Here is a 56,647-nt window from a genome sequence, read left to right as displayed (position 1 = left end):
TTCATCCCTTGTGTCATGGACCCGATAACGAAACCGGGGCGCGCGGTGATCAGCGCTAGGTCGCTGCCCTGCAGGCGATCCGCCAGACCTTGGCAGAAGGCATCGAGGCCAGCCTTGGTTGAGCCATAGACATAGTTGGCCCGCCGTGCACGCCAGCCCGCAATGGAGGAAAAGGCCACGATGTGGCCTCTTTTCATGACGTCGGCCAGCACGGTGAGCATAGATACCTGCGCGGCATAATCAACCAGAGCGATGTCGAAGGCATGGGCTTCGTCGTGCTCAGCTTGCTCCTGGTCACCCAAGATTCCGAAGGCGACAACCGCCGTCGTGATGTCCTCACCCGCCAGCGTTGCAGCTTGCTCGATAACTGCGCGGTGGGAGGAAACATCCGCGGCATCGAAGGAAAGCGTGTGAACGGACGTTGCTCCGTTGCGCAGAAGCTCTGAGGTGAGCTCATCCATGCCGTGCTCACCCCGCGCGGCAAGTACTACCGGGCGGCCTGCGCACAACCGGCGTGCAAGCTCGCCGCCAATATCGCTGCGCCCACCAAGAATCAATAGCGCGCCCATTAACGCAACCCCCTCGGAGCTTGGTTCAAAGACTCGTAGCCGGACTCGGTGGTCACCACGATGTCCTCGAGGCGCATGCCCCACGTTCCGGGTACATAGATACCAGGTTCGATCGAGAAGGCCATGGACTCTGCAAGCTCCAGCTCGTTTCCTTCCATGATGAAGGGCTCCTCGTGCGTCGACAAGCCGATGCCATGTCCGGTGCGGTGCGTGAAGTACTCACCCCAGCCGGCGCTTTCGATCACACTGCGTGTCGCACGGTCGATCTCCTGGGCAGTCGCCCCGGGCCGTGCGGCAGCTCGCCCGGCAGCTTGGGCCTCTTCCAACACCGCATAGGCTTCCTGGAAATCAGCAGGCGCCGCAGAAGGATCCGCGCCTACCACGTAGGTGCGTGTGCAATCAGAGTGATAGCCGGAGGGCAACGTGCCCCCGATATCCACCACCACGGGATCACCAGCGCTGAGTTCGCGCTCCCCATAGTCATAGTGCGGGTTCGCACCATTCGGGCCGGAACCAACGATGATGAAGTCCACCTCTTTGTGCTCGCGCAAGATAAGCTCGCGCAAATCTGCCGCTACGTCGGCCTCAGTGCGGCCAGGCTGCAGGAGACGTGGCACCTCTGCATGGACGGCATCGATAGCCACTGCCGCAGCGCGCAGCTCCGCCACTTCATCTGGGTCCTTGCGGCTAAAGAGCCCAGCCAGCGCCTCGGTAGCAAGCACATACTCCACATGTGGAGCATCCGTTGAAGATAGCGAAGACGGCTCTACGTAGCGTCGAATCGTGGACTGGAAACGCAATACGTGGTCCGCAGTTAGCGAAGAGCCCACAGCCACGGTGGTGGGATGCGTACCGTCTAAGGCCAGTGCATAAGGGTCCTGCCCATCGCTCCATCCCACCAGCTGGGCAGCAACGCCTTGAAGCGATTCGATGTCGGTGCTGGGTGCGACGATGATCGGTTCGGCATCGGGACGGATGACCAGACAGGTCAAACGCTCATGGGAAGAGACCCAGGAGCCCGTAAGATAGGCGAACTCTGCGCCGGTACCCACGAGCAACACATCGATATTCTTGGCAGCGGCAATCGCGCGGGCGCGGCTCAAGCGGGAAGCATAATCAGTCATGGCAGTTAGCCTACCGCTCGCCTTCGTCCAGTTAAGCTGGGCGCCGTGAATTCCTATCCCGCAGCCGTCAAGATACGCACCCGCGGTAGCTATTGCTCGGGTGTGCTCATCGATGCATCCTTAAACCCCCGCACCCAGCAGTCAACCCGGTTGGTTCTGACTTGCGCGCACTTCTTTCGCGATGGCGTGGGCGGTGGTGATCACTACAGAGTTAGTGGCGGGTTCAACCGGCGGATCACCGCCGTGCGCACGATTGACGGGACCGATATAGCTGTGTGCCTGCTTGATAAACCAGCACCGCCCCGGGACCTTCCGGGGCTCGCTAAAAGCACACCGCATTTTCGCGCGCCAGTCAGCACCTGGGGATATGGCGGAAAGTCCCGCCGCGCACAGAAGCGAACGGGGTTGTTTCTACTGCCCTTCTTTCGCACGTGGTCCATCGACTTCCGCACCACTGTCTCCCCCGCCGGATTTGTCTTCAACACGATTCCGGCAGTCAAGGGTGACTCGGGTGGGCCAGCGCTTGTCGACGCCGCCATCATCGGCACACAAGCCCTCATCCTCAACCCATTGGGGAGAAACCTGAAGCTAGCCACGGTGGCGCTGGTCGCGCCCCACCGCAAGGCCATCGCGGCGGCAGCCACCGCGATGCTGGACTTGGTCGAAGGAAATTAAGCACCGATGGCGACAACGCCTCGTTGAATCGCGTCAATGGCGCGCCGGGCATTGCGGCGAATCTCTTCTTCGTAGCCTGTCTTGGCTACCTGCTGGAGCAGGTCGATGACCTGGCGGCACCAACGGACGAAGTCGCCTGGAGTCAGCTCTGCGCCGGACTCGTTGGCAGCGGCCATGCAATAGGCCAAGGGTGCGCCCGCCGTCCACTGGTGGATCGCCAGCGCGAAGGCGGGCTCCGGTTCACGGGTCTGTGGCAGATTATGGCGCTTCTCATCGCTGACAAGCTCCGTGTAGATGCGCCACGTTGCGTTCATGGCGTCCGCCATGTCGTCGCTAGCCGCACCTGGTTCGCCGCGGGTGGCCTTGCGGTTTTCGAAGACGCACAGGGAGGCAACGCCGGCCAGCTCTGCCGGGTCAAGGTCATTCCAGATACCCCGCTTGAGGCATTGTGCCACCAGTAGGTCGGATTCGGAATGGATCTTGGCCAAGCGCTCGCCTTCGTCCGTGATGACCGGCTCGCGGTCCTCGCCATAGCCTTCAAACTCCACGTAATCCATCTCCGCCAGCAGGTCCACGATGCGCTCGAAAGTGCGGCCGAGGGTATCTGTGGCGCGCTCCACCTTGGCTTCCAACTTGTGGAGCTCGCGCTCGCGTCGGGCGAGCTTTTGGGCCACACCAGCTAGCTGCTCGCGGTCGGTCGCCGGCCAATTGTGCACCGGGTGCTCGCGGAGGGCATCGCGCAGCTGCGCGATCTTCTTGTTGGGACGATTGCGCGGCTCAGTGCGCATCTTCTTAGGCCGCTTGTAGTAGTCGCGTTTGAAGGCATCCTGAACGTACTTGGTATGCCGACGCGGATTCTTCTGCGCCGCACGCGGCAGCTTCATGTGGCCGACCACAATTGGCGGATTATCTATACCGGCTGCATCGATGCGGCCTGACCATCCGGTCTCCGTGGTGACCCAGGGGCGTGGATCGGCGGTCTGGTTTGCCGGGGTGATGACAACTGCCAGGGTTGGACGCTTCTTCGTTGCGATAGCGATGACCTCACCCACCTGCAAGCGGGCAAGGACCGCCGCGACCTCCTTGCTCCTCTCTTCCCTCTTGGAGGCACGCGCTGACTTTTCTTCCTCAGTCAGTGCGCGGCGCAGCCTCATATAGTCCATGAGGATCTCCGCCGGGTCTTCACCATCAATTGTCGGCGGTGCCAAGTTATCTACGGCCTGATCCAACTGTGCCCGTAGCTCGCGGACGCGATGCTCAGCGCGCTCAATCTCGCGCGTTTCTTCCACGACGGAACCATCCGCCTGGAACTGCGCAAAGGACTTCTCCAGCAGGCGCAGAGAGTCATCGAAGCCGAGCATGCCCAGCAGGTTGATGGCCATATTGTAGCCGGGTTCGAAGGTAGAGATGAGCGGATAAGTGCGGGTCGATGCGAGCCCCGCCACCGCGGTGGGATCCATGGCGGGTGCCCACTGCACGACGGCATTGCCCAATGTATCGATGCCACGCCTGCCCGCGCGGCCGGTGAGCTGCGTGTATTGGCCCGGTGTCAGGTCCACGTGTGCCTCGCCGTTGAACTTCACGAGCTTCTCAAGGACCACCGTGCGCGCCGGCATGTTGATTCCTAGGGCTAACGTTTCGGTGGCAAAGACCGCACGAACCAGGCCTTTGACGAAGAGCTCCTCCACGATGTGCCTAAAAGCTGGCAGCATACCCGCATGGTGGGCGGCGAAGCCACGCGAAAGCGCCTCGCGCCATCGCTTGAAATCAAGAACCTTGAGGTCTTCTTCCGGAATGCCTTCCACGCCCTTATCGACGATGGCCTTAATCTCAGCTGCCTCCTCTTGGGAGGTCAACACCATGCGGGAGCGCAGGCACTGATACAAAGCGCCATCGCAGCCTGCTCGGGAGAAGATGAAGGTAATCGCCGGCAGCATCTCCATTGCCTGTAGTTCTTTGAGTACCTCTGGACGGCCCAGCGGCCGGTAGCGGTCCTGCGCGCGGGGTGCGCCGCTGCGCCGATCCTTGTTTCGGTCGTTGCGTCCGCCGCCTTTGTGCCGGGCACGTGCACGGAAGCTCGCGCGGTTTTGTGCATAGTCTGCGCGGCCGTCATCGCTGTCTCCTGCTTCTAGGCGCTGGATACGCCGCGCCAACTCAGCATTGACCTGGCCGCCTGAATCGGGCTCGAAAAGTGGGTAGATCTTGCGCCCCACCATCATCCACTGGTCCAGCGGTACGGGGCGCTTGTCGGTGACGATGACCTTGGTATCTCCGCGCACGGTGGTTAGCCACCGGCCGAACTCCTCGGAGTTGGACACCGTTGCCGACAGACCGATGATGGAGACGTGCTCCTCCAGGTTGAGGATGACCTCTTCCCATACCGCGCCGCGCGAGGCATCCGCCAAGAAGTGGATCTCATCCATCACCACGTGGGTCAAGCGGTCCAATGCGCCTGAGCCCGCATAAATCATGTTGCGCAAAACCTCAGTGGTCATCACGAGGATGTCCGCGGAAGAGTTGATGGAGACATCACCGGTCAGCAGTCCGACCGCATCCTCGCCGTGTGCCTCAACCAGGTCGTGGTACTTCTGGTTACTCAGCGCCTTGATGGGCGTGGTGTAGAAACAGCGGGTGCCTTGGCGCAGCGCCAGGGACACGGCGAACTCACCAACGACCGTTTTGCCCGCGCCGGTGGGAGCACAGACCAGAACACCGTGGCCGGCTTCGACGGCTTGGCATCCTTCAATCTGGAAGTCATCCAGTGAGTACAGCAGGGCTTGAGTGAACTCGTCCAGATGCGTCAGTGTCATAAGTCCCCAGGGTACCTGTCAGGCACCGCGAACTAGCGCGCTGGCCCCGGCCCCTAAACAAAGAGCTAGGGCAGGAGCCTCAACAGGCTATAGAACGTCGTCGAAGAAACCGCTTTGCGGGGGCTGGGTATTGGCCTGATGGGCCTTTGGTGCCTGAACGTCACCGGCCGCAGCTGGAGGGACGGGGTGGGAAGATACCGGCCGCGAAGACACAGAAACGCTCGTTGATGCAGACACCGGAGTTGGTGCACCTATGGCACCCGGACCTTCGTCCAAGGACGAGGCAGTTTCATCATCCAGATCCATCCAGTCTGGGCGCTGGCGCTTCTGGCGTTTGTCGTTGATGCGGCAGAACTGGAAGGCCAATTCCACGAGGAGTACGAGGGCACCGGCCAAGACCAACATCGAAAAAGGTTCTTGGCCGGGTGTCACCACCGCAGCGAAGATCATGATGGCGACAATGATGATGCGGCGCTTGTCCTTGACGTCATCGTATTCCAGGACACCTATCACATTGAGGCATACCACGAGTAGTGGGATCTCAAAGCTCACGCCGAAGATGAGGAGCAACGTCAGCAGGAAGTAGAAATAGCGCTCACCGGTTAGTGCCGCGGTCTGGTACTCCGAGCCCATGCCCATGAGGAACTCCAAACCCACGGAAAGGATGAAGTAGGCAAGAAGCGCGCCAAGCACGAAGAGAACTACCGCCGTGGAGACAAAAAAGAAGGTGAAACGGCGCTCGTTCTTATGCAGACCGGGCACAATGAATGCCCATATTTGATAGAGCCACACAGGTGAGGACATTACTGCGCCAGCCAACGCGCCCACTTTGAGGCGCAGCAGCAGCATTTCGAAGGGGCTGGTGGCAAGCAAGCGGCATTCGCCATCCGCGGTGAAAGAGATGCGCTTTTCCTCAGGCAGCGAGCAATAGGGCCCACGCAAGATCTCGCCCAGCGGCGCCATATTGAACGGAGCGTTTTGATACCAAATGAATCCGATGATGGTGCCTACCACGAGAGCAAGCAAGGAAATCACGATGCGCCGACGCAGTTCTTGGAGATGTTGGACTAGGGTCATCTCCCCCGTAGGATTCTTGGGCTTGCGGCGCAGCTTTGAGATCCACTTTTGCTTGCGTGCGCTAGACGCGGGATTCGGCGGTGTACTCGCGGTACTCAATGCAATGCCTCCCTAGAAAGCCCACAGCGGCACACACGCCCTTGGAGTTCCAAGTCCCTTGAGCGTGGTGTGCCTACCGAGAAAGATGATTAGTTCTGATTTCCATCAACCGGCTTGGATGCGCGCGGCTGCATTTCCGGGCTGTTCCAGAAGTCCTCATCGTTCTTCTTCGATGCAGCAATTTGGGCCTGCTGCTCGGGAGTGTTGTTCTCCTCCTTCATCTCCTTGACTTCGGACTTAAAAATGCGCATGGAGCGGCCCATCGAACGAGCTAGCTCCGGCAGCTTCTTGGCGCCGAACAACAGCACGATGACGAGAACGACAAGGCCGATTTCCAAAGGTCCCACGGTCATTGAGGGTGCCCCTTCTTTCTAGGTTGATGAAGCGTACGGTTCCATGCAGCAGCGCTGTACGGGACGCACGCAGGAGAGCTCTTAGTCTGGCAGTTGAGTATAACGCTCCAGCGCCCGATTTCTATGCTCCGAAATGGCGTCAACAAGCTTTTGCGGCCCCACGACCCGCATTCGGTCGGCTTGGCCGAGGGCGAAACGGCTAAACCATGCTTCAGAGCCGACGGGCATTGTTGCAGCTATCAGCCCATTTTCCAGTGTGTCGCCGAGCGTGATGTCGTAGTGCTCTGCGAGCCAGGTGAAATCTTGGTGAATCTCCAGCTGCGCAACGAAAGTGTGATCTAGACCAAAGGGGGAATCGGGGTTGAAATCCAGCTTGCGCACGTGCGGGGTCGCGCTGGCGTCGAGTACCTCAACATCGCTCATGCGGTCCAAGCGGAACGTGCGGTGCTCCCCCACCGAATCATCCCAGGCCACCAAATAGGGTTCGCCATCCACGATGAAGATTCGTGCCGGGTGCACGGTGCGCTCGCTGGTGCGGTTGGAGGACATGCTCCAATAGGTGAAACGGACCTGCTGGCGCTTGTCGACGGCCCCCGCCAACGCCGCCTGTACCTGAGATTCCTCCGGATCCGTTGTGGCCAGGGAATCGTAGATGGCGGCGGTCTTTTCATCCATGATCTCACGCAGCTTCGCGGCGGCAGAGTGAACCGCGGAAACGTCGACAAGCCCCGGCATTGCCTCGAGGGACTCGAGCGTCAGCAACAACGCGCCGGCCTCAGTTGGGGTCAGACGCAGGGCCTGGGTCAGACCCTGGTCGTTGTAAATCTCGATGCCGTCGCGGTAACTGAAGCTTAAGTCGATGAGGTCTTCAGTATTGCGGCCCACCCCAGAGCAGAAAAGCCTATCGACGGCATCTTTAAGCTCAGTGGGAGTCATTCCCAAGTCTTCGGCCGCTTCCATCGGGGTCAACCCTGGGTGGTTGCGCAGGTATGGGATGAGGTTGAGGGAGCGAACAAGAGACTGCAGCTTGCGAGGTTGATCAGCCATGGTGCGATTCCTCCCCGCTCAAGAGCGCGATGATGTCGGAGCGAACTTCTTCTGGCTCAACCACGACGATATCTGGTGCATATCCCGCGGCGGTGCGCACCAGCCAATCGCGGCGCACGCCCGTCAGCTCAAGGAGGCCATCTGAGCGCCTGCGTCCGGCGTCGACAAGCTCCGCGGCCTGGCCATCTGGTACCTCAAGGAGGGCATCGACGGTGTCTCCCCGATCCAGCGCTTCCACGACGAGATCTTGCAGCGGCGCGGTGGGCTCGAGGTGGGTGGCCGCAGCGCGCGAGCGCCTGACGTTGTCCACGCGGGTGGCGCGGAAGGTCCGGGGTGCCTCCCGGTCCACATCCCACCCGACGAGGTAGACGCGATCACGGTGATTGACCAGCCCCCACGGGTCCATGTGGCGGCGAACCGGCTCGGCTGAGGGCGTGGCAAAGTAATCAAAGGAGATGCGCAGCCCCGCACGCACGGCGGTAATCACCCCGGTGACGAGCTCTGGGCTCAGCCTGGTCATGTCGTTGACCGCGGTATATACCGGCGCGCCGCGCAGGTCGCGGGAGGCTCCCGAGGCCGCTAGCTTTGTCCACGCGGACAAGCTGAAATCACTCAAACCGCCCGGGGTGCCAATCCCGCCGGCAACGCCCAACACCATGGCTTCCTCGGGTGTGAAGTCCACGGGAGGCAGCTGGTAGCTCTCAGGATCAAGGCGATACAGCGAGCCTTCCACACCACTGCTGTGCACCACCGGCACTCCGGCGCGTTGCAGCGTCACAATGTCGCGGGAAAGCTGCTTCTGAAAGGCCTCGTCGCTGCGGGATTGATAACCCTCGACGTTGGTGCGAATCCAGGCAGCGCTGCGGTCGGGAACGCCGCCTTGGTGCGCTGCGCCGTGGAGGGCAAAGGTGAGGTTGGTGAGCCTTTCGATGGCTCGATCTCGGACTGGTGTCCGAGCCGCAGTGCGATCTGCTGACGGCATGATGGCAGGTTCCTTGTTGAGGTTCGGGGCCTTAAGCACCTTGGTGCGAACGCATGTAGTCTAACAACCCGTCTAAGCGCGGGTCCTCGGATACGAAGGGGTCGGAGAACTCTTCGGTCATGGGTTCTGGGCGGTTGACTTTCATCCGCGTCCAATCCACCGTCACAGCGGCATTGAGCTCGCGGGCAACGGCGAGGAACTCGCCGCGCAGCTTGGCACGGGTGGTCTGCGGTGCGGTATCGACGGCGGCATTGATTGCTGCATCATCGATCCACTGTTCCACCATGCCGCGCTGCTCCAGCACGCTGTAGAGACCGCGCCCAGGGCGAATGTCGTGGTAGGTCAGGTCAATCTGGGCCAGCTTGGGGTGCGCCCAATCTCCGCCCAGGCGCTCGCGGTAGCGGTTCAGCAGGCCGCGCTTAATCACCCAATCGATCTCGCGGTCGACCGCGGAAAAGTCTTGTGTGTCAATGGCCTGGAGGGTGCGCTTCCAGAGATCGACGACGCGTGCGAGCTCAGCCGTTGGTGTCCCGGTGTCCTCGCGGTGCTCCAGCCAACGCTCTGCGGCGGCACACAGTTCTTGCTGGATTGCGAGCGCGGTGGTGTTGCCGCCTCCCTCGAGCGGAAGCTCGGTGCGGCCGGTGGAATCGAGCGCGATGGTGCGGATGTGCTGAATTGGATCAAGCACCGAAAGCTCCGGTACCTCAAAGCCAGCCTCTAGCATCTCCAGCATGAGCAGCGTGGAGCCTACTTTGAGCGCCATCGTGGGCTCCGCCATGTTGGAGTCGCCGACGATAACGTGCATGCGGCGGAAACGCTTCGAATCACCATGCGGTTCATCGCGGGTGTTGATGATGGGGCGTGAGCGAGTCGTCGCAGAAGACACGCCCTCCCACACTTGGTCGGCGCGCTGTGAAAGCACGAAACGCGCAGGCTCGTCGCCCTTGGCAGGTTTAATCATCCCGGCGCCGCAAATGAGCTGGCGGGTGATCATGAACGGCAGGAGGGCCTTGCCGAGGTCCTTGAGCACGACGTGGCGGCCAATGAGGTAGTTCTCGTGGCAGCCGTAGGAATTGCCCGCAGAATCGACGTTATTCTTGAACAAGTAGACGGCGCGCTTCTCCCCCTCCGCAGCCAAGGCTTCCTCCGCCTGTACGGCCATGCGGTTGACCATGGCATCGCCAGCGCGCTCGTACGCGATGAGCTGGCTCAGGCTATCGCATTCAGCGGTGGCGACCTCCGGGTGGGAGCCGACATCGAGGTAGAGGCGCGAGGCGTTGGGGCTAAAGATGTTCGAGGAGGAGTACTTCGACACGATGGGCCGGAAAAGTACGCGAGCTATCTCATCCGGGGACATGACTCGCTGGCCATGGGAAGCACTCGCCGTGATTCCGTACTCGGTTTCGATGCCCATGATCCGCCGTGCGTAGACAGGGGCGCTACCGGAGCGCTGTTCCACCTTTATTCGCCGCCCTTTTGGACGTAGGAGCGCACGAACTCCTCGGCATTGGATTCCAGGAGCCCATCGATCTCATCGAGGAGATCATCGGTTCCGGCGCTGTTTATGCTGACTTGTCCAGCGTCGAACTCTTGAGAGTCTCCTCCCTCACCGTTGCCGCCGCCGGCATTGATCTGAGACTGCTGTCCGCTCATTGTCAGAGCTCCTTTCGCGAGTGGAGGTTTGCTGCGCTAATACAGTGTAGGGTACTCGATTCGCACCCCGAGCTGGCGCAAACCGTCGACGAAATCGGCGGCGCTGTCTGCAGATTCCAGCAAGGTTCCCACTTCATCCTGCCCGAGCCGCGTGGTGTCATCGAGCGCCACGCAGGCGGCTCCCGAGTTGGCGCCCTCGGCTTCACCAATTCGGAAGGTTAGTGACTGCCACGACGCGGCCAGGACGTCTTCGCCGAACTTGCGGGTGGCGTGGCCGCGCAGATAAGCGCGGGTATCCGTGGGCGGGGTGTCGGCGGCCGCAGCAATCTCCTCCTCACTGACCAAGGTGCGCATCTGGCCCTTGCGCACGAGCGCGTGGTAGAGGGACTTGGCCGGGTCAATATCGGTGTACTGCAGATCGATGAGCGCCAGCTTCGGGTCATCTGCAGCCACGCGACGGTCGAGGTATCCCTTAATCAAGCGGTACTTGGCTACCCAATCCAGCAGATGGGCCGCCTTCAACGGGTTGTCCGCCAAGAGCGACACGACCTCGTCCCAGGCGGCAAGAACCTTCTCATCTGACTCCGAATTCGAAGTGACCCGCTCCCGGTAGACGGCGAGGATCTCGAGGGCGGTGAGGCGGCGGCCGTCGTGAAGCTCCAGCTGATGAGTCAGGGTGAGGTCGCGGCTGACTCGCTGGACCTCTGCCACGGGGTCCTTCAGGCGCAGGTCACTGAAGTCAACGCCTTCCTCTATGGCGTCCAACACCAGTGACGTCATGCCCAGCTTGAGCAGCGTCGAGGTATGGGACATCGTGGCATCACCGATGATGACGTGCAGGCGGCCAAAGTCCTCTGCCACCGCATGCGGTTCATCACGGGTGTTAATGATGCCGCGGTTGAGCGTGGTTTCCAGGGAAATCTCCTGCTCGATATAGTCGGCGCGCTGCGAAATCTGGAAACCCGGTTCCTCACCATCAGCGCCCAGGCCCATGCGGCCAGCACCGGTGACCACTTGGCGGGTGACGAAGAACGGGATCAGACCTTGGGCGATGTCGTCGAAATCAGTCTCCCGGGAGTACTGGTAGTTTTCGTGGCTGCCGTAGGAAGCTCCCTTGCCGTCCACGTTGTTCTTGTAAAACTTCAGCGGCGGGCAGGGATCGTGCGTGGCCAGTACTGATGTGCCCTGGGCAGTCAGAGATGCCACGGCATCTGCTGCGCGTCGCAGGATGAGGTCGCCGGCGGCGTCGTAGACCATGGCGTCCCAGGCATTCGTGCACTCCGGCGAAGAGTACTCGGGGTGGGCGTGATCCACGTAGAAGCGGGCTCCGTTGGCCGTGACCACGTTGGCCACACCCAGCGCGTTTGGGTCCACCACGGGCACGGTGTGGTAGCGCTTGAGATCGAAGCCGCGGCTATCGCGCAGCGGGTGCTCCTCCCGAAAGTCCCAGCGGGAGCGCGCACCGGTATGCAGGGCGGCATAGGCCACTACCGCGTGCGTGGACGTCACGATTGGTGACAACGCCGGGTTCGACGGCGTGGAGATTCCGTACTCGGTTTCGGTTCCTAGGACACGGCTCAAGGTTTTACTCCCATCAATTCGACCCCTGTGACATGCGCGCCGGCGGAGGTCCCGGCGACGATCTTGGCCCACTCCTCCGGGTTGGCGGATGTCGGTACATACTCAGATTCTGCTTGTTCCGCAGCAATGGCCTGGTGCAGGTGCGCGGCGGTGATGCCTGCGGGTTGTTTACCCTCCGCAGCGTTGGTTTCGTCCAAAGCCTCCTTGATAGCCAACTTCTTTGCGCGGGAGACGATGTTGGCGATCATCGCGCCGGAGACGAAATCCCGGTAGTGCAGCACGCGGGGATCAGCGTTGGAGAAGTGCAGCGTGACGAAGGGGCGCTCCGCGTAGAGATCCTCCACTGCGGTATCGATGAGCTGGGAAAGCTCGCCCTCGTGCGGGACAGATTCCGGGAAATGGCGGGCAAAGATCTCGCGCGCGCCCTGCTTGGTGGGCCGGTTGACGCGGATCTTGATGTCGAGGCGCCCCGGGCGCATGATGGCGGGGTCGATGAGCTCCTCGCGGTTGGTGGCACCGATGACGATGACATTGCTGAGCTTTTCGACGCCGTCCAATTCCGTCAACAGCTGCGGGACAACGGTGGTTTCCATATCGGAGGACACACCGGAGCCGCGCGTGCGGAAGATGGATTCCATCTCATCGAAGAAGATGATGACTGGCCGCTGGCTGCCATCCGCAGTGGGCTCGGAGGCAAGCTCGCGGGCGCGTTCAAAGATGAGGCGAATGCGACGCTCAGTCTCACCCACGAACTTGTTGAGCAGTTCTGGGCCCTTCACGTTGAGGAAGTAGCTGGGGGCAGTAGCGCCCAGGGACGCCGACAGAGAATGCGCGACCGCCTTGGCGATGAGCGTCTTGCCACAGCCAGGTGGGCCATAGAGCAGCACGCCCTTCGGCGGCTGGAGATCGTATTGGCGGTAGAGCTCTGGGTGGAGGAAAGGCAGCTCGACCGAATCGCGGATGAGTGAAATCTGTTCGTCCAAACCACCGATGTCCTCGTAGGATACGTCCGGGACTTCTTCCAGCGTGAGCTGCGCTACCTCAGTCTTATGCACGCGCTCGGTGGCCACGCCTGATTTCGGCTCGACCAGAAGGGTATCGCCGGCACGGACGGTATCGCGCAGCACCGTGCCGAGCAGCACCACCTGCTCTTCGCCCGCGGAATTGATAACCACCGCGCGGTCGGTGCCTAGACGCTCCTGGAGCGTCGCCAGCGCGCCGGTACTCACCGGGGCACAGCCCTCCACCACCACGAATCCTTCGCCCAAGCGGACCTGCTGCCCGACTTCTAAGGAGCCTGGCTCCAGGTTCGGAGAAATCTTCACCCGCATGGCGCGGCCGTTGGTGTATACCTCAGCGTCGCGGCGCGAATCGTGTGCGCGCCCGGAATAGCCAAGAAAGACGCCGTACGTGGAGGCAGGCTCTGCAAGAGCGTCCACCTCCGCGAGCATCTGCTGAAGCTTCGTGCGCGCATCCTTCAACAGGGCAGCAAGCTTGGCATTGCGCTCAGCCAGTTGCTCTATCTGGCGGCGCTGCTGGCCAAGTTCCTGGGAATGAGTGGCATCGTTCATAAAGTCCACCCTAGCGCGCGGTGCGCCACGTTTAACGTGAGGGCTTATTTTCGGGCGCGGCGCTGCGGGCGGGGCGGGGTGACGCCGTCGGCAAGCCGGCGCGTCCAGATCAGGAACGCGGTGTGCGCGTTCATGCGGTGCTCCGGGCGGGTGGCCAAGCCCTCCACCTTCCATTCACGCACGAGGGACTCCCAGGCGCGCGGCTCCGTAAAGCACTTCAGCTCGCGGATTCCCTCCATCACCTTCATCAGCTGCGGCACGGTGGCCACATAAGTCATGAAGACACCGCCGGGGATGAGGATATCGCGCACCTTCTCGAGGTGCTCCCAGGGTTCGAGCATGTCCAGGATGACGCGGTCCACGGGGCCGCCGAGCTCCTCGACGGTCACATCGGCCAAATCGCCAAGCCGCGGGCTCCACCACTCGGGCTGCTCACCGAAGTATTCGGCGACGTTGTTCACGGCGTATTCCAAGTGATCATCGCGCACCTCATAGGAGAAAACGTGGCCTTCTGGCCCTACGGCGCGCAAGAGGGTCATTGAGAGTGCTCCGGAACCGGCGCCGGCTTCCAGCACGCGCGCACCCATGAAGATATCGCCCTCGACCAGGATCTGCGCGGAGTCCTTGGGGTAAATCACCGCGGCGCCGCGCGGCATCGACAAGACGTGATCCACCATGAGGTGGCGGAACAAGAGGAAGGAGCTGCCCAGCGTCGAATCGATGACGGAGCCTTCATCCATGCCGACGATGTCATCGTGGTTGATGATGCCCTTGTGCGAATGGAACTGGCCACCCTCCTCGAGGACGATGGTGTAATGACGCCGCTTGGCATCCGTGAGCTGCACGCGGTCGCCGTAGCGGAAGGGGCCAGAATAAGCCATAGCGTGAAAAACCTTTCACAAAGTTAGGGGCAAGGATTAACCAACCAAGTATGCCTCAAGGGCGTCACCAAGCCATAGTTGGTCACGCTCGCCTACCAGCTCACGGATCGAGTGCATCGAGAGCATCGGCACTCCCACATCAACGGTGGGGATGCCCAGACGGGTGGCAGAAATCGGCCCGATGGTGGAGCCACACGGGACATCGTTATTTCCCACGAAGCGCTGGACCGGAACACCCGCACGGCGGCAGGCAGATTCCCACAGGGCCACGGTATTAGCGTCGGAAGCATAGCGCTGGTTGCCGTTAATCTTGGTCACCGGGCCTTGGCCGATGATCGGGTGATGCGTGGGATCGTGCTTTTCGGCGTAGTTGGGGTGCACGGAGTGCGCGGCGTCGGCCGAGACACAACTGGAGCGCGCAAACATTTGGAAACGCTGCTCCTCGTTTGCGCCGAGGGCACGGGCGGTGCGGGTCAGGATATCCCCCAGGATCGGGCCACCTGCGCCGTAGCGCGAAGAGGAGCCCACCTCTTCGTGATCAAAGGCCGCCATGACGAGGACGTCCTTGTGCTCGATGGAATCGGCGTTCTTTGCAGCAGCGAGCAGGGCACGCAGCGAAGCATGAACGGAAGAAAGGTTGTCCATGCGCCCGGCAGCGATGAGCTTTTCGCCGGCGCCAAAGACCTCACCGCGCTGGGCATCCGCGGTAATCAGGTTGAAGGAAGCGATATCCTCTGGGTCTACGCCAAGCTGCTTGCCGACGACCCCCATCACCGACGTCTCCGGAGTACCCACGGAGAGCACCGGCTGCATGTGGCGCTGGCGATCCGGCTTGAACTCATCTTTGCGGTAGAGGTGGATCGCCAAGGAAGGCAAGCGCAGCAAGGGGCCGGTATTGACCAAGTGGCGGCTGCCATCCTTCGTGATGACCTGGCCGCCGACGGTGAGCTCGCGGTCGAACCAGCTGTGGAGAAGCACCCCGCCATAGACCTCGACGGCTACCTGCTGCCACCCTGCGGAATCGAAGTCCGGGGTGGGCTTGAGAGCCAGGCCGGGTGAATCGGTGTGGGAGCCGATAATGCGGAAACCGGAATCCGGGCCGGCACCTTCGGGGACATACCATGCCATGACCGCACCACCCCGGACCATGACATGACCGCCTGGTGCTGCTGACCATTCGGCAGACTCATCTTGGCGGCTAAAGCCGGCGGCGACGAGCGTGCGCGCCACCTCTTCAGCCGCGTGATAGGACGAGGGGCTGGCTGCGATGAAATCAAGAAACTCTTGCGTAGTGCTCATGCCATCTAGCTTGCCACGGACGGTCGGGAGATGCGGGAAGGTTCGCGGTGGGCTATGCGCTAGGCTGAGAAACACTATGCCGAAACGACTAGCCCTCTCCCCTTCCCGTGCCTCCGACTACAAACAATGCCCGCTGCTCTATCGCTTCCGGGCTATTGACAAGTTGCCCGAGCCCAAGACGAAGGCCCAGGTGAAGGGAACGCTGGTCCACGCTGTTCTGGAGAAGATGCATCAGCTGCCCCGCGAGCAACGCGAGTACCCAGCCGCGGTGAAGATGATTAAGCCCGAATGGGCGGTGATGCTGGGCAAAGACCCCGAGCTGCGTGAATTGGTGCCGGAGCCCGAAGAACTGGACTTCTTCGTCGAGGCGCGTGAACTGGTCAAGGGCTACTTCCAGATGGAAAACCCCCAAGGCTTCGATGCGCACAAGTGCGAGATGTACGTCGATACAGTGCTGCCCAACGGCGTGCCCGTCCGTGGGTTCATCGACCGCGTCGACGTTGCTCCCACCGGCGAGGTACGCGTGGTGGACTATAAGACCGGTAAGAAGCCGCTCCCCCGCTATTCCCAGGACGCGCAGTTCCAGATGAACTTCTACGCGCTGGTGTACTGGCGGCTGCTCGGCACCATCCCCACGCAGTTGCGGCTGATGTACCTCAAGGTCCTGGATTCGATGTTCCTCACGCCGGGGCCGGAGGAGCTCGAGTACTTCGAGCGCGACCTGGGTGAGCTCTGGGCCAAGATCGAAGGCGATGGCAAGACCGGTGACTTCAGCCCCAAGACCTCGAAGCTCTGCGGCTGGTGTTCTTTCCAACACCTATGCCCCGCCTTCGGCGGCACGCCACCCGAGTACCCCGGGTGGCCGGACCGGGCCTCGTAGACGGCGCCCCGAAGAGCGCGCCGCGGCTTAGAACAGGCCAGAGATGGAACCGTCTGCGTCAACATCGATGTTGTTGGCCGCGGGCTTCTTCGGCAGACCCGGCATGGTCATGACGTCGCCGGTCAGCGCCACGATGAAGCCAGCGCCTGTGCGGGGCTGCAGCTCGCGGACATGAAGGACGTGGCCTTCCGGGGCGCCGAGCTGGCTCGGATCATCCGAGAAGGAATACTGGGTCTTGGAAATGACAACTGGGAACTCCTCCCAACCGTTGTCCTTGATGTACTTCAAATCCTTCAGCGCCTTAGACGAGTACTCCACCCGCTCTGCTCGGTAGATTTCCCTCGCAATGGTGTCGATGGAGGCCTCGATGCCCTCAGCGGGATCGTAGAGCTGGTGGGAGTTACCCTCGGAAAGATTCTCCAGAAGGCGCTCAGCCAACGCTGTTGCTCCCGCTCCGCCCTTGGCCCACACTTCTGCTTCTTCGAGCGCGACGTCGAAATCGGCGGCCCACTGGCTCATGAACTCGCGCTCGGCCTCGGTATCGCTCCAGAAGAGGTTGAGTGCGACCACTGGCTTGAGGCCAAATTTGCGCACGTTCTCAACGTGGCGCTCGAGGTTCACCACGCCCTTCTTTAGCGCCTCCAGGTTCTCGGTGGTGAGTTCCTCGCGGGGCTGACCGCCGTTGTACTTCTGGGAGCGGATAGTCGCGACAACGACGGCGCCGGCGACGTCAAGATCACCGAAGCGGGACTTGATGTCCATGAATTTTTCGCCGCCGAGATCCGCACCAAAACCTGCCTCCGTGAGGACAATGTCACCGAAGCGCATCGCAGTCTGGGTTGCCAGCAGAGTATTGCAGCCGTGAGCGATATTGGCGAAGGGGCCGCCATGGACGAAGGCAGGTGTACCGCCCAGGGTCTGGACCAGGTTAGGGTTCAGGGCATCACGCATGAGCGCCGTTAGTGCGCCTTCTGCGCCCAATTCGCGGGCGGTTACTGGCTTTTGGTCGTAGGTGTAGCCCACAGTGATGTCACCGAGACGCTTCTTCAGGTCTGCCAAGTCGGTTGCGAGGCCGAGGATGGCCATGATTTCCGACGCCGCCGTAATGGTGAAGCCAGTCTCCCCCGGCACGCCATGGGCGGGGCCACCGAGCCCGGTAACGACGTGGCGCAGGGCACGGTCATTGACGTCAACGCAGCGCTGCCAGGTAATGCGGCGCGGATCGATGTTGAGCGCATTGCCCTGGTGGATGTGGTTATCGATGATGGCGGCCAAGGTGTTGGTGGCCGCGGCGATAGCGTGGAAGTCACCGGTGAAGTGGAGATTGATGTCCTCCATTGGGACAACCTGAGAGTAGCCGCCACCCGCGGCGCCGCCCTTGATGCCCATGACAGGGCCCTGGGAAGGCTCGCGAAGGGCGACGATAGCCTTCTTGCCCAGCTGCGTGAGGGCGTCGGTCAAGCCGATAAGAACAGTGGATTTACCCTCGCCGGCTGGCGTCGGTGAGACGCCGGTGACGAGGACCAACTTGCCATCTGTGGGAGTATCCCCAACTTGAGTGATATCCACTTTGGCTTTGCTTTGCCCATAAGGAATAAGGGCCGTCTCCGGAATGCCTGCACGTGCAGCAATATCCGAAATCGGTTCGAGCTGGTGAGCTTGAGCAATATCAACATCAGAAGGTTGCGTAGTCATGCTCACCAGCTTAGCGCGCTAAAGAAGCGCGCTAAGCAACATCAAAATATTTCTAAATGATGCTAGGTGATGCTAGATAAGGACTGCGCCAAAGGCGTAGCACAGGAGGACCGACAAGACGATGCTCACAGTGCCTGGGATGATGAACGGGTGGTTGAAGACAGCCTTGCCAATGCGAGTCGAGCCAGTGTCATCCATTTCGACAGCCGCCAACAAGGTCGGGTACGTCGGCAGGATGAACAGCGCGGACACTGCTGGGAAGGCAGCCACTGCGGTAAGCGGGTTGACGCCGAGGGCCAGGGCTGCCGGCATGAGAGCCTTGGTGGTTGCGGCCTGCGAGTACAGGAGCGCCGCAGCGAAGAAGAGCACGATGGCCAGCAGCCACGGGGCGGACTCAATGATGGACCCGGAGATGGCCTGGATGTCCTCCATGTAGTGGTTGATCAGCGTGGTACCCAACCATGCGACACCGAGCACGCAGATACAGGCGGACATACCCGACTTAAAGACAGGCGTGTTGAGAACGTCGCCGGCGGGGACCTTGGTGACCATGACAATGAGTGTTGCAGCGGTGAGCATCACTGTCATGATGGCCTCGTTTCGCGGCAGCGTCGGTTCCTCGATGAGACCCACCTGGGATGAGGTCAGGGTGGCCCACAGCATCACGATGACGATGGCGACGAGGAAGATAATGACCGAGGTCTTAGCACCTTGTGCCGGAGTGTAGTTCTGGGAACCCTGCGGTAGCTTCACCAAGCCCTGTGCCTTGCGCTCTTGGTAAACGGGGTCATCGTCGAGTTCTGCGCCCGAGCGGTTTGCTACCCAAGCGGCAGGGAAAATGGAGAGGAACGTAGCCGGAATGAGGACCGCGAGGATCTGCAAATAGCCCACGCCCATCGGTTCCAGAAGCGAAGCCAACAGAACGACAGCTGCGGAAATAGGTGAGGCGCAGATTGCCATCTGCGAGGCTACGACGGAAATCGAAAGCGGACGGGAAGGACGGACCTTGCCTTCCTTCGCTACCTCAACGATAACCGGGAGCGTGGAGAACGCCGTGTGGCCGGTGCCTGCCAGAACGGTCATCAACCACGTAACGATAGGTGCGTAGAACGTGATCCTCTTTGGGTTCTTACGAAGGAATTTCTCGGCGAGGTAGACCAGATAGTCCATACCGCCAGCGCGCTGCATGGCAGCGATGGCGGCAATCACCGTCATGATGATGCCAATGACGTCAAAGGGGATGTCTTCACGCGTTACGGGGACACCGGTGAGGCCGAGTAGTAGAACGCCCAAGCCGCCGGCCATACCAATACCGATCGAACCAATTCGGGCACCGAGATAAATCGCCGCGAGGACGATAATGATGTGCACAACAACCATTATGTAACTCCAATATGTGCAGGTGAACTGCAGTATGGGTGGTAACTCGCGCTGTGGTCAGTACACGACCTGGGCGCGACAACTGACAGTTCTAATTCTGCCCTATTTATGTGGCTTTGGCGAGAATCCAGGCCCGATTGTGTCCGTTTACACACCGATGCCAACCGCTGCACCCCCATCGGGGTATCCACGGTGTCGGCAGCATCAGTCGGATTGAAAACAGCCAAACGCCCGTACCACCTTCAGCGAGGCAGTACGGGCGTGGACGAAACAGCAGAGCGTATTTACAACACTGGTGCTGACGACGGTTTATTCATCGATGTAGAGCTGACCGCGGAACTCCGGGTGCATGAGGTTCTCAACGGACAGAACCTTGTTGAGGGTCTCCTCATCGAGCAGGCCCTTCTCCAGAACGAGCTCCTTGACGCCCTTGCCGGTCTTGAGGGACTCCTTAGCAATCATGTCACCGTTGTGGTGACCAATGAACGGGTTCAGGTAGGTGACGATACCGATGGAGTTTTCAACGTACGCGCGGCAAACATCAGCGTTAGCCGTGATGTCCACGACGCACTTCTCACGCAGGGTGTCGACGGCGTTGCCCATGATGCGGATGGACTGGAACAGTGCCTCACCGATGACCGGTTCCATGACGTTGAGCTGCAGCTGACCAGCCTCGGCAGCCATGGTGACTACGTGGTCATTACCGAAGATCTTGAAGCAGACCTGGTTGACAACCTCCGGGATAACCGGGTTGACCTTACCCGGCATGATGGAGGAACCGGCCTGACGCGGTGGCAGGTTGATCTCTGCCAGGCCGGCGCGCGGGCCAGAGGCCAGCAGGCGCAGGTCGTTACAGATCTTGGCCAGCTTCATCGCTGCGCGCTTAATGGTGGAGTGCAGAAGCACGTAGGCGCCACAGTCGGAGGTTGCTTCAATGAGGTCGCGGGCGGTCTTGATCTCAAGGCCCGTCACCTCAGACAGTGCTGCGGTGACCTGGTGGCGGTAGCCAGCCGGGGTGTTCACGCCGGTACCGATGGCGGTTGCGCCGAGGTTGATCTCCAGCAGGCGCTTCTGGGCGTCACGCAGGATGGCCTGCTCTTCGGCCAAGTTGTGAGCGAAGGCCTTGAATTCATCACCCAGGGTCATCGGCACTGCGTCCTGCAGCTGGGTGCGGCCCATCTTCAGGATGTCAACGAACTCATTGCCCTTGGCGTGGAATGCAGCCTGCAGCGCGTCGATACGCTCAATGAGGTCCTCCATCGCGTAGTAGATGCCGAGACGGAAGCCGGTCGGGTACGCGTCGTTGGTGGACTGGGACATGTTGACATCATCGTTCGGGTTGATGATGTCGTAGGCACCCTTTTCCTCACCGAGGTGCTCGAGCGCCAGGTTGGCCACAACCTCGTTGGTGTTCATGTTGAGCGAGGTGCCAGCGCCACCCTGGAAGACATCCAGCGGGAACTGGTCCATGCAGCGGCCTTCTTCCAGAATCTGGTCACAAGCCCAGATAATTGCTTCTGCCTTCTTCTTCGGAAGAACGTGCAGGCGGCGGTTGGCCATAGCGGTGGCCTTCTTGACCTGGACCATGCCGCGGATGAAGTCCGGGATGGTGTTGATGGTCACGTAGGAAATCTGGAAGTTTTCGATAGCGCGGAGCGTGTGAACGCCGTAGTACGCATCGTTCGGAACTTCCAGGGAGCCGAGAAGGTCAGTCTCAGTACGCGTCTTCTTGCTAGAGGCGGACTTCGAAGACTTGTTGGTGGCCTTTTCTTCGACCTGGGACTTTACATCCTTGGTCTCTTTGGCCTCTGCTTGTGCATCCTTCTTAGTTGTCTTTGCCATCGGGGCTGACTCCTTGCATAAAAATCGAAGAACGATGATGGTCAGTCCCCATCGTAGCTAGGAGCCCGAATAAAATGTTTGGAATCTCCCCCTAAAAGCGGGCAATCCGAAGATCCGAGGCAAGAATTGCCTCTGCCCCGAGCTCTTCGAGGCTGTCCATAACTTGGTTGGCCAGTTTGCGGGGAACCATGACGCGCACGGCAACCCACCCTTCACGGGCCAAGGGAGAGATGGTCGGTCCTGTAAGCCCAGGGGTCACTGCCTCGACGTCTGGCAGCTTTTCTTCTGCCACGTTGTAGTCGAGCATGACGTAGTGGCGCGCATTGAGGATTCCTCGAATGCGGCTAAGCACAACGTTTTCATCAGCGGTGACGTCTTCTCCCTCACGCTTTATCACCACGGCCTCCGAGGAGACGATGGGGTCGCCGAAGGGTTCAAGCCCCTGCTGGCGGAGGGTGGCTCCTGTGGAGACAACGTCGGCAATGACGTCCGCGACTCCAAGGTGAATCGAAATCTCTACTGCACCGTCAAGGCGGATAACCTCTGCATCGATTCCATTGGCAGCGAGGTGATCGCGCACCACGTTGGGATAGGACGTGGCGATGCGCTTGCCTTGCAGCTTGGCGACGTCCCACTGCTCCCCTGCTGGTGCGGCGTAACGGAAGGTCGAGCCGCCAAAATTGAGTGCTAGAACTTCATTGAATTTCGCGCGGGAATCGAGCGCTAAGTCTCGACCAGTAATTCCCAGATCCAAGACGCCTTGTGCCACGTAGATAGCGATATCCTTTGGGCGCAGAAAGAAGAACTCGACTCCGTTCTCCTCGTCCACGACGTTGAGCGATTTACTGTGTCCGCGGCCCTTGTAGCCGGCTTCCTTGAGGATTTCAAGGGCTGCCTCGGACAGCGATCCCTTGTTGGGGACGGCGATTTTGATCATCAGTGTGTGGTGCTTTCTACGCTGAATACGGTGAATGGTGGGACGGCTTTATGGCCGATTAAAGGTAGGTGTAAATGTCTTCGAGCTTCAGGCCACGCTTATGGGCCATAACCTGGAGCCAATACAGCAGCTGTGACATCTCCTCAGCGAGCTCTTCATCAGACTGGTATTCCGCGGCGATCCACACTTCGCCAGCCTCTTCGATGATCTTCTTGCCCAGATGGTGGATGCCTTTGTCAAAAGACTCCACGGTGCCGGAGCCCTCAGGGCGTTCGGCGATCTTCTGGGACAGTTCCTCAAATAGGCTCTCAAAATTCTTCACGGTGGTTTATTCTTCCACACCGCTGCATAAAATTCTGCTAGTCGGCCGAAATTCTCAGTTACGCAAAGCCGGCTGACATGATGCGCAACTGAAATCGGTACGTCTAGTCGGCGCGCAACCGGCTAAACCACTCGTGAACATTGGCCGCCGTCGCCCCCTTCAGATGACGGTGAGCAGAGCCCCGGAGGTCAGTAATTTCGGTGGCTTGCTCGGGCACCGCGACGTGGTCTCCCTCCGGCAGTCCGATGACGGTGCACCCGGCGTCGACAGCCGCGCGCATACCTGCCGCAGAGTCTTCAAATACAAGGCAGTCCCGTGGATCGGCACCCACTCGACGCGCCGCCTCGATATACATATCGGGGGCAGGTTTGCCTTGGGGTACTTCGTCACCGCAAATCGTGTCGACGAAGTACTCGCGGCCTAAGGCCGCAATCGCGGAATCAGCCACATATCGTTCCGTGTTTGTGGTCACGATCATCGGCATTCCCAGGCCCTTGAGTTCGTCGAGCAGCTCGGGAATCCCCGGGAAAATCTCCAGGTGTTGGGCAAAAAGGGACCTGACGTAATCGAACATGAGCGCACGATAGCGTTCGTTATCTCCTGGCTGAAGCGTAACGCCTGCTTTGTGCGCACAGATGCTGAGTGTGTCTTCGAAGGTAGCGCCAACCGTGGCCAAGCGCTCCGTGGGTGTTAAGCGGCGCCCCAGTGTTTCAGAGAGATAAAAAGTGGCCTCTTCCCACAGGGGCTCGGAGTTGGTCAGTGTGCCGTCCATATCCCAAAAGATTGCTGCTGGACGGGTAGTGAAAGCGGAAGTTGCGTGGTCAGTCACTTAGAAGTCCAGCTCCGGAAGCTGCGCGAGTGCCTCATCGTCCGCACCGGTTGCCGCAGAGGCGGAGTGAATAAGCTCCGTGAGCTCTTCCTTCTCCTCCGGTTCCAGCACTGCATCTGCGTTTTCTTGGTTGAAGGCCGCGAGCTTGTCCACGGTGGGGCGTACCGCGGCGCTCAGGAGTGACCCTTCAGGGTCATCCGGCAGCTTATCCATATCGTCGAGGAAGGACTCCAAGATAGTGCGAAGGCGTGGGAGTACCGCGGCATCAAACGGGGCTTCCCAGAATTCCTTTTCTTCTTCCTTGAGGTAATCCCCGGTAGCGAAGGACTGTAGGTTGGACATGAACTCATCAACGGTGGGCTGGAATTCTGCACGAATCGTCATGAGCTAAATCATGCCTGAAGTTACCTAGAGGCGCACGCCCAGCAAGGAATTAACTGCGGTGCGCAGCAAATCGGATGCCTCTTCTGTTGCTTCCCCGGATTCTGGAGCCTTCTTCGCCCATTCATCGAGAACCGCAATGGCGCGCGGAGTATCGAGATCATCAGCCAACGCCAACCGCAGGTGCTGAATCACCTCCTTGACTTCCTCCACCGTGCCCGGATGGCTTAAAGCTTCGCGCCATCGCTGGAGTCGCTCCTGCGCAGTGCGCAAAACGTCATCTGACCAGTCACGGTCGGCACGGTAGTGGCCAGCGAAGACGCCCAAGCGAATCGCCGAGGGATCGACGCCCGCCTCCACGAGCTTGTGGACGAACACGAGGTTGCCCAAAGACTTGGACATCTTGGTTCCGTCCAAGCCGATCATGCCGGTGTGTACGTAGGACTGCGCCATGCGCTCCACGCCGAGCGCTGCTTCTGCGTGCGCTGCGGAGAATTCGTGGTGCGGGAACTTCAGGTCCGAACCGCCGCCTTGAATATCGAAGCTGGAGCCAAGCCGGTTGGTTGCGATGGCGGAGCACTCAATATGCCATCCAGGGCGGCCCGGACCAAAAGGCGAATCCCAGGCCGGTTCGCCTTCACGGTGCGCGCGCCAAATCAGAGCGTCAAGAGGATCGCGCTTGCCGGGGCGATCAGGGTCGCCACCGCGCTCGGCAAAGAAGGTCTCCATTTGCTCGCGGGAGTAATTCGACTCGTAGCCGAAGTTCTTCGAGGCCTCAATGGAGGCATAAATATCCGGGTACTCCGGATCGTCGACGACGTAGGCCGCATTGGCGTCGAGAAGCGCCTGCACCATCTCCGTAATCTCGTCGATGGCCTCCATCGCCCCCACAAAGTGATCCGGGGGGAACACGGAGAGCAGCTCCATGTCTGAGCGGAAAAGGTTGATTTGGGAGGTGCCCAACTCGCGCCAATCCACGCCATCGCGCTCCGCGCGCTCGAAGAGCGGATCATCCACATCGGTGATGTTTTGGGCGTAATTCACCTTGTAGCCGTTATCCAGCAGCTGGCGGTAAATCAGATCAAAGGTCAGATAGGTCGCGGCGTGGCCCAGGTGGGTCGAATCATATGGGGTGATGCCACAGACGTACATGGTGGCAGTCTCCCCACTGATGTCGAGCTTCTTTACCGCTTCATCAGCGGAGTCATAGAGGTGAAGCGGCGACGGAGCGCCAGGGACGGAATCGATGTGCGGGACAGGCCAAGATTGCATGCCCACAATCCTAACGTGTGCTGCCTCCGACGCGGGCGCATGGCCGGGCACAGGGCTGTGTATCGCAGGATGCTGCGGGGCTGGGCCTCTTCACCTCCTACGCGGCCAGCACGCCAAGGCCCAGCAAGAGCATGACGATCAGGCCGACGGGGATGCGGTAAGCGGCGAACCACTCGAAGGAGTGGCTGCCCACGAACTTCAGCAGCCAGGCGATAGATGCATAGCCCACAACGAAGGCGATGAGCGTGCCAACGAGTAATTGGGCGCCGGTGGCGGATTGTCCCACGGTGGGACCGAAAGCGTCGCCGAGCGAAAACAGCCCCGAGGCCATCACCGCCGGAATAGCCAAAAGAAAGCTAAAGCGCGTGGCCACCTCACGGTCGAGGCCGAGGAAGAGGCCACCGGAGATGGTGCCGCCGGAGCGTGAGACGCCAGGGATGAGTGCTAGGCATTGGCATAGTCCCATAACGATGGCATCGCGCATCGTGAGCTCGTCGAAGCTGCGGGTTTTCTTACCCACGCGCTCTGCCAGGATGAACACAAAGGAAAACAGGACGAGCATGGAAGCAGTAATCCATAGGTTGCGCAGATTATCCCTAATCAGGTCTTTCCCCAGCACTCCCAGGATGCCAATCGGAATTGAGCCAACGATGACCATCCAACCCATTCGATAATCCTGACCACGCTGGTCCTTATGTACGAGGCCCACGCACCAGCCTTTCAGGATCTGCCAAATCATCCCTGCGAAGTAGACGATCACCGCCAGCTCGGTGCCCAGCTGGATGACAGCGGTGAAGGAAGCACCGGCATCCTGTCCCCAGAAAAGAGTGGAGACGATGCGCAAGTGCCCAGACGAGCTCACGGGAAGGAATTCAGTGAGGCCTTGGACAAGAGACAGGACGATGACCTGCAGCCATGTCATGGCTTCAGTTGTAGCTGTTGTAGTCACCCGCGATAGCCTACTCGGGAGTCCCATCACTTCCTGTTTCCACCACGCTGGCTGCTAGGATGAGGGATCGTGAAAACGCGTCGAGTCCTGCTTTCTTTTGCCCTCCTTTCCAGCGCATGCGCGCTTGCTGCCTGTAATCCTACGGTCGGGGTTGGCGGGGACCCCGACTCGGCGGTCTATGGCAAGGCCGAGCCCGCGTCCTCCCCGGCATCAGAGAAGCCGGTGGGTACCGTCGTGCCTTTCGATGCAGCGACAGACCTCGCAGCCGTCGGCGACATCCTCGCCGTGCGCACCGAGGACTCGCTCGCGGTAGGTTCAGCTGGGGACTTTGAAGGCAAAAAGTCCACGCAGGTTACCGTGGGCGAGAAATGTGGTGACCTCACCGCTTCTGAGAAGCACTTCCTTCTAGCGTGCGGGGATAGAGTTATGCTCATTGATCCGCTCAAGCCGGATTCCCCGCAGGAATTGGCTGTGGAAGAGGAGCAACCGGTGACGGTGGCTGCGGAAGCCTCCAGTGGCGAAGTCTTCGTTGGCTCGAAGGACTCCACCACCATCGGCGTGTACCTAGACGGCGAACGCACTACCGGCATCACTGTGGAAGCAGGCTCGGATCAGCTCATCTCCGTGCCTAATCCGGATGGCGCCGACGGCATCGTCCGTGTCTTGAGGGAAGACTCCACGATTCAATCGTTGGACTGGGAGAAGGAGCGTGCAGGAGGACGCCTTCGCGTGGGCCAGGGTGTAGGTCAGATCGCAGGCGGCGAGGGCGCCGTGGTTGTGGCTTCGGATACCGTCGGAAAGCGCATCGCCATTTACACCGCCAGCGACGTCATCCGCTTGCACCAGTACGGCAATACCGATGGCACCCCGTGGGGTGTGGCTTGGGACGCCGGGCGCAAGCTAGCGTGGGCGACAACTACAGACAACAACCTCCTCCACGCCTACACCATCGCTGCGGGTGTCCCGGAGAACGTCGGCACCATGGATACGGTGGCGGATGCGCGCAATATTGCCGTGCTTGGCGACGGCACCCTCGTCACCGCCTCCGCTTCTGGCGACGGGCTCCAATTCATTTCTGATCCACAGCTCGAGAAATCCCCGCGTTAGTATTTCAGTCCCCCCTTTAGCCTCAACTTTCCAAAGGACAATGCATGCAGTACTCCGCTCTTGACCGCGCCCGCCACGTGGCTTACCAAGCCGCCTTGAAGGGGATGTTTAAGCTCAGCCCTGAAAGAATTCACGGGATCATCAACGGCGGGTTGGCTGTGTTCCAATCGGCCGGCCCCTTCAACCGAGCTCTGGGCAAAGCTTTGCCGGTTACCGATCCCGTCCTTGAACAAGACGTGTTTGGGGTGCACTTTCCGCGCCCGCTGGGTCTAGCAGCAGGCTTTGACAAGAACGCGGCGGCAGCCGACGTCTGGTCCCCCATCGGCTTTGGGTACGCGGAGCTGGGCACCATCACCCCGAAGGCGCAGCCGGGAAACCCGGCTCCCCGGTTGTTCCGGCTCAAAGCAGACAAGGCCATCCTCAACCGCATGGGCTTCAATAACGAAGGGGCGCTGGCGGCCGCACGAAACCTGCGGAAGCGCCGCTACAACGATGTCATCGGCATCAATATCGGAAAAAACAAGGTCACCGAGGCTGAGCACGCGGTCGATGACTACCGTCAGTGCGCATCAGTTCTCGGGGATTTGGCCGACTACGTTGTGGTCAACGTGTCCTCCCCTAATACCCCGGGGCTGCGTGACTTGCAGGCAGTGGAATCGCTGCGCCCCATCATGGAGGCCGTGGTGGAATCGACGTCCTCGCCGGTCTTGGTCAAGATTGCCCCAGACCTCAGCGATGAGGACATTGATGCCGTGGCGGATATGGCCGTTGACGTGGGGCTGGCGGGAATCGTGGCTACCAACACCACCATTTCTCGCGAGGGTTTGAAGACCCCCTCCGCTGAGGTTGCCGCCATGGGCGCAGGCGGCGTGTCGGGTCCCCCGGTGGCTGCGCGTTCCTTAGAGGTGCTCAAGCGCCTCTATGCCCGCGTAGGAGACGACCTGGTGCTCATTTCCGCGGGCGGAATCTCCACCCCGGAGCAAGCATGGGAGCGCATCACGGCAGGCGCTTCGCTGTTGCAGGGCTACACCGGCTTGATTTACGGCGGCCCGGATTGGATCCGTGACATCCACCGCGGCATTGCCCAGCAGATCCACGCTCACCGCCTCAGCAATATCTCGGAGGCCATTGGCTCTGGTCTTGAATGGATTGACTAGCCCGGCGAAGAGCTTTCAGGCCAGCCGCACGGAGCGCTTCAGCGTTTAGCGCAGCGTGCGGCGGATGATAACCGCGCACAGCCCTGCCGCCACTGCGTAGAGGAAGACGACGTATTGGCCCATCGTTGTGAGGACCGTACTAGGCAGCGCGCGGCTGGCGATGATAAGCACTAGCGCGAGAATCAGCGCAATGATTTGTTCGCGGCTACCACGCTGATCGCGGCGTTGGGTACTGAATGCGCCGACGAGGAGGGCCGCACCAACGATGGCGAGGCGGCGCCACGTCCATTCGAAGGTGGCGCCCCATCCGTCGGTGAAAATGGACACGAGCCCGAATAGTGCTAACACGGCAGCCACCAACATGAAAGCGCCGCCCACTCGCAGGGCGGCGGGGATTTCTACTCCGTCGGATGTGGGAGGGATGTCCGGGTTCTTACTCATTGTGATGAGTGTAATTGGGCCGCTTAGTGGGCCTCGTACCAGCCCCAGGTAATCGCGCGCCCGAGGGTGTGGAAATAAAGGTTGAAGCCGAGGACCGTAGGTGTTGCCTCCGGGTCGATCTCGAGGCGTTCGACGTCGACGGCGTGAACGGCGAAGAGGTAGCGGTGCGGGGCGTGACCTGCCGGCGGCTGGGGGCCATAATAGACGCGCTGGCCGGAGTCACCGCGCAGGCTGATAACGCCTTCGAGTCCGAGATCCTCAGCGGACCCTGCACCTGTGGGGAGCTCGCGTACGTCGGCCGGGATGTTGAAGGCCGCCCAGTGCCAGAAGCCGGACCCCGTCGGCGCGTCAGGGTCAAAGCACGTGACGGCAAAGGACTTGGTCCCTTCGGGCACATCCGACCACGACAGCTGGGGCGAGACATTTTCAGGTGCGCGGAAACGCTCTGCGATCTCCGCTCCCTCCTCGATATCGGACGAGGCCACGGTAAAAGCTGGGACATCCCCCAACGGTGCATAGGGGTCTGGACCGGGGAAACGGGAGTCGGTGGCGTAGTTCGCAGTGGAATGTGAAGTGTTACTAGTCATAAATCCATTTCTACCGGAAAGCTATCTGCCGCGTTGTCGCTTACTACCCGGCTGTCTCAGGAGGTGGCAGTGGATACGCAACTTTCATCGTTGTGTTTTCCTCGTTTAAGAACCCAGTGAAAACCCATTCTGAAGTGGCGATTTGTGAAGTTATGCCGGTTCGGGATACAGTATGCGAGTGCCCAGCCGAGAGGCTGAACAAACACCCTAGCCCGGGTGGCGGAATGGCAGACGCGCTAGCTTGAGGTGCTAGTGTCCTATTAACGGACGTGGGGGTTCAAGTCCCCCCTCGGGCACAGACCGAAGCCCCGTGCTTCACACCGTCAGAGATGATAATGTGAGGCGCGGGGCCTTCTTCATGCGTCGAAGGTCTATGCGTGCGATTCCGCAGTAGGTGCCGTCTCCTCTACTACCGTAGCCTTCTTCTTCGACGTGATGTAGCTATGTAGGCCCTTGATGACGATAGGCGCCACCGACAACGCGATGATAAGCAGCATAATCTTCTCAATCGAGTCAGCAATACCCGGAATGTTTCCGAGAAAGACACCAACGAGATTCATGGAGAGCACCCAAGCGACTGCGCCGCTGACATTCCATCCAATGAACTTCTTGTACCGCATTCCCGCCGTGCCGGCGGCTACCGGAATGAAGGTGCGCACGATTGGGACGAATCTTCCGAGCACTAGTGCAAGCGGGCCGTGCTTGCGGAAGAAGTCCTCGGCGGTGTTGAGATACTCCAGTTTGAGAAGCCGAGCGTCCTTCTTAAACAGGCCACGGCCAAAACGGTGCCCAATCCAGTACCCCACCTGGTCACCAGCTATCGCGGCGATCATGCCTACAGCAATGAGTACCCACAGGGAGACCTGGAGCTCATGGCGCAGAATCGCGGCAGTTACGAGTAGTGAATCACCTGGAAGAAATGGGAAGAGCACACCGGACTCGATGAAGACGACAAGGGCTATACCACCGATGACCCAGGGCCCAAAGGCTTCGAGCAAGGTGGCTGCGTCCATATAAGACGTGAGGTTGTGGATAAAGTCCATAATGCTCTCCAAAGAAAAATGCAGGCGCCAGGGCGGGCGCCAAAAGTAGGTAGTGAATCAAGAATTCGCTCCGCAGCTAGGGCGTAGAGACAATAAAGGTGAAACTAGCTAAGACGGTCACAATAGAAGTGGCCCTAGAGATGCTTGCGGATGCGCAGTGCTGTTCAGTATCCCGCGTGCAAGGCAATACTCATGCATCGAATCGCGGCTTAACAGTAAGTTGAGGTGCAGCTCTCAGCTGCTCCCCAGCCAGCCAAGCCGTCTCCTGCCTCCGTCTTTAGCCGTTCTCCCATGCTTTGGGCTCAATGCGGGGTTTGGCGTCTTCGGCACTAGACTTCTATCTCTATGAATACAGGTTGGGTGCACAGCGTCGGGGACTTTTGTGCGTCTCTGGGCCGCTCTGCGTGGCAAAGCTGCAAGCGTTGGACGTGGAAACGTTGGGCGGCAGTAATCGGTGCTGGTGCGGCATTGATGCTACTTGCCGTGCTTGTCGACGTCCCCTCACTCGCCGCTCTCCGCACGTGGTCAGACCAACTCGGGCCGTGGTTTGTTGTTGCTTTTACGAGCGCCTACATCTTCTTCACCCAGTTCCCTATTCCCCGGACCGTGTGGACTTTGGCGGCAGGCCTTCTTTTCGGCCCGTGGCTTGGACTTTCTGTTTCCCTTGTCGCGCTGACTATCTCCGCCACCATTTCTCTCCTTATCGTCCGCGGCTTACTTGGTGAGTGGATTCGCCCGCATCTCACGCACAAAGCGGTATATGCAATCAATGCCCGGCTTGAGCGCCGGGGTTGGCTAGCGGTGGCGTCATTGAGAATGGTCGCCGGAGTTCCGTTTTCCTTACTAAACTATGTTGCAGCGCTCACTCCGATTTCGGTGACTCACTTCGCCATCGCTACACTCATCGGTTCGATTCCCACCACCGCCATCGGGGTCTTCTTCGGGGATGCGCTCACCGGAGCGATGAGCCCCTACACGATCGCCGGCTTCCTTATCGCTGCGGCAGTGGGAATCGCTGGTCTCATCCTAGACACGCGGTTGCCGCTCGGCCCCGGAATGCGTGGCCCAGTCAAGCGCAAAGAGTAGACTGAGCGTTGTTTCTTGCTGGAAGGAGTCTCTCACTGTGCTAGCTGTCCATGCCCGCTACCGCGGACGCTCGGTACGCCGCGCCGATTTGGTTCAACGATCCGCCGCTGCGCTTTCCACCCTGGAGGGAATCGGCGAGTTTGAGGTCCTCGGTGTCGAGGATATTTGCGCTGTGGCCTATTCTTCTCCGGCGGTCTGTGATGTCGTTATGGCGCTTCTTGCGGACGGTGACTGGGCCATTGGCATTGGAATTATCCCTGGCGACGGTGCGAGTGATGCTGAAACACGCGCAGTGGCAACCGCCGCGGTAAAGGGCTCGGCGCGGGCCGGACACGTCTACGCCAAGATTGATCGGCGCGGGCGCGCTGCGGAGGCGCAGGATATTGCAGCGGCATTCGCCCTACTCGGCTTTGTGCTGCACAAGCGCACAATGGAAGGCCGTGAGGCGACATCTCTTGTGCGCGGCGGGTTGAATCAGAACGAAGCTGCGGAAGAGCTGGGCATCTCCAAACAAGCGATGTCCCAGCGCCTCCAAGCGGCGGGGTGGGCGGCAGAGACGGCCGGTTGCCAGCTCGCCATCAACCTCATTGACCGAGCGAATTCGAATTAGAGCAAATCTTCTTTGCTCAATTCCGGTGTTGTGACAAAGTCGACGAGCCGCTCGACGGCGCCGATGAGCGTGGAATCCAGATCCCGGAAAGAATTCACGGCGTTGTACACGCGGCTCCACCCTTCCTTGGGATCAGACCACCCCGCGCGCTTGCAGATGCCCGTCTTCCAGTCTTCCCCATAGGGAACCTCGGGCCAGGCGCGCAGCCCTAGGCGCTCAGGCTTTACGGCCGCCCAGATATCAATGAAGGGGTGACCGGTGACAAGCACGTGCTCGCCCACCGTTTGCGTCAACCGCGTTTCCTTTGATCCTTCGACTAGGTGATCCGCGAGGACGCCCACACGGCGCCCCGGACCGGGCTGAAACTCAGCCAGGCGTTCCTCAAGGTTATCGAGTCCTTCGAGGTATTCGACGACCACACCTTCCACCCGCAAATCGTGACCCCAGACCTTTTCAACGATGGCCGCGTCGTGAATGCCTTCAACCCAAATGCGCGAAGGTGCGGCAACTTTCGCCTCAAGATTCTCCACACGGCGCGACCCGGAGTTTGACTTTCGCGGCGCCTGCTTTTCGACGTATCGCGTTAACGTCACTGGCTGCCCCTCCAACAAGAACCCCCCCTTCACGAGTTTGAATACTCGCTCATTTCCATGTCGGTCCTCGAGGCGCACGACTGGGCCCCATACGGTTTTGTCGACGCCCAACACTGCCCCTACGAAGTCATCACCTCGAACCTCGACGACCATGCCTGGTTCAGCGGGTACCTCGGGGTACTCCGGCTTCTTGTTCCGCGCATGTCCTGCAAAAATATCGCCGCCATAGGGATCTCGGGAATTCAAGCTCATAGGGGTCTACCCTATCGTCTACACTGTCCAGCCATGGATATGCGCGCCGAAGTCTGGTCCCCTGTACAAAACGTTTCTGTTTGGCTTGGTGCATGGCTATGGGGTCACGAATCCACCGATGGCTTTCTTGATGCCCTCAGCGAGCTGGGCGGTGAGCAACAAGGGGTCGACGGAGAGCCGTTTGTTGATGTTATGTCACTTCTCCGGCGTGAAACGGCCTCCGTCATCGAGCGTGGAGAGCGCGAACCGCTGCTTCGGCTAGTTCTCTCCGGCCCTGGCGACGCACCAGCACTTCCAGCCGGCACGGAATCGGCGCGAGCGGCGGCAGAAAACCCGGCAGGCGCAATCGTGGTGCGTACCAATAATCGGGATCGAAACCTGGTGTTGGTGCCCACCTATGCCGTGGGCGCGACGCGGTGGACGGTGATTGAAGAGACGGTCCCGTTACCCTCGCCCGCTTGGCTTAGCCCGGGCGAGGCCGATGAGCTCTTGAGTACTGCGACGAATGAGTCAGCAAACCTCATCGAGGCATTGGGCTATCGCAGCGATGCCCTCCCCAATCCCCGGCTAACAGTAGGCACACTAAGCGATTTCTACGACACCCCCGGATTACCCGCTGCAGTGCCGGGGCGAGCAGCGAAGCTCTTCGCCCGCGCTGACCGCGTGGCGGCCATCATCGAGACGGTGACTGACCGCATTCAAGATCACAGTCTCGATCCGCAGCTTCTGCGCCTGTGGCGCCATATCCGCCAAGCACGCATGGCCGGCGTGGCTTATGCGCTCACCGATTTCGCGCGTTAATGCGGCTTGCGCAGAGACCAGATGTCACAGCAACCTTCAGCGCAGGGTGCGCCATTGACCGTACAGCCCTGAACGGTGACCTCACCAAGTGAAGCAGGTTCAGCGTCATGCTCTAGCTCCTCGATGAGGTCCACGATGAGCGAGGCAAAACGTGCAGATGGGCCGGCGGTGCGGGTGCGATAGACACTGACGCCCATTTCCTCAGCGGCTTGCTTCAGTTCAGTATCGAGATCCCAGATGACCTCCATGTGATCGGAGATAAATCCAATTGGGCACACGACAACACTGTCGACACCATCTTCCTCGTGGATTCGCGTGGTGTGGTCGACAATGTCCGGTTCCAACCACGGGGTGGCTGGGTTACCTGAACGGGATTGCCACACTAGGTCATAATTCTGGACCCCGGCAGCCTTGGCTACGAGCCGTGCAGCCTCCGCTACCTGGCGGGAATAGATATGCTTATCGCCTTCTGCTCCCCCAACAGCATCGTGTGCCGATGGCACTGAATGCGCAGTAAAAAGCATGCGGGTGCTAGCCAGCTTGTCTTCCGGCACCTCCGCATAAGCCTCGCGGACGGCTGCGGCCATCTCCTCAATGAACTTGGGGTGATCGAAGAATTGGCGCAGTTTGGTGAAGTTCATGTTGGGCAGTTGCTCGTCCTCGAGGTGCTTGCGCAATGCAACGATGTCCTCGTTGTACTGGCGGCAAGCACTGTAGCCACCCCAGGCGGAGGTGGCGAATACGGCGACGTTGCGCACGCCATCGGCGGCCATCTGCTCGACGGCTTCTGCCCCAAACGGGTACCAGTTACGGTTACCGAAATAAACCGGTAGATTATGTCCGCGTTCCTTCAGCTCTGCGGAAACATTAGAAATAATCTCTCGATTTAGCGCATTAAGCGGACTAATGCCGCCTAGGCGGAAATAGTGTTCCCCGACGACTTCGAGCCGCTCGCGCGGGATGCCTCGCCCACGGGTAACGTTCTCCAAAAACGGGACGACCTCCTCGTTTCCTTCCGGGCCACCGAAGGAAAGAACGAGGAGGGCGTCAAATGAGGAGGGCACCGAATCGGTGCCGCGGGTGTTGCCCTGGGCAGTACGCAGTGTGTCAGTCATGCAGCCCAGTTTAGCAACGGGATGTACTAGATCAGTCGCACGGCATAGGGTGCCATGCCCGCTTGACGTACTGGGGAGATGCTGACGTTTTGACCGGATTGCGGAGCTTCGACCATGGTGCCGTCACCAAGATAGATTGCCACGTGCTGATTTCCGCTCGGGCCGTAGAAGACAAGGTCGCCTCGCTGCATCTCGCTCGGGGAAATCTTGGTTCCCTTCTGATACTGGTAGCCGGTGTAATGCGGCAGGGAAATGCCGACGCCAGCAAAGGCATAGAGCACCAGCCCAGAACAGTCGAAGCCGACCTTGTTGTAGTCGCCATAAGAGTCAGCGACGCCGCCGTCGCGAATGCCCTGCGTAGGACCGTTGGCATCGCCACCACCCCAGGCATAAGGAACTCCCACTTGAGACGTCGCACGCTCGATCACGGTCTCGATCTTCGCTTCGCGGGAGGCATCGCCCAGTGAGGCGGATGCCTTCTTCGTCACGCTATCGGTGGTGTCGAGTTCCTCTAGGACACCGGAGACATCGGATTCAAGGGAATCCTCGTCATCAGTTGCGTTCGCTGCATCGCTATCGGACGTCTCCGTGGAATCCGTCGCTTCCGCAGCGCTGTCTTGCCCACCCTGGAGGGCAAAGAGCTTGGAAGAGCCTTCCGCCAGAGCATCGATTTCCTCTTGGCTCAAGCTGTTATTGTGGTCCGGCTGAGATGCGGCCACCATCGAGGCCACCGTTCCCACCGCTTCAATGCCAAGCGCAACGGTTTCAGCATCGATTCCGTTCGGATCGAAAGAGCTGGAGCTCCCGCCCTGGGAGTTCTCGGCGTTCTCTTCAGAGGAGCTGGCCGTGCTTGTCGACGACAACTCTTGCACGTTCGGATCGGAAGCCACAGTGCTTGCGGCGCTAGAGAGCTCTTCCAATTCGTCTGCAGAGGCAGAAGCCGTCGACGGCTGCGATTGAAGCGTAGGGTTCTGTGCCTCAGAGTCGGAGGGGCCGGCCACGGTGGACGCTGTGGACTCGGCGGTCGGCTCCGTGCTGGCCGGTGTCGAATGCCCCGCAGTGGACGGAGAGGATACCGTCGATGGGTCGTGGGCAGGAGTCGTGGCACTAGACTCAGAACGACCCTGTGCAGAATTAGTCCCGGCCCGATCCTTGACCTTAGATCCAGCTGTTGAGCTTGACGCATCTTCTTTGTCCAGTCCCTTGGCTTGATTTAGTGCCTTGTGAAGAGATGAGAGTTGGGAAAGCAGGTCCTCGCGTTCGGACGTAGATTCCTCAATAGAAGCCTCGGACGCGGAGAGTTGCTCGCGCGCGGCAGCCTCGGCATCGGCCGCCCGGTCCGCACGTTCCTCGGCCAGTTGTTGGGTCTTCCGCAGCTGGGATTCCTTGTTCGCCTTTTCCGTACGCTGCTTCTCCAAGTCGCTAACGACGGCCTGCTGCTTCTCAGACTGCGAGCGAAGGTAGGACTGGCGCTCCAGCATGTCCGAACGCGCGTCTTTTCCTGCCGCATGGGAGACGGCATCGGAAGTATTGGCTCGGCGGTAGGCGGAACGGGAGACCTCATCCAGCTTGGCCTGAGCATCGGCGACATCCGCTTGTGCGGCGTCAAGCTGCTCGCGCGCCGTCGTTGTTCCTTGGCGCGCTTGGTTTGCCTTAGTGCGGGCGTCGTTGAGATCGACCAGCGCACGGTTGACGGTTTCGCGCTGCGCACCTATGGAGGCTTCCGCTTGTGCGATGCGCTCCTCAATCTGGGCGATTGCGCCCGCGAGATCTGCGATGGATGGGTTGTCGGAGGATAGCAGGGATTTGATGTTGATCTGCTCAGGTTCCGCAGCCACTGCAGGAGTGAGCGCGGAGACAGTAGACAAGGCGGCGGTGGTCGCTATGGCAGCGCACGCTGCCTTAAAGCGCCGAAAGCCGAAAGATGATGTGGTGGCCACGAGGGTTATCTCCTAGACACCTACCCCGGAGATGTCACGCATGTTGCGTAGACGAGCTTGCCGGACATTGAGACCTGGAGGTGACGAGTTGGACTAGCAAAAGAAACAGCGGTGTGTACGTAGCTAGTCTCGCCTTCAAGCAGGATGAGGCGGCAATCGATTTCCCAATGGGAATAGTGGGCTTAATAAGGCTTGCACCCGGAATTAACCGGGATACGCGAACGCGGCTTGCCCCTGAAGAGCTTTTTGCTCTCTACGCCACTAAATGCCGAATTGACGGGGCGGCATTTTCTCTCATGGAGGCGGCAGGGAAACCTGCGGGGCGTCTGGCGTGTGCACCAACATCACGTCGAACCGTGCGTCATAGCTATCCACACTGCACTCTCATGGTGCTCGCTGGGCTCACGGTGAGCGGAGCCGAGTGTGGCTGCACGATCCGACGACGAAGGGACACACACCCATATTCAGGCTCGAGGTCCTGCGTCGGTTCCTCCTCGCTCGGCGCCGCGCTCGTGGGGGGCACTTCCGCGGTCCTTAGTGGCGCACGCGTAAGCACTCACAGCTGGCACCCAACCGGAAACCGATGGAACTCATGGCCATCACAGCCCTCGATGAGGGCGTGCGAATGAAGTGTATGAAGCCTCTTCCACTCGGGAGGTAGGTGTTTCGATATCTAAAAGGTTGAACACTGGTACCGACTGCGTCGAGAAAACTGCATTGCTACGCGCATCGCTAGCGCGGTGCGACGGTCATCCACCAGGCGGTGAACCCCAACGGTCCTCTTCGCTCGCGGCGTGCTTCCCCACATACCCGTGCGACAAATCAGTTGAGAGTCAAGGCTTGGTCCATGAACGTATGGAGCAATAGTCAACCCGTGAGTCGATACGTGAACCATACGTCACCGACACGCCATCTCGCACACTTTTCCCATCTTTCACATCAGCCACGGAAAACCACAAGGCGTTACAGGCGCACCTAACCTGCAATGACTTTGTTATCAATGCGTGACTGTGACGTTGCTCACTCTCCCCCGGAGTGCAAACCTCTTCCCCTTGACTATCGCTGTGGATTGCGGCCCTGGGGCTGCCGCAGAAGCTCCGATTGCTCCCAGCGAAACCTGTCTTCTGGGGTGCAGGAAACGCTCCATTTCGGGACTGGAGAGAACCGAAGTATTCGTCGACTTAAGGTGCCTGTGCGGCATCCGATGTGGTCGCTGTGCGAGCCGTATTCCTAGGCCCCTTGCGTACCTCTCAACCACTCCCCCGTTGCAAAAGTCAAGGCTTAGTGGTTGATACTAGCCACTTCCCTACCCCTGCGGTAGGTACGGCGCATGTTTAGTGGAATGCTCGCGGCGGCCTCGATTGCTTAGTTTCTGACCGTGTCAGCCTTCCGTGTGGCGGCTCGAAATCCCGCCCAGCCCGCAACTGCCGCTACGCAGAAAAACAGCGTCAAGATTGTCAGCCATGGCGCTGAAAAATGATCTGCAGTTGCATAGAAATCATTCAGCAAAGTTACCTGATCGAGTCCAGTTGGCAGCGAATCCTCGGCTGCCTCAATGGATGCCCGATCATAAGAATTACTGACTGCGGACACCCGCATTGGCGCCTGGAGAATCACGGTATCGAGTCCCGTTTGTTCTTGAAGGGTTGTCGCCAGGTCGCGTAGATCTGGAATCTTGTCGGGGAAGACATCTACCACTGCGATGCCATGGTTGGGCTGGAGGGAGTCTGCGATGCGGGCCTGGAGGTCGTCGTCTAGCGCCAGCTCTGGGTTGGAGAACGCTACACCGTCGACCGAGAGCTGATCTGCAATGTCGTCTACATCTACGCCCGCCGGGATCATCCGCCACTCCTTAATCTCTATGGCCGTTAATGCTTGGTGGCACAGTCTTCTGCCCAAACACGATTCGGAGGTTTGTCCCCCGGATTCCCGATCGAGCCTAAACCTCGGAGTGTGGGCGAGGCCGGTGACTCGCCGCTACCCCCGAAATGTAGGAAACAGAACGCCCGTACTGTTATGCTGGTGTCGACCGAGGGTTCTTGCATCTACAATAGATACGGAACATTCGCGTTCTGAGATCGCCGATACACCTGGCTCCATGTGGTTGCTAGGGCATATCGGCAAATTCGATGAACCTTCGACCAGTGTTCGATAACCCACAAGCGAAAAGCAAGGAATGGAGCTCCTTATGACTGAAAGCCTGAACTCCTTCGGCGCCAAGAAGACTCTTGAGGTCAACGGTAAGTCTTATGACTACTTTGACATCAATGCAGTCGAGGGCCTGGAGAAGCTTCCTTACTCCCTCAAGGTCCTGGCTGAGAACCAGCTGCGCTACGAGGACGGGAAGAACGTAACCAAGGATCACATTAACGCTTTGGCCAACTGGGATCCGTCCGCTGAGCCGGATACCGAGATCCAGTTCACCCCGGCCCGCGTTCTGATGCAGGACTTCACCGGCGTCCCCTGCGTGGTCGACTTGGCAACCATGCGTGAGGCTATCGCCACCCTCGGCGGCAAGCCGGACCAGGTGAACCCGCTCAACCCGGCCGAGATGGTTATTGACCACTCCGTCATCGTAGAGGCTTTCGGCTCCACCGAGGCCCTGGAGAAGAACGTTGAGATCGAGTACGAGCGCAACCAGGAGCGCTACCAGTTCCTGCGCTGGGGCGCCGAGAACTTCTCCAACTTCCGCGTTGTTCCTCCGGGAACCGGAATTGTCCACCAGGTCAACATTGAGTACCTCTCCCGCGTGGTCTTCGACAACGATGGTGTTGCCTACCCGGATACCTGTATTGGTACCGACTCCCACACCACCATGGAAAACGGCCTGGGCATCCTGGGCTGGGGCGTTGGCGGCATCGAGGCCGAGGCTGCAATGCTGGGGCAGCCGGTGTCCATGCTGATCCCGCGCGTCGTGGGCTTCAAGCTCACCGGCGAGATTCCGACCGGCGTGACCGCTACCGACGTGGTGCTGACCATCACCGAGATGCTGCGCCAGCACGGTGTGGTTCAGAAGTTTGTTGAGTTCTACGGCAACGGTGTGAAGTCCGTGCCGCTGGCTAACCGCGCCACCATCGGTAACATGTCCCCCGAGTTCGGTTCCACCGCTGCGATCTTCCCGATCGACGAGGAGACCATCAAGTACCTCGAGCTCACCGGCCGTCCGCAGGAGCAGATCGATCGCGTCGAGGCTTACGCCAAGGCTCAGGGCATGTGGCTCGAGCAGGACGCTCCGGAGGCACAGTACTCCGAGTACCTCGAGCTGGATCTGTCCACTGTTAAGCCGTCCATCGCCGGCCCGAAGCGCCCGCAGGACCGCATTCTCCTCTCCGAGGCAAAGGAGCAGTTCCGTAAGGATCTGCCGACCTACGCTTCCGGCGAGGTTGTTGCAGACGAGTCCACCATCGAGGCAAAGCGCATGACCTCCGAGGGTGGCGACGAGAATGCTCTCGTCGACGTTACCGGTGGCCTGAACAAGTCTCGTGCAGGCGAAGGCGAGTCCGCAGCCAAGGGCGGCTCCGGCCGCCAGTCCAACCCGGTTACCGTCACCTCCCCGAACGGTGGCGAGTACACCCTGGACCACGGCATGGTTGCTATCGCTTCCATTACCTCCTGCACCAACACCTCTAACCCGTCCGTCATGGTTGGCGCTGGCCTCATCGCACGTAAGGCTGCTGAAAAGGGCCTGAAGTCCAAGCCGTGGGTCAAGACCATTTGTGCCCCGGGTTCCCAGGTTGTTGACGGCTACTTCCAGCGCGCAGACCTCTGGAAGGATCTGGAGGCGCTTGGCTTCTACCTCTCCGGCTTCGGCTGCACCACCTGTATCGGTAACTCCGGCCCGCTGCCGGAGGAAATCTCCAACGCCATCAACGAGCATGATCTGGCTGCTACCGCGGTGCTGTCCGGTAACCGTAACTTTGAGGGCCGCATCTCCCCGGACGTCAAGATGAACTACTTGGCCTCCCCCATCATGGTCATTGCATACGCTATTGCTGGCACCATGGACTTCGATTTCGAGACTCAGGCGCTGGGTCAGGATCAGGACGGCAACGATGTCTTCCTCAAGGACATCTGGCCTTCCCCGAAGGAGATCGAGGACACCATCCAGCAGGCCATCTCCCGCGAGCTCTACGAGGCTGACTACGCCGACGTGTTCAAGGGTGACGACGCATGGCGCAACCTGGACGTTCCGGAGGGTGAGACCTTCAAGTGGAACGAGGATTCCACCTACATCCGCAAGGCACCGTACTTCGACGGCATGCCGACTGAGCCGGAGCCCGTTCAGGACATCAAGGGCGCTCGCGTCCTTGCTAAGCTCGGTGACTCCGTGACCACCGACCACATCTCCCCGGCTTCCTCCATTAAGCCGGGTACCCCGGCCGCTCAGTACCTGGATGCCAACGGTGTGGAGCGCCAGGACTACAACTCCCTCGGTTCCCGTCGCGGTAACCACGAGGTCATGATGCGCGGTACCTTCGCCAACATCCGCCTCCAGAACCAGCTGGTCGACGTCGCCGGTGGCTACACCCGTGACTTCACCCAGGAGGGCGCACCGCAGGCCTTCATCTTCGATGCCTGCGAGAACTACAAGGCAGCCGACATCCCGCTGGTTGTCCTTGCTGGTAAGGAGTACGGCACTGGTTCCTCCCGTGACTGGGCTGCTAAGGGCACCAACCTGCTTGGCGTGAAGGCTGTCATCACTGAGTCCTTCGAGCGTATTCACCGCTCGAACCTCATTGGCATGGGCGTCATCCCGCTGCAGTTCCCGGAGGGCGAGTCCCACGAGTCCCTGGGCTTGGATGGCACCGAGACCTTCGACATCGACGGCATCGCAGCCCTCAACGAGGGCGGCATTCCGAAGACGGTCCACGTGACCGCCACCAAGGAGTCCGGCGAGACCGTTGAGTTCGATGCCAAGGTTCGCATCGACACACCTGGTGAGGCCGACTACTACCGCCACGGCGGCATTCTGCAGTTCGTTCTGCGCCAGATGGTCAAGGCCTAAAACAGCCTTGCCCATTATGTAGGCACCCCGACTCTGGGGCGACCTACATAGTTAGGCACCAAGGCCAGCTAGCAACATGGAGTGCTGGCTGGCCTTTCTGCTTCTGCCCCTCCCCCTCTATTTCCACCACCCGTTTACCCGCCGCCGTGCTTAAAGGAGCTAGTTTTCAGCCATGCCGATTATGAGCGACTCTGAACTGAACCGCCGCCGCCACGACATTCTGGTTGGCGCACGTAAATGCTTCGCTGAGCACGGCTACGACGGCGCGACGGTGCGGCGTCTCGAAGAAGCCACAGGTAAGTCGCGTGGGGCAATCTTCCACCACTTCGGTGATAAGGAGTCCCTCTTTCTTGCCTTGGCCCGGGAAGACGCCGCCCGTGAGGCCGAAGTTGTTGCGAACAACGGTCTCGTCGAAGTCATGAGTGAGATGCTGCGCCATCCAGAGCGCCATGACTGGCTTGCCACCCGGCTTGCTGTGACCTCGATGCTGCGTACCGATCCGTCTTTCGCCGCGCGCTGGCATGAGGAGCAACAGATTCTTGATAAGGCGGTCCGTGCCCGCTTGGAATCCAACGCTGAGAAGGGGCGCATGCGAGACGACGTCTCCATCGACACCCTCGTGACATATCTTGAAACCTTTATGGACGGTTTTATCAACCGCCTAGCGCTCGGGGACACGAAGAATCTAGAGCAGGTTTTGGATTTGGTCGAGCAATCAATTCGCGGCTCCCACGCCGATCGCTAGGCCTTAACTGTCATGTGCATAGGGTAATTGGCATAGCACCGTGGGCCTGGCTCGGGGGCTAGTCCCCAGCCGCCGATGGTCACCGAGAAAGTGGAGACCACGACCATTAAGCTGTGATCCATGACTCACTCGCCTTTGCAGCTGCCTCGCACTCCGCTGAAGCTTCCTTCCTCAAGTGCAGGATCCCTCGCGCCTAAGGATTTGAAGGATCACGATCAGCAACCCAACCCAAACATGGATCGCAGCGGCATCCGCGAGGCTATTAATAGCGTCGGGTCTCCGATCGGCCAATCCAACGTCGGCACAATTATCGCTGGCTTTATCCTCACCTTCATTGGCGGTTCAGCGCTACTCTTTTCGGTGGCTCACACTATCTTTATATCGATCCTGTTCCCCGGAGCTGAGGGCACAATTGGGAATATTCCGATAGCCAGCCTTATCACTGGGGCCGCTGCCCTAGTGTTCGTCATTATCGGGATCATGCTCCTACGGGGGCGCTTGGGTTCCACAACACGATTGCGCACCGCGTGGGCGAATGGATGGATTGAGTACCGCCCCGCCCTGATCGGTGAGTTGATATATAGACGGCGTGTCGATTACAACGATAAGACCGACTATTACTACACCGCCCCGATCCTGATCTTGCAACCGGACGGCTCATTGACGAAAAGCATGACCGAAGAATTCATTGCTCCAAACCCGAACTGGCTGAAACTGCGTGGCCGGCTGCTTGCCGACGGTCCCCTCGTCGCCACCGTGGACTTCAACCACAATAACGGATGGGGTGTAGTGGGATACCGGGTAGATGCAGATAAACCGCAGCCAGGACTGCACAATGGTCTGCGCCAAAAGAACATTGAAGCAGCACTGTCTTTTGCAGAGCGGAACTGGGTAAGAAGTTAGTGATAAGAATGTCTGACCACGCTTTAGCACCATTCGACTTCCCGGAACACCACTACTCCGAGAGGCTCATTCCCCGCACTCGGCGTTCTGTGTCCGCCCCGAACTTGAGATCAAGCACATCTAGCATCGCTCGCGCGATCGCAGCGGCTGGGCCACTCCCAGGCGGGGCCGCACCTGAATGGCGAAGTCTACGGAACAACCTCATCACGGCGGTAGTGGGCCTAGCTATCGCACTATCAGCCTTTATCGGCGAAGATATGTCTATTAGTTCCGGATGGCAGGGATTGGCCGTTGCGGTCTTTGTTCTCTTCCTCGTCGTGGCGGCCGGTCGGAACATTCGAGCAATTCGGAGCTCTACGTGGGGTGCTCGCCGCCTACGGACGGCGTCGGAAAATGGGTGGATCGAGTACTACCCCGCGCTGCTCAGTGAGATCTGGCAAACAGGTCGACACGTGCCGCACGCAGATCCCACCGAGTACTACTGCAAGGCGAAGGTACGCATTTTCCTTCCAGATGGCACAGTTCAAGAAATCATCAGCGATGAGTTTGAGTCCCACGCTTCTCCCCGCGCCTTTCGCGAACAGGGGGTGGCCGTGGTGCGTTTCCAAAGCCAGGCGACGTTCGAGCACCCCACAGGCTGGTATATCGCGGCCCACCTATCCACCAAGCCACTTCGCTATGCGAGCCTCCACCACCAATTGAGCAGAGAGCAAGTCATCGCCGCGCTTGACGCGGCGGCATCCGCTCGATTTTAGATATCCTTCACGCTGCCATCGCCATCGATGAACTCTAGCGGCGAAGTCGGGAAGCTTTCGCGGCCGGCGACCTCGGTGACCACCTCAGCGACAAGCTCTCGGGAGGTTGTCAGCTTACCGGTGCGCTCTGCGTCCTTATCTAGCACGGTGATGCCGCGCGAAGGCTCCTCCGTCAGGGCTGCCGGGCCAAGGATGAGGTAATTGAGGTCGGTGGAGTTGAGCTTGTTGTCCACCTCCTTCTTCGACTCCACGTAGGCGTACCACTTCTCATCCGCAGGATCGGTCGTGTTCTCCGTGGCACCCATGTAGGAAATCATGATGTAGGCGGGAGTGTTCTTGCCCTCGGCAGAAAGCTTTTCCAGACCCGCAATAGATGCCAGCGCCGCATCACGGTCGACCGCCCACGTCACCTCCGCACCAGCACGACCACCATTTCCGGCGCCCCACACGACGACGTCATAGTCAGCCAAAAGCTCTGCCCAGTCTTCCACAGAAAGCTCGGTGAGATCGCGAACCACCGCGGCGGCACCGAGGGCCTCAATATCAGAGACCTGGTCCGGGTTGCGGATGAGGGAATGGACGGTGAGGTTGGCGTCGACAAGCTTGGGCGCCGTCAAAAGCCCAACCTTGCCGTGGCCGCCAATGTACAGAACCTTCTTGCGTGCAGTTGTTGTCGTATCAGTCATGTGCGCCACCGTACGCGCCGGCTCGCTATCCTGCATGACCCCAGGGCAGCGTGAAAAACCCACGGGCTACAATCAAACTATGATCGCCATCATGACTGTTACCGGTGTTGATAACACCGGAATTATCTCTGCCGTTTCCACCGCCCTCGCTGAGCTCAAGATCAACATCGTTGACGTCTCTCAGACCCTCATGTCTGGGTACTTCACGATGATCCTGCGCGTCGAATTCGATGAGAATGAGGTCAGCATCCAGCAGATTCAGGAGCGGATGAATACCGTCGGTGAGTCCATCAAACAATCCATTCGCGTGCAGTCGGAAGCACTGTTCACCGCCATGAATGAGATTTAGGAGCGAAAATCAGTCATGCTTAATCGCTTCAACACCGTCAGTATTCTCGACACCATCGAGATGATCGAGAAATACCGCCTCGATATCCGCACCGTCACCATGGGGATTTCGCTGCTCGGCTGCACGCGCTCCACCATGGAAGCTACCGCAGAGGCCGTTTATGATCGCGTAACCACCCGCGCGGCTCAGCTCGTGGAGGTCTGCGAAGGGATCGAGGCCGAGCTCGGCATCCCGATCGTCAACAAGCGTATTTCCGTCACACCGATCTCACTTATCGTGGCTGGCGTCGAGGGAAACCCCGTCGACGTCGCCCGTGCACTGGATCGCGCCGCTGAGACGACAGGTGTTAACTTCGTCGGCGGCTACTCCGCATTGGTTGAAAAGGGTGCCACCACTGCGGAGAAGACACTCATCCGCTCTATCCCGGAAGCGCTGGCTGAGACCAACCTGGTGTGTTCCTCGGTGAATATCGCATCCTCGCGCGCCGGCATCAACATGAACGCCGCAGCGCAGATGGGACGCATCATCAAGGAAGCTGCCGAACTCACCAAGGACCGCAGCGCCATCGGCTGTGCCAAGCTCGTGATCTTCTCCAACTCCGTGGGCGATAACCCCTTCATGGCCGGTGCCTTCCACGGTATCGAGGAACCGGACTGCGTTGTCTCCGTCGGTGTGTCTGGGCCGGGTGTTGTCGACCGTGCTCTCGGATCCCTGGAGGGCGCCACCCTTAATGAAGTCGCCGAGGAGGTCAAGAAGGCTGCCTTCAAGGTCACGCGTGCTGGACAGCTCGTTGGTTCGATGGCCTCGGAGCGCCTCGGTGTTCCCTTTGGCATCATCGACCTTTCGCTGGCCCCCACTGCGGAGCTGGGAGATTCCGTCGCACACATCCTGGAGCACATGGGCCTGGATCAGGTGGGCACGCACGGAACGACGGCAGCCCTCGCACTGCTTAACGACGCCGTCAAGAAGGGCGGCATGATGGCCTGCTCCCGTGTGGGCGGTCTGTCGGGTTCCTTCATCCCGGTTTCGGAAGACAAGGGCATGATCGATGCGGTGCGCACCGGCGCTATTTCCATCGACAAGCTGGAGGCCATGACCTCCATCTGCTCGGTGGGCCTAGACATGATCGCCATTCCGGGCGATACTTCTGCGGAAACTATTGCCGGCATGATCGCTGATGAAGCCGCCATTGGTGTGATGAATCATAAGACGACCGCCGTGCGCGTTATCCCCGCCCCGGGAACCAAAGCTGGCGATGAGGTCAATTTCGGCGGCTTGCTCGGCTATGCTCCGGTCATTCCGGTCAATGAGGTGGGCAACTCCACCTTCATCAACCGCGGTGGCTTCATCCCGGCGCCGGTACACGGCTTCCGAAACTAAGACCTCAGCAACTCGGATTAGTTTTCACCAAGCACTTGACCCTCACACCATGTGAGGGTTTAGCTTTGTCCTATGAAGATATCGGACGTCGCCGCGGTCGCTGGATGCTCAGTTCGTTCTGTACGACATTTACACGAGACGGGCGCGGTCCCTGAACCCGCCCGCACCAGCGGGAACTACCGCGACTATTCTGTTTCTGACTTGGCTTCGGTGCTGCGCGCGCGTGCGCTGATCGACGCCGGTGTCCCCGTCGCCGACGTAAATCTGCCGGATGCTATCGATCGTTCATTTGGCGTGCTCGACGAGCGCATCGCTCGGCTCAAGAACCAACGTGAACGCTTACGCGCCCTTGCCCAAGCACCCAACGGGACTCCACGAGACATCCGCGAATCACTCAAAGAGGCGATCCATGATCCCGCGATGCTGCAGCTCGAGCTTGATTCTTGGGATCTGATGGCGCTGTGTGGTGTCGCGACGGAAGGAACCTGGCAACAACTGCGCAAGAACCTTGAAGACGCCGAATGTTTGAGAGTTCTCCGCGAGGTTGAATCGCTGTGGCGAAAACTGGGTGCATTGTCCCCGAATGATCGCGAGGTCACGGTAATCGTCGCCAAGCTGCAGCATTTAGGCGAACGTGGCCTCATGCGGGGAATCTATCCTACGTTGCGCCCAGGTAAGGTCCCGCTGAGTCCCACCGATGCACCGACAACTGGTGCACAGGGCAGAGCGCTCGCGGCACTGTCGGGAGCGCCACATGGATAGGATATGGGGATTCCTGGGAAAACATCCTGGATTCCGATTGGCAAGGTATGAACTTAGCCTCTACCGGGATTTGTGGCGTTGGATACGCGGCGAGACTTTGCTCCCCGCTGGTGCTCAGGCACTTCCCCACCCTCCGGGCAGGCTGCAAATGCTTGGGTTTGTCACCGCAGTGTTGGTGGTTGAAATGGTAGTCGTCCACCTGATTCTCCCCGCAGGTGTGGTGCGGGTTGTGGCGCTACTGGTGTCGCTGTGGGCCATCATTTTCGTGTGGGGGTTGATTGCCGCTGAGCGCATTCGCCCCAGTTATATCTCCGACGATGCTACCGTTCTGCGGCGCGGAAGAACTGTCTTCGCTGAGATACCAACTGCCGTTGTGCAGCACAAGAGCGTTGACCGCAGTTTTGCCTCAGCGATTGAAATACGCGATGGCGAGCTGACAGTAGGCGGCCCCACAGGCACGGACACCCTCCTGCAGCTGAGCTCGCCTGTTATGGCCACCCCGGATCGCTATCCTTGGCAGCGGCCCCAGCCGATGGAGGTTGATAGGGTGCGCTTCTTCAGTGCTGCGCGCGAACATTAAATGGCGCTTTCACTGGTGGAAAGAGAATACTTATGCGCCGGCGTTGCGGAGTTTGTCTTCGAGTTCCGCTATTAACGGTAGTGCTAGTTGCGCGCGGTCAACGTCGATTCCCCATTTCTCGGGTTCACTACGCACCATGTGCGCTGTGGCAGTGAGAAAGCGGGCGAAGTTTTCCACTACCGCGCGATTGCCATTGCGCACTCCCTCGTTGAGGACTGTATTGCTCAGGCGCTCAGTCCATATTTCTAGAATGTGCGGCGAGGTGCTCTTAGCAATCGTCGTGCACGCAGCACGCGCCAAGCGTTCTGCCTCATCGTCGTGCCACACTCCCCCTGGGACGCGCAGGCGGCAAGAAATAATTGCCGCACCCTCCACGGCAGGAATCATCCCCATGCGCACGCAGGTTTCTACATAGTCCGCGCCGTAGCCGACCGCCATGACGTGTCCGATGTCCTTGACTATGCCACGCGTGTCTTCTTCAGTGACATACCATGCGCGGAAGGTGAGATAGTCCTCGTAGTGAAAGTGGCCAGACTCAGCGAGGACAGTGAGTAAACGCGCGGCCATCACCTTGGTCCACACCTTGTCCGTGCGTAGATAGCCGGTGAGGCGATCCCGAACCTGGTCGATGTGTCCATCCCACTGCCCTGACTCAATACCTTCTTTAAGCTCGGCAAAGGCCCAGTCCACACGGACTTCAGGCCGCTTGCTCACCAAACCGGTAAGCAGTGGTTCAATGACAGAATCGAGGGTATCGGTGTGGCTCATGGCTTCAGTCCTCTCCTGCTGCAGCATGGCTGGGGTCGTAGCGCTACTAGACCCAGTGCGTGGGAAGCCGGAAGGACCCAAGAAAAGAGCCTTGAGCGGTGAGTGAGTGTGCCCCCGATTCTAGCGCACTATAGGTTTTATGGAAGGCCACCAAGTACCACGGTGACCAGAAGAACATAGAGCGTTACCGTTGCCGCTTCTGGGGCTGGGTACTAGCCCCTAGGCCAACTCAACGATCTCCATGTATTCGTCGTTCCACAAGTCCTCATCGCCGTCGGGCATGATGATGACACGCTCTGGGTTGAGGGCCTTTACCGCGCCTGGGTCGTGGGTTACCAGAACTACGGCACCGGTATAAGTACCGAGCGCATCGAGAACCTGCTCGCGGGACTGGGGGTCGAGGTTGTTCGTGGGCTCGTCGAGAAGCAGCACATTTGCGCGCGAGGACACGAGCGTGGCCAAGGAAAGACGCGTCTTTTCACCACCGGAGAGCGTGCCGGCGGGCTGCTCCAGCTTGTCCCCGGAGAACATAAAGGCGCCGAGTAGACCGCGCAAATCCTGCTGGCCTGCATCGGGGCAGGCCTCGATGGTGTTTTCCCATACCGTCTTGTCTGGGTCAATGTTGTCGTGTTCCTGGGCAAAGTAGCCGATGCGCAAACCATGGCCGGAGACGATACCGCCCTCACCGTCGGTGCGCTCCACGCCCGCCAGCAGTTTCAGCAGGGTCGTCTTTCCGGCACCGTTATAGCCCAGCACGACGACGCGTGAGCCCTTGTCAATGGCCAAGTCCACGCCCGCGAAGACCTCGAGCGAGCCATACATCTTGGTCAGGCCCTTCGCGTTCATCGGGGTCTTACCGCAGGGAGCCGGCTCCGGGAACTTGATGTGGGCAACCTTGTCAGCCACACGCACGTCATCGAGCTCGTTCATCATGCGCTCAGCGCGGTGCAGCATCTGCTTAGCTGCTGCGGCCTTCGTGGCCTTAGCGCCGAGCTTTGCGGCCTGCTTGTGCAGGGCGGCCGCCTTCTTCTCCGCGTTGGCGCGCTCACGGCGGCGGCGGGCCTCATCGGTCGCGCGGGCATCGAGATACTTCTTAAAGCCCATGTTGTAGACATCCGCCTCGGCGCGCACGGCGTCGAGGAACCAGACCTTGTTGCAGACGGCCTCGAGCAGGTCCACGTCGTGCGAGATCATGATGAGCCCGCCCTCATGCTTGGACAAGAAGCCGCGCAACCAGGTGATGGAATCTGCGTCGAGGTGGTTCGTAGGCTCGTCGAGAAGCAGCGTGGTCTGGGACTTGCCCGAGCCTGCCGACGCCGCGAAAAGAATCTGCGCTAACTCCACGCGGCGGCGCTGGCCGCCGGACAGCGTCTTGAGCTGCTGATCCAAGACGCGCTGCGGGAGGCCAAGGTTGTCACAGATCTGCGCGCACTCGGAATCCGCCTCGTAGCCGCCGAGGGAATGATATTCCTCTTCCAAGCGCGAGAACTTGCGGATGGCCTTATCGCGGAACTTTTCGTCCGCGGCCGTTTCCATCAGCTCCTGCTGCTTGGCCATGCGCCGCTTGATCTCATCGAGACCACGGGCAGAGAGCACGCGCTCACGCGCGGTCTGTTCGATGTTGCCCTCGCGAGAATCCTGCGGCAGGTAACCAATGGGGCCAGAGCGCGTTACCGAACCGCCATAAGGCTCGGTCTCCCCCGCCAAGATGCGCATCGTCGTGGTCTTTCCTGCGCCGTTGCGGCCGACCAGCCCGATGCGGTCACCCGGCTGTACGCGGAGGTGCTGGCCGGGGGCGTCGAGAAGCGTGCGTGCGCCCACGCGCACCTCGAAATCATTGGTCACAATCACGTCGAAACAGTCTAGCAACCAGGGCAGTTAAACCCGAACCCGCGGCAGGGCGCTGCTCGACGTAAAGCTAACGGTACGGAGGATAAGTCATCTGGGAATTCGTGGCCCGGATTCGGCGCGCTTGACCTATACAAGATGAAAGATGTGCCTACATTGACTTCATGAGTACATCAGCCACATCGAAACCGCCATTAATCCTCGCGATTACCGCCTGCCCAACTGGTATTGCGCATACCTACATGGCGGCAGAAAACCTCGAGGCCGCTGCCGCGGAACTTGGTTACCGGATCAAAGTTGAGACACACGGCTCAATCGGTGTCGAAGGCACCTTTAGCGCTAAGGACATCGAAGAAGCCGATGCCATCGTAATTGGCGCCGACACTGTGATTGCCAAGGATCGTTTCCGCGGCAAACGCTTGGCAGCAACGGGCGTCGATGAAGCTATTAAGCACCCAAAGGAGCCCCTCCGCCGTTCGCTGTCCGCGTCGAAATGGGAAGAAAAGCCTTCTGCCGAAGAGCCGAAGGGTTCTCAGCGCGAGGACAGCTCCGGTAACTCCAATGGCGTGCGCGCAGTGGGACAGACTCTCTACAAAGCGCTGATGAACGGTGTATCCCACATGATCCCGTTCGTGGTGACCGGCGGTCTCCTCATCGCAGTAGCACTGTCAATTGGAGGAACCCCGACGCCCGAAGGCTTGGCAATTCCCGAGGATTCCTTCTGGAATACGCTGAACGAGCTGGGTGGTTTGGCCTTTTCGCTCATGGTGCCGATTCTCTCCGGCTATATCGCGGTGGGCATTGCGGACCGTCCTGGGTTGGCGCCTGGTCTGATTACTGGCCTCATCGCTACGACTGGATCACTCTACGGATCTGAAGCAGGTGCCGGGTTCTTGGGAGGTATCGTCACCGGCATCCTGTCCGGCTATGTGGCGCTCGGGATCAAGAAGATTCCGGTGAACAAATACATTGCCCCGATTTGGCCGATCATCGTTATCCCGATTTTCACCACCCTCATTGTGGGTCTTATCTTCATTTACCTGGTCGGCTCACCGATAGCTGGTGCATTTGAAGCCATGACCGAGTACCTCGCAGGAATGCAAGGCTCCTCTGTCGTTGTGCTTGGCCTCGTTATCGGCGCGATGATCGCGTTTGACATGGGCGGCCCCTTCAACAAGACAGCGTTCCTCTTTGGTGGAGGCATGATTGCCGCTGGTAATGCAGCCCCTATGGGAATGGCCGCTACCGCTATCGCTGTACCGCCATTGGCGGTGGGCGCTGCCACCCTTGCCCGCCGTGCCTGGTTTAATAAGGCCGAAAAAGACGCCGGTATCGCCGCGCTTTTCATGGGGCTATTCGGCATTACGGAAGGCGCAATTCCCCTTGCCGCTGCACGCCCTCTGCAGGTCATTCCGGCGAACGTCATCGGCGGTGCGGTTGCCGGTGGCCTAGCAGGCGCATTCGGAGTTAAAGACCATGTCATGCACGGCGGCCCCATCGTCGCAGTGCTCGGTGCTGTCGACAACGTCGCGGGCTTCTTCGTGGCATTGCTTATTGGCGTTGTCGTCTGTGCATCAGTCATGCTCCTATTAATCGCACTTACTCAGCATAAGAAAACGACAGAGAAGAATGAGAGCAAGAGCGACCAGGGCGCTGCGGACAAAGCTTCAGCAAACGCGGCGGAAAGCTCGCATCTGGGACAACCACTGCTGTCTATCGAAACGGTGAGCCTCGACCACAGTCTGGGCAGTACTCGCGACGAAACCATCGAAGCACTAGTGCGGCTAGTTTCTCCTCGCCTTGCTGATCCTTCTGCGGTACTCACAGCGGCTCTTGAACGCGAGTCGAAGCACTCTACCGGCGTGGGCCATGGCGTGGCGATCCCGCATGCCCGTTCAGCTGGCGTGAAGGTTCCTACCTTGGCTTTTGCTCGCATTCCCGAAGCAATCACGTGGGCAGAGGGTGAGGAGCCCACAACGATGGTGTTCCTCATTGCCGTGCCAGACGACGCCGGCAAGCAACACCTCAAGCTGCTCTCCAAGCTGGCACGGGCAATCATGAAGGAGGACTTCCGCGTTCGCCTTCAGTCCGCTGCAACCCAAGAAGAAGCCGTCGATATCATCTCCTCGGCGCTGGATCCGGCGTCCTTGCCCACTGTGGGGCAGCGAAACGATTAGACCGCGAAGCCGAGGGCCTGGAGCATCTCGCGGCCCTCTTCGGTAATCATGTTCGGGCCCCACGGCGGCATCCACACCCAGTTGAGCTGGACGGCGTCGGCAAGCTTGTTGCCCACCACGACGTCGTCGATCTGCTCACCGATGACGTCAGTCAGCGGGCACGCCGGGGACGTCAGCGTCATGTTGATGACGCAGGTGTTCTTGCCGTCAATGTCCTCGAGCCAGAGGTCGTAGACCAGGCCCAAGTCAACAACGTTGATGCCCAGCTCCGGATCGATGACGTCCCGGAGGTATTCGGTGATGTCGAATGCCTTGGCAATCTGCTCTTCGGTCTGCTCAGGCTTTACACCGCCCCCGGCGAAGGAGGCGTTCTCGTCCTGATACGGGTCGGTCGGCTGGCTATCGTTAGTGGTATCCGCCATCTACTTCTCCAATTCAGTCAGCGCCTGCGCGGTGGCAGCCTGGAAGGCCTTCCACCCCAGCAGCGCGCACTTAACACGGGCAGGGAACTTGGCCACGCCGGCAAAAGCGACGCCATCCCCAATGATCTCGTCGTCTCCCTCAACTTCGCCGCGGGAAGTCACCATGCGGTCAAACTCCTCGAGCTTGGCGTTGGCCTCCTCCAACGGGATGCCTACGATTTCTTCCGCCATGACGGAGGTCGAAGCCTGCGAGATGGAGCAGCCTTCAGCGTCGTAGGACACGTCCTCCACAGTCTTGCCGTCGGCCGACAGCTTCACGCGCAGCGTGATCTCATCGCCGCACGAGGGGTTGACGTGGTGAACCTCAGCCTGGCCATCGCGCAGGCCGGAGAATTTCGGGTTCTTATAGTGGTCCAGAATTACATCCTGGTACATGGAATCTAGGTTCATTCGCTCACTCCAAAGAAAGCACGGGCAGCCCGCACCGCCTCTACGAGGGCGTCGACCTCGTCCTCAGTGTTGTACAGGTAAAAGCTAGCGCGTGCGGTCGAATTAGCCTTGCACGCGCGGTGCAGTGGCCACGCGCAGTGGTGACCAGTTCGGATGGACACTCCATGAGCATCAAGCACCTGGCCCAAATCATGCGGGTGGATGCCCTCCACGATGAAGGAGACCGCTCCCCCGCGATCCTCGGTGTTTTCGGGGCCGATGATGCGTAGACCAGGAATCTCGGAAAGCTTGTCCAAAGCCAATGCGGTGAGCTTCTGCTCGTGGGCGTGAATGGCCTCCATGCCAACTTCGCTCAAAAACTTCACCGCGGCCCCCAGACCAACGACCTGGCTGGTCATCTGAGTTCCGGCCTCGAAGCGAGTCGGCGGCTCGGCAAAGGTCGAGCCTTCCATCTTGACCACCTCGATCATGGAACCGCCGGTAAGGAAGGGCGGCAGCTGTGCTAGCAGCTCCGCCTTGCCGTAGAGCACACCGACGCCGGTTGGGCCGCACATCTTGTGCCCAGAGAACGCAGCGAAGTCCACGTCCAGAGCGTGGAAGTCCACCGGCATGTGCGGAACGGACTGGCATGCGTCCAGAACCACCATGGCGCCTACAGCGCGGGCACGGCGCACCAGTTCCTCGGCGGGGGCCACGGCTCCCGTCACGTTGGACTGGTGGGTAAAAGCCACGACCTTGACGGAGTCATCGAGCTCGAGCGAATCGAGATCAATGCGGCCGTCCTCAGTCATGGAGTACCACTTCAACGTCGCACCAGTGCGCTGACACAGCTCCTGCCACGGAACCAAGTTCGCATGGTGCTCCAATTCGGTGACGACGACGGTATCGCCCTCGCCGACATAAAGCTGACCCGCGCGCTCGTCGCTAAGCACGTAGGCAACTTCATTCAACGCTTCAGTGGCGTTCTTGGTGAAGGAAATCTCATCGCGGTCCGCGCCAACGAAAGCGGCAATGGCCTGGCGGGCGGACTCATACGCGTCATCGGCTTCCTCCGCCAACTGGTAGGAGCCGCGGTGCACCGGCGCATTGGTGCCGAGTACGAACTCCTCCTCGGCCTTCCACACCGGGAGGGGACGTTGCGAGGTCGCACCCGAATCCAGGTACACCAGTGGTTTACCGTCGCGCACGGTGCGCGAGAGGATGGGGAATTGCTCCCTGATCGCATTAACGTCTAGTTCAGACATAGGTCCTTGTGCTCGGTTCTTTATCTCTTGCGTGTTGTGGTGTGTGCAGCCTGGTGAGTTCTACTTGAGGAACTGCTCGTAGCCGTCCGCCTCAAGCTGATCAGCCAGCTCGGCGCCACCGGTCTTGATGACGTGTCCGTCTGCGAAGACGTGGACAAAGTCCGGGACGACGTAGTTAAGGATGCGCTTGTAGTGCGTGATGAGGAGGATGCCGCCCTTGGTTTCTTCCTGGTAGCGGTTAATCCCCTCGGAAACCACGCGCAGGGCGTCGACGTCCAGGCCGGAGTCGGTCTCATCCATGACTGCGAACTTCGGCTTCAGGATGTCCAGCTGCATGACCTCGTGGCGCTTCTTCTCACCGCCGGAAAAACCTTCGTTCACGGAACGGTGGGCGAAGGACTTGTCGATGGAGAGCTTCTCACGAGCTTCCGTGAGCTCCTTGTTCCACTCGCGCAGCTTCGGGGCCTCGCCACGAATAGCGGTCACGGCAGAGCGCATGAACTGCGACATCTTCACGCCCGGCACCTCGGTCGGGTACTGCATGGCGAGGAAGAGGCCAGCGCGGGCGCGCTCATCGACTTCCATCTCGAGGATGTTTTCGCCGTCGAGGAGCACCTCGCCCTCAGTAACCTCGTACTTGGGGTGACCGGCAATGACGTAGGACAGGGTGGACTTGCCGGAGCCATTGGGTCCCATGACGGCATGGGTCTCACCGGAGTTGATGGTCAGGTTGACGCCCTTGAGGATCTCCTTCGGCTCGCCGTCCTCCTCGTTGGGGAGCACCTGCGCGTGGAGATTCTTAATTTCCAGAGTAGACATTGAGTTGGTACCTGCTTTCGGGGAGTTTTAAGCGTTGATCTTGGCGAGCTCGTCGACGACGCGGGATTCCAGTTCCTCGCGCAGGGACTCGACCGGGATGCGTGAGATGACTTCGGAGAAGAAGCCGCGGATGATGAGGCGGCGTGCCTCGGCGGCCGGAATGCCGCGGGACATGAGGTAGAACAGCTCGAGGTCATCGAAGCGGCCCACAGTTGCGGCATGGCCGGCGCCGACGATCTCACCGGTCTGGATCTCCAGGTTCGGGATGGCGTCTGCACGTGCGCCCTCGGTGAGAATCAGGTTGTTGTTCGTCTCATAGGTGTCCGTGTTGTTCGCGTTCTTGCGGATGAGCACGTCACCGACCCAGCAGGTGCGGGCCTCCGGGGTGCGGGAAGCGGAGCCAGCCTCGGCCTTCTGCGCGGACGTAGCGCCCTGCAGCGCGCCCTTGTAGAAAACGCGGGAGCGGCAGTTCGGCACATCGTGGTCCACCAGCAGACGGTTCTCAAAGTACTGGCCGGCATCGGCGAAGTAGACGCCCAGCAGTTCGGCATCGCCGCCCGGGGCGTCGAAAACCACGCGTGGAACGAGGCGCACAATCTCGCCGCCGAAGATGGCGGTGTTGTGGCGCAGGACGGCGTCGCGGCCCACCTTCGCGATCTGGTGGGACAGGTGGACGGCGTCATCTTCCCAATCAGCGTCAACGACGACGGTGACGTGGGCGCCGTCGCCCAACACGAATTCAACATTGTCCGCGTGGGTGCCGGAGCCGACGTACTTCAGCACGATGGTGGCTTCGGCGTGGTGTCCCACGTGG

Annotated in this window: 53 protein-coding genes and 1 tRNA gene (2 of these 54 only partly in view); 17 read left to right on the top strand and 37 right to left on the bottom strand. The window is 59.9% G+C overall.

Going from position 1 to position 56,647, the window contains the following annotated elements; translation table 11 throughout:
- Together HMPREF2698_RS10960 and HMPREF2698_RS10955 are read right to left on the bottom strand one after the other, a co-directional pair.
- Positions 1-569: the 5' portion of an SDR family oxidoreductase gene (locus HMPREF2698_RS10960; RefSeq protein ID WP_070564600.1), read on the bottom strand. The gene continues 178 nt to the left of window position 1, outside the view; the window shows 569 of its 747 coding nt (coding positions 1-569); its start codon is at positions 567-569; the stop codon falls past the left edge of the window.
- Entirely contained in the window at positions 569-1,693 is a 1,125-nt protein-coding gene (locus HMPREF2698_RS10955; protein ID WP_070564599.1) for a M24 family metallopeptidase, read from the bottom strand. Before HMPREF2698_RS10955 ends, HMPREF2698_RS10960 begins: the two co-directional genes overlap by 1 nt.
- 45 nt (positions 1,694-1,738) lie before the next feature.
- On the opposite strand from HMPREF2698_RS10955, the gene HMPREF2698_RS10950 reads away from it, so the two are divergent.
- A complete protein-coding gene (locus HMPREF2698_RS10950; protein WP_246819465.1) occupies positions 1,739-2,368 on the top strand; it encodes a trypsin-like serine peptidase in 630 nt (209 codons plus the stop codon).
- Here HMPREF2698_RS10950 and HMPREF2698_RS10945 read toward each other — a convergent pair.
- The 11 genes from HMPREF2698_RS10945 to HMPREF2698_RS10895 all read right to left on the bottom strand — a co-directional run bounded on the left by HMPREF2698_RS10945 (position 2,365) and on the right by HMPREF2698_RS10895 (position 15,721).
- Positions 2,365-5,178 carry a DEAD/DEAH box helicase gene (locus tag HMPREF2698_RS10945; RefSeq protein WP_070564592.1) on the bottom strand — a complete coding sequence of 938 codons (2,814 nt, stop codon included), beginning with the start codon at positions 5,176-5,178 and terminating at the stop codon, positions 2,365-2,367. The genes HMPREF2698_RS10950 and HMPREF2698_RS10945 overlap by 4 nt on opposite strands.
- Before the next feature lie 87 nt (positions 5,179-5,265).
- The gene (gene tatC / locus HMPREF2698_RS10940; RefSeq protein ID WP_070564581.1) at positions 5,266-6,255 is read right to left on the bottom strand and encodes a twin-arginine translocase subunit TatC; all 990 of its coding nucleotides are present in this window, start codon (positions 6,253-6,255) and stop codon (positions 5,266-5,268) included.
- A 188-nt stretch (positions 6,256-6,443) separates the two neighbouring features.
- Entirely contained in the window at positions 6,444-6,707 is a 264-nt protein-coding gene (tatA, locus tag HMPREF2698_RS10935; RefSeq protein ID WP_070520503.1) for a Sec-independent protein translocase subunit TatA, read from the bottom strand.
- An 81-nt stretch (positions 6,708-6,788) separates the two neighbouring features.
- Positions 6,789-7,754: a helix-turn-helix transcriptional regulator gene (locus HMPREF2698_RS10930; protein ID WP_070564578.1), complete on the bottom strand. Its 966-nt coding sequence runs from the start codon at positions 7,752-7,754 to the stop codon at positions 6,789-6,791.
- The gene (locus tag HMPREF2698_RS10925; protein ID WP_070564575.1) at positions 7,747-8,736 is read right to left on the bottom strand and encodes a helix-turn-helix transcriptional regulator; all 990 of its coding nucleotides are present in this window, start codon (positions 8,734-8,736) and stop codon (positions 7,747-7,749) included. Before HMPREF2698_RS10925 ends, HMPREF2698_RS10930 begins: the two co-directional genes overlap by 8 nt.
- A 31-nt stretch (positions 8,737-8,767) precedes the next feature.
- Positions 8,768-10,150, bottom strand: coding sequence for a Pup--protein ligase (gene pafA, locus HMPREF2698_RS10920; RefSeq protein ID WP_070520512.1), 1,383 nt, complete (start codon positions 10,148-10,150; stop codon positions 8,768-8,770).
- Between the two features lie 47 nt (positions 10,151-10,197).
- Positions 10,198-10,389, bottom strand: coding sequence for a ubiquitin-like protein Pup (locus HMPREF2698_RS10915; protein WP_070520514.1), 192 nt, complete (start codon positions 10,387-10,389; stop codon positions 10,198-10,200).
- 36 nt (positions 10,390-10,425) lie between these two features.
- A complete protein-coding gene (gene dop / locus HMPREF2698_RS10910) occupies positions 10,426-11,970 on the bottom strand; it encodes a depupylase/deamidase Dop (RefSeq protein ID WP_070564569.1) in 1,545 nt (514 codons plus the stop codon).
- Entirely contained in the window at positions 11,967-13,541 is a 1,575-nt protein-coding gene (gene arc, locus HMPREF2698_RS10905; RefSeq protein WP_070564566.1) for a proteasome ATPase, read from the bottom strand. The genes dop and arc overlap by 4 nt, the downstream gene beginning before the upstream one ends.
- Positions 13,542-13,585: 44 nt before the next feature.
- The gene (locus HMPREF2698_RS10900; RefSeq protein ID WP_070520523.1) at positions 13,586-14,422 is read right to left on the bottom strand and encodes a tRNA (adenine-N1)-methyltransferase; all 837 of its coding nucleotides are present in this window, start codon (positions 14,420-14,422) and stop codon (positions 13,586-13,588) included.
- A gap of 36 nt (positions 14,423-14,458) precedes the next feature.
- On the bottom strand, positions 14,459-15,721 hold the full coding sequence (locus HMPREF2698_RS10895; protein ID WP_070564678.1) for a M18 family aminopeptidase: 1,263 nt from the start codon (positions 15,719-15,721) through the stop codon (positions 14,459-14,461).
- Between the two features lie 76 nt (positions 15,722-15,797).
- Between HMPREF2698_RS10895 and HMPREF2698_RS10890 the strand changes: the two genes are divergently transcribed.
- Positions 15,798-16,601, top strand: a complete 804-nt coding sequence (locus HMPREF2698_RS10890; protein WP_070564563.1) for a RecB family exonuclease — start codon at positions 15,798-15,800, stop codon at positions 16,599-16,601.
- A gap of 27 nt (positions 16,602-16,628) precedes the next feature.
- On the opposite strand, the gene HMPREF2698_RS10885 is transcribed toward HMPREF2698_RS10890, so the two are convergent.
- From HMPREF2698_RS10885 to HMPREF2698_RS10845, 9 genes are all read right to left on the bottom strand, one after another.
- Positions 16,629-18,296 (bottom strand): formate--tetrahydrofolate ligase, encoded by a 1,668-nt coding sequence (locus tag HMPREF2698_RS10885; RefSeq protein ID WP_070564555.1) that lies wholly within the window; start codon positions 18,294-18,296, stop codon positions 16,629-16,631.
- A gap of 72 nt (positions 18,297-18,368) precedes the next feature.
- On the bottom strand, positions 18,369-19,676 hold the full coding sequence (locus HMPREF2698_RS10880; protein WP_070564551.1) for an anaerobic C4-dicarboxylate transporter: 1,308 nt from the start codon (positions 19,674-19,676) through the stop codon (positions 18,369-18,371).
- A 309-nt stretch (positions 19,677-19,985) separates the two neighbouring features.
- Entirely contained in the window at positions 19,986-21,518 is a 1,533-nt protein-coding gene (gene aspA / locus HMPREF2698_RS10875) for an aspartate ammonia-lyase (protein ID WP_070520535.1), read from the bottom strand.
- A 91-nt stretch (positions 21,519-21,609) separates the two neighbouring features.
- Positions 21,610-22,455, bottom strand: coding sequence for an ATP phosphoribosyltransferase (gene hisG / locus HMPREF2698_RS10870; protein WP_070520538.1), 846 nt, complete (start codon positions 22,453-22,455; stop codon positions 21,610-21,612).
- Positions 22,456-22,513: 58 nt separating this feature from the next.
- Positions 22,514-22,777, bottom strand: a complete 264-nt coding sequence (locus HMPREF2698_RS10865; protein ID WP_070520541.1) for a phosphoribosyl-ATP diphosphatase — start codon at positions 22,775-22,777, stop codon at positions 22,514-22,516.
- Between the two features lie 103 nt (positions 22,778-22,880).
- On the bottom strand, positions 22,881-23,606 hold the full coding sequence (locus HMPREF2698_RS10860; protein WP_070520544.1) for an HAD family hydrolase: 726 nt from the start codon (positions 23,604-23,606) through the stop codon (positions 22,881-22,883).
- Positions 23,607-23,990 (bottom strand): hypothetical protein, encoded by a 384-nt coding sequence (locus tag HMPREF2698_RS10855; RefSeq protein ID WP_070520547.1) that lies wholly within the window; start codon positions 23,988-23,990, stop codon positions 23,607-23,609.
- A 24-nt stretch (positions 23,991-24,014) separates the two neighbouring features.
- Positions 24,015-25,259, bottom strand: coding sequence for a cysteine--1-D-myo-inosityl 2-amino-2-deoxy-alpha-D-glucopyranoside ligase (mshC, locus tag HMPREF2698_RS10850; protein WP_070564548.1), 1,245 nt, complete (start codon positions 25,257-25,259; stop codon positions 24,015-24,017).
- Positions 25,260-25,356: 97 nt separating this feature from the next.
- The gene (locus HMPREF2698_RS10845) at positions 25,357-26,208 is read right to left on the bottom strand and encodes an undecaprenyl-diphosphate phosphatase (RefSeq protein ID WP_210386601.1); all 852 of its coding nucleotides are present in this window, start codon (positions 26,206-26,208) and stop codon (positions 25,357-25,359) included.
- A 69-nt stretch (positions 26,209-26,277) separates the two neighbouring features.
- Here HMPREF2698_RS10845 and HMPREF2698_RS10840 point away from each other — a divergent pair, with 69 nt between their 5' ends.
- Positions 26,278-27,315 (top strand): NHL repeat-containing protein, encoded by a 1,038-nt coding sequence (locus tag HMPREF2698_RS10840; protein ID WP_070564542.1) that lies wholly within the window; start codon positions 26,278-26,280, stop codon positions 27,313-27,315.
- 44 nt (positions 27,316-27,359) lie between these two features.
- Entirely contained in the window at positions 27,360-28,472 is a 1,113-nt protein-coding gene (locus HMPREF2698_RS10835) for a quinone-dependent dihydroorotate dehydrogenase (protein ID WP_070564539.1), read from the top strand.
- A 45-nt stretch (positions 28,473-28,517) separates the two neighbouring features.
- Here HMPREF2698_RS10835 and HMPREF2698_RS10830 read toward each other — a convergent pair whose 3' ends face one another.
- Together HMPREF2698_RS10830 and HMPREF2698_RS10825 are read right to left on the bottom strand one after the other, a co-directional pair.
- On the bottom strand, positions 28,518-28,913 hold the full coding sequence (locus HMPREF2698_RS10830) for a hypothetical protein (RefSeq protein WP_070532857.1): 396 nt from the start codon (positions 28,911-28,913) through the stop codon (positions 28,518-28,520).
- A 23-nt stretch (positions 28,914-28,936) separates the two neighbouring features.
- On the bottom strand, positions 28,937-29,500 hold the full coding sequence (locus HMPREF2698_RS10825) for a YbhB/YbcL family Raf kinase inhibitor-like protein (protein ID WP_070564536.1): 564 nt from the start codon (positions 29,498-29,500) through the stop codon (positions 28,937-28,939).
- A 210-nt stretch (positions 29,501-29,710) separates the two neighbouring features.
- Between HMPREF2698_RS10825 and HMPREF2698_RS10820 the strand changes: the two genes are divergently transcribed.
- Positions 29,711-29,796 (top strand) — tRNA-Leu (locus tag HMPREF2698_RS10820).
- Positions 29,797-29,871: 75 nt separating this feature from the next.
- Here HMPREF2698_RS10820 and HMPREF2698_RS10815 read toward each other — a convergent pair.
- On the bottom strand, positions 29,872-30,543 hold the full coding sequence (locus HMPREF2698_RS10815) for a DedA family protein (protein WP_210384683.1): 672 nt from the start codon (positions 30,541-30,543) through the stop codon (positions 29,872-29,874).
- Between the two features lie 345 nt (positions 30,544-30,888).
- On the opposite strand from HMPREF2698_RS10815, the gene HMPREF2698_RS10810 reads away from it, so the two are divergent.
- Both HMPREF2698_RS10810 and HMPREF2698_RS10805 read left to right on the top strand, forming a co-directional pair.
- Complete coding sequence (locus HMPREF2698_RS10810) at positions 30,889-31,629, top strand: TVP38/TMEM64 family protein (RefSeq protein ID WP_070564533.1); 741 nt, start codon at positions 30,889-30,891, stop codon at positions 31,627-31,629.
- Positions 31,630-31,666: 37 nt separating this feature from the next.
- Entirely contained in the window at positions 31,667-32,239 is a 573-nt protein-coding gene (locus HMPREF2698_RS10805; RefSeq protein WP_070564530.1) for a MarR family transcriptional regulator, read from the top strand.
- Here HMPREF2698_RS10805 and HMPREF2698_RS10800 read toward each other — a convergent pair.
- Positions 32,236-33,084 carry a DUF3097 domain-containing protein gene (locus HMPREF2698_RS10800; protein WP_070564527.1) on the bottom strand — a complete coding sequence of 283 codons (849 nt, stop codon included), beginning with the start codon at positions 33,082-33,084 and terminating at the stop codon, positions 32,236-32,238. The two genes, HMPREF2698_RS10805 and HMPREF2698_RS10800, sit on opposite strands and share 4 nt — an antisense overlap.
- Positions 33,085-33,117: 33 nt before the next feature.
- On the opposite strand from HMPREF2698_RS10800, the gene HMPREF2698_RS10795 reads away from it, so the two are divergent.
- Positions 33,118-33,885, top strand: a complete 768-nt coding sequence (locus HMPREF2698_RS10795; RefSeq protein ID WP_070564524.1) for a hypothetical protein — start codon at positions 33,118-33,120, stop codon at positions 33,883-33,885.
- Here HMPREF2698_RS10795 and HMPREF2698_RS10790 read toward each other — a convergent pair.
- The 3 genes from HMPREF2698_RS10790 to HMPREF2698_RS10780 all read right to left on the bottom strand — a co-directional run bounded on the left by HMPREF2698_RS10790 (position 33,882) and on the right by HMPREF2698_RS10780 (position 38,782).
- Complete coding sequence (locus tag HMPREF2698_RS10790; protein WP_070564521.1) at positions 33,882-35,000, bottom strand: ferrochelatase; 1,119 nt, start codon at positions 34,998-35,000, stop codon at positions 33,882-33,884. The genes HMPREF2698_RS10795 and HMPREF2698_RS10790 overlap by 4 nt on opposite strands.
- A gap of 26 nt (positions 35,001-35,026) precedes the next feature.
- Positions 35,027-36,940, bottom strand: a complete 1,914-nt coding sequence (locus tag HMPREF2698_RS10785; RefSeq protein WP_070564518.1) for a DIP1281 family NlpC/P60 protein — start codon at positions 36,938-36,940, stop codon at positions 35,027-35,029.
- 1,365 nt (positions 36,941-38,305) lie between these two features.
- Positions 38,306-38,782 (bottom strand): Rv1476 family membrane protein, encoded by a 477-nt coding sequence (locus HMPREF2698_RS10780; protein ID WP_070564515.1) that lies wholly within the window; start codon positions 38,780-38,782, stop codon positions 38,306-38,308.
- Positions 38,783-39,128: 346 nt separating this feature from the next.
- On the opposite strand from HMPREF2698_RS10780, the gene can reads away from it, so the two are divergent.
- From can to HMPREF2698_RS10760, 4 genes are all read left to right on the top strand, one after another.
- Entirely contained in the window at positions 39,129-41,945 is a 2,817-nt protein-coding gene (can, locus tag HMPREF2698_RS10775; RefSeq protein WP_210386600.1) for an aconitate hydratase, read from the top strand.
- Between the two features lie 172 nt (positions 41,946-42,117).
- Positions 42,118-42,690: a TetR/AcrR family transcriptional regulator gene (locus HMPREF2698_RS10770; RefSeq protein ID WP_070564512.1), complete on the top strand. Its 573-nt coding sequence runs from the start codon at positions 42,118-42,120 to the stop codon at positions 42,688-42,690.
- A 201-nt stretch (positions 42,691-42,891) separates the two neighbouring features.
- Positions 42,892-43,593, top strand: coding sequence for a hypothetical protein (locus HMPREF2698_RS10765; protein ID WP_246819464.1), 702 nt, complete (start codon positions 42,892-42,894; stop codon positions 43,591-43,593).
- 257 nt (positions 43,594-43,850) lie between these two features.
- Positions 43,851-44,348 carry a hypothetical protein gene (locus HMPREF2698_RS10760; protein ID WP_232770619.1) on the top strand — a complete coding sequence of 166 codons (498 nt, stop codon included), beginning with the start codon at positions 43,851-43,853 and terminating at the stop codon, positions 44,346-44,348.
- Here the strand turns inward: HMPREF2698_RS10760 and HMPREF2698_RS10755 are convergent.
- A complete protein-coding gene (locus HMPREF2698_RS10755) occupies positions 44,345-45,034 on the bottom strand; it encodes an SDR family oxidoreductase (protein ID WP_070564506.1) in 690 nt (229 codons plus the stop codon). The genes HMPREF2698_RS10760 and HMPREF2698_RS10755 overlap by 4 nt on opposite strands.
- A 79-nt stretch (positions 45,035-45,113) precedes the next feature.
- Here HMPREF2698_RS10755 and HMPREF2698_RS13285 point away from each other — a divergent pair, with 79 nt between their 5' ends.
- The 4 genes from HMPREF2698_RS13285 (at position 45,114) to HMPREF2698_RS10735 (ending at position 48,105) form a co-directional block, all read left to right on the top strand.
- Complete coding sequence (locus tag HMPREF2698_RS13285) at positions 45,114-45,383, top strand: ACT domain-containing protein (protein ID WP_070524521.1); 270 nt, start codon at positions 45,114-45,116, stop codon at positions 45,381-45,383.
- A gap of 15 nt (positions 45,384-45,398) precedes the next feature.
- Entirely contained in the window at positions 45,399-46,763 is a 1,365-nt protein-coding gene (locus HMPREF2698_RS10745) for a PFL family protein (RefSeq protein WP_070564503.1), read from the top strand.
- Between the two features lie 72 nt (positions 46,764-46,835).
- On the top strand, positions 46,836-47,525 hold the full coding sequence (locus HMPREF2698_RS13025; RefSeq protein WP_083303833.1) for a MerR family transcriptional regulator: 690 nt from the start codon (positions 46,836-46,838) through the stop codon (positions 47,523-47,525).
- 184 nt (positions 47,526-47,709) lie between these two features.
- The gene (locus HMPREF2698_RS10735; RefSeq protein WP_246819463.1) at positions 47,710-48,105 is read left to right on the top strand and encodes a hypothetical protein; all 396 of its coding nucleotides are present in this window, start codon (positions 47,710-47,712) and stop codon (positions 48,103-48,105) included.
- 30 nt (positions 48,106-48,135) lie between these two features.
- On the opposite strand, the gene HMPREF2698_RS10730 is transcribed toward HMPREF2698_RS10735, so the two are convergent.
- Both HMPREF2698_RS10730 and HMPREF2698_RS10725 read right to left on the bottom strand, forming a co-directional pair.
- Positions 48,136-48,873 (bottom strand): DUF2785 domain-containing protein, encoded by a 738-nt coding sequence (locus tag HMPREF2698_RS10730; protein WP_070564494.1) that lies wholly within the window; start codon positions 48,871-48,873, stop codon positions 48,136-48,138.
- Between the two features lie 219 nt (positions 48,874-49,092).
- Positions 49,093-50,724 carry an ABC-F family ATP-binding cassette domain-containing protein gene (locus HMPREF2698_RS10725; protein WP_070564491.1) on the bottom strand — a complete coding sequence of 544 codons (1,632 nt, stop codon included), beginning with the start codon at positions 50,722-50,724 and terminating at the stop codon, positions 49,093-49,095.
- 161 nt (positions 50,725-50,885) lie between these two features.
- On the opposite strand from HMPREF2698_RS10725, the gene HMPREF2698_RS10720 reads away from it, so the two are divergent.
- Positions 50,886-52,898 carry a fructose-specific PTS transporter subunit EIIC gene (locus HMPREF2698_RS10720; protein WP_070564488.1) on the top strand — a complete coding sequence of 671 codons (2,013 nt, stop codon included), beginning with the start codon at positions 50,886-50,888 and terminating at the stop codon, positions 52,896-52,898.
- Here HMPREF2698_RS10720 and HMPREF2698_RS10715 read toward each other — a convergent pair.
- The 5 genes in view from HMPREF2698_RS10715 to sufD are tightly spaced (at most 60 nt apart) and all read right to left on the bottom strand, a layout consistent with a single transcriptional unit that may run on beyond the window.
- Entirely contained in the window at positions 52,895-53,320 is a 426-nt protein-coding gene (locus HMPREF2698_RS10715) for a metal-sulfur cluster assembly factor (RefSeq protein WP_070524254.1), read from the bottom strand. The genes HMPREF2698_RS10720 and HMPREF2698_RS10715 overlap by 4 nt on opposite strands.
- Complete coding sequence (gene sufU / locus HMPREF2698_RS10710) at positions 53,321-53,770, bottom strand: Fe-S cluster assembly sulfur transfer protein SufU (RefSeq protein ID WP_070564486.1); 450 nt, start codon at positions 53,768-53,770, stop codon at positions 53,321-53,323.
- Positions 53,767-55,014 (bottom strand): cysteine desulfurase, encoded by a 1,248-nt coding sequence (locus HMPREF2698_RS10705; RefSeq protein ID WP_070564483.1) that lies wholly within the window; start codon positions 55,012-55,014, stop codon positions 53,767-53,769. Before HMPREF2698_RS10705 ends, sufU begins: the two co-directional genes overlap by 4 nt.
- A 60-nt stretch (positions 55,015-55,074) precedes the next feature.
- Positions 55,075-55,833 (bottom strand): Fe-S cluster assembly ATPase SufC, encoded by a 759-nt coding sequence (gene sufC / locus HMPREF2698_RS10700; RefSeq protein WP_070524257.1) that lies wholly within the window; start codon positions 55,831-55,833, stop codon positions 55,075-55,077.
- A gap of 27 nt (positions 55,834-55,860) precedes the next feature.
- Positions 55,861-56,647 carry the 3' portion of a Fe-S cluster assembly protein SufD gene (sufD, locus tag HMPREF2698_RS10695; protein ID WP_070564479.1) on the bottom strand. 404 nt of this gene lie beyond the right edge of the window, so the window shows 787 of its 1,191 coding nt (coding positions 405-1,191); the start codon falls outside the window, past its right edge; it ends in the stop codon at positions 55,861-55,863.

The organism is Corynebacterium sp. HMSC072A02 (assembly GCF_001810085.1).
GTDB lineage: Bacteria > Actinomycetota > Actinomycetes > Mycobacteriales > Mycobacteriaceae > Corynebacterium > Corynebacterium hesseae.
This window is presented reverse-complemented; position numbering and strand designations above follow the sequence as displayed.

Bases quoted from the DNA above. Each gene is read 5' to 3' on its own strand.
- HMPREF2698_RS10955 (WP_070564599.1), bottom strand. From the start codon at position 1,693: ATGACTGATTATGCTTCCCGCTTGAGCCGCGCCCGCGCGATTGCCGCT.
- HMPREF2698_RS10945 (WP_070564592.1), bottom strand. From the start codon at position 5,178: ATGACACTGACGCATCTGGACGAGTTCACTCAAGCCCTGCTGTACTCA.
- tatC (WP_070564581.1), bottom strand. From the start codon at position 6,255: ATGACCCTAGTCCAACATCTCCAAGAACTGCGTCGGCGCATCGTGATT.
- tatA (WP_070520503.1), bottom strand. From the start codon at position 6,707: ATGACCGTGGGACCTTTGGAAATCGGCCTTGTCGTTCTCGTCATCGTG.
- HMPREF2698_RS10930 (WP_070564578.1), bottom strand. From the start codon at position 7,754: ATGGCTGATCAACCTCGCAAGCTGCAGTCTCTTGTTCGCTCCCTCAAC.
- HMPREF2698_RS10925 (WP_070564575.1), bottom strand. From the start codon at position 8,736: ATGCCGTCAGCAGATCGCACTGCGGCTCGGACACCAGTCCGAGATCGA.
- pafA (WP_070520512.1), bottom strand. From the start codon at position 10,150: ATGGGCATCGAAACCGAGTACGGAATCACGGCGAGTGCTTCCCATGGC.
- HMPREF2698_RS10915 (WP_070520514.1), bottom strand. From the start codon at position 10,389: ATGAGCGGACAGCAGTCTCAGATCAATGCCGGCGGCGGCAACGGTGAG.
- arc (WP_070564566.1), bottom strand. From the start codon at position 13,541: ATGAACGATGCCACTCATTCCCAGGAACTTGGCCAGCAGCGCCGCCAG.
- HMPREF2698_RS10900 (WP_070520523.1), bottom strand. From the start codon at position 14,422: ATGGCTTATTCTGGCCCCTTCCGCTACGGCGACCGCGTGCAGCTCACG.
- HMPREF2698_RS10895 (WP_070564678.1), bottom strand. From the start codon at position 15,721: ATGAGCACTACGCAAGAGTTTCTTGATTTCATCGCAGCCAGCCCCTCG.
- HMPREF2698_RS10890 (WP_070564563.1), top strand. From the start codon at position 15,798: ATGCCGAAACGACTAGCCCTCTCCCCTTCCCGTGCCTCCGACTACAAA.
- HMPREF2698_RS10885 (WP_070564555.1), bottom strand. From the start codon at position 18,296: ATGACTACGCAACCTTCTGATGTTGATATTGCTCAAGCTCACCAGCTC.
- HMPREF2698_RS10880 (WP_070564551.1), bottom strand. From the start codon at position 19,676: ATGGTTGTTGTGCACATCATTATCGTCCTCGCGGCGATTTATCTCGGT.
- aspA (WP_070520535.1), bottom strand. From the start codon at position 21,518: ATGGCAAAGACAACTAAGAAGGATGCACAAGCAGAGGCCAAAGAGACC.
- hisG (WP_070520538.1), bottom strand. From the start codon at position 22,455: ATGATCAAAATCGCCGTCCCCAACAAGGGATCGCTGTCCGAGGCAGCC.
- HMPREF2698_RS10855 (WP_070520547.1), bottom strand. From the start codon at position 23,990: ATGACGATTCGTGCAGAATTCCAGCCCACCGTTGATGAGTTCATGTCC.
- mshC (WP_070564548.1), bottom strand. From the start codon at position 25,259: ATGCAATCTTGGCCTGTCCCGCACATCGATTCCGTCCCTGGCGCTCCG.
- HMPREF2698_RS10835 (WP_070564539.1), top strand. From the start codon at position 27,360: ATGCAGTACTCCGCTCTTGACCGCGCCCGCCACGTGGCTTACCAAGCC.
- HMPREF2698_RS10830 (WP_070532857.1), bottom strand. From the start codon at position 28,913: ATGAGTAAGAACCCGGACATCCCTCCCACATCCGACGGAGTAGAAATC.
- HMPREF2698_RS10825 (WP_070564536.1), bottom strand. From the start codon at position 29,500: ATGACTAGTAACACTTCACATTCCACTGCGAACTACGCCACCGACTCC.
- HMPREF2698_RS10815 (WP_210384683.1), bottom strand. From the start codon at position 30,543: ATGGACTTTATCCACAACCTCACGTCTTATATGGACGCAGCCACCTTG.
- HMPREF2698_RS10810 (WP_070564533.1), top strand. From the start codon at position 30,889: ATGAATACAGGTTGGGTGCACAGCGTCGGGGACTTTTGTGCGTCTCTG.
- HMPREF2698_RS10800 (WP_070564527.1), bottom strand. From the start codon at position 33,084: ATGAGCTTGAATTCCCGAGATCCCTATGGCGGCGATATTTTTGCAGGA.
- HMPREF2698_RS10795 (WP_070564524.1), top strand. From the start codon at position 33,118: ATGGATATGCGCGCCGAAGTCTGGTCCCCTGTACAAAACGTTTCTGTT.
- HMPREF2698_RS10790 (WP_070564521.1), bottom strand. From the start codon at position 35,000: ATGACTGACACACTGCGTACTGCCCAGGGCAACACCCGCGGCACCGAT.
- HMPREF2698_RS10780 (WP_070564515.1), bottom strand. From the start codon at position 38,782: ATGATCCCGGCGGGCGTAGATGTAGACGACATTGCAGATCAGCTCTCG.
- can (WP_210386600.1), top strand. From the start codon at position 39,129: ATGACTGAAAGCCTGAACTCCTTCGGCGCCAAGAAGACTCTTGAGGTC.
- HMPREF2698_RS10770 (WP_070564512.1), top strand. From the start codon at position 42,118: ATGCCGATTATGAGCGACTCTGAACTGAACCGCCGCCGCCACGACATT.
- HMPREF2698_RS10760 (WP_232770619.1), top strand. From the start codon at position 43,851: ATGTCTATTAGTTCCGGATGGCAGGGATTGGCCGTTGCGGTCTTTGTT.
- HMPREF2698_RS10755 (WP_070564506.1), bottom strand. From the start codon at position 45,034: ATGACTGATACGACAACAACTGCACGCAAGAAGGTTCTGTACATTGGC.
- HMPREF2698_RS13285 (WP_070524521.1), top strand. From the start codon at position 45,114: ATGATCGCCATCATGACTGTTACCGGTGTTGATAACACCGGAATTATC.
- HMPREF2698_RS10745 (WP_070564503.1), top strand. From the start codon at position 45,399: ATGCTTAATCGCTTCAACACCGTCAGTATTCTCGACACCATCGAGATG.
- HMPREF2698_RS13025 (WP_083303833.1), top strand. From the start codon at position 46,836: ATGAAGATATCGGACGTCGCCGCGGTCGCTGGATGCTCAGTTCGTTCT.
- HMPREF2698_RS10735 (WP_246819463.1), top strand. From the start codon at position 47,710: ATGGTAGTCGTCCACCTGATTCTCCCCGCAGGTGTGGTGCGGGTTGTG.
- HMPREF2698_RS10730 (WP_070564494.1), bottom strand. From the start codon at position 48,873: ATGAGCCACACCGATACCCTCGATTCTGTCATTGAACCACTGCTTACC.
- HMPREF2698_RS10720 (WP_070564488.1), top strand. From the start codon at position 50,886: ATGAGTACATCAGCCACATCGAAACCGCCATTAATCCTCGCGATTACC.
- HMPREF2698_RS10715 (WP_070524254.1), bottom strand. From the start codon at position 53,320: ATGGCGGATACCACTAACGATAGCCAGCCGACCGACCCGTATCAGGAC.
- sufU (WP_070564486.1), bottom strand. From the start codon at position 53,770: ATGAACCTAGATTCCATGTACCAGGATGTAATTCTGGACCACTATAAG.
- HMPREF2698_RS10705 (WP_070564483.1), bottom strand. From the start codon at position 55,014: ATGTCTGAACTAGACGTTAATGCGATCAGGGAGCAATTCCCCATCCTC.
- sufC (WP_070524257.1), bottom strand. From the start codon at position 55,833: ATGTCTACTCTGGAAATTAAGAATCTCCACGCGCAGGTGCTCCCCAAC.